This window comes from Arthrobacter rhizosphaerae, from assembly GCF_023062595.1.
Classification (GTDB): domain Bacteria; phylum Actinomycetota; class Actinomycetes; order Actinomycetales; family Micrococcaceae; genus Arthrobacter; species Arthrobacter rhizosphaerae.
Genome location: NZ_JALLAN010000008.1, coordinates 1 through 57,138, shown reverse-complemented (window position 1 = coordinate 57,138; position 57,138 = coordinate 1). Strand labels below are relative to the sequence as shown.

53 protein-coding genes, 7 tRNA genes and 1 riboswitch (1 of these 61 only partly in view) are annotated in these 57,138 nt (G+C 62.5%); of the genes, 37 read left to right on the top strand and 23 right to left on the bottom strand.

The genetic code is table 11. From position 1 onward, the window contains the following. From MU551_RS12365 to MU551_RS12350, 4 genes are all read right to left on the bottom strand, one after another. On the bottom strand, positions 1-9 hold the beginning of the coding sequence (locus MU551_RS12365) for an SDR family oxidoreductase (protein ID WP_247044796.1). 714 nt of this gene lie to the left of the window's left edge; 9 of the gene's 723 nt are visible here — the first part of the coding sequence; its start codon is at positions 7-9; the stop codon falls past the left edge of the window. Then, complete coding sequence (locus MU551_RS12360) at positions 6-1,466, bottom strand: DUF6421 family protein (protein ID WP_247044782.1); 1,461 nt, start codon at positions 1,464-1,466, stop codon at positions 6-8. The genes MU551_RS12365 and MU551_RS12360 overlap by 4 nt, the downstream gene beginning before the upstream one ends. A 165-nt stretch (positions 1,467-1,631) precedes the next feature. Next, positions 1,632-2,072, bottom strand: a complete 441-nt coding sequence (gene msrB / locus MU551_RS12355; protein ID WP_247044772.1) for a peptide-methionine (R)-S-oxide reductase MsrB — start codon at positions 2,070-2,072, stop codon at positions 1,632-1,634. 14 nt (positions 2,073-2,086) lie between these two features. Then, positions 2,087-2,578, bottom strand: coding sequence for a hypothetical protein (locus MU551_RS12350; protein ID WP_247044764.1), 492 nt, complete (start codon positions 2,576-2,578; stop codon positions 2,087-2,089). 150 nt (positions 2,579-2,728) lie between these two features. Between MU551_RS12350 and MU551_RS12345 the strand changes: the two genes are divergently transcribed. Then, entirely contained in the window at positions 2,729-3,985 is a 1,257-nt protein-coding gene (locus tag MU551_RS12345; protein WP_247045215.1) for an alpha/beta hydrolase family protein, read from the top strand. On the opposite strand, the gene ybaK is transcribed toward MU551_RS12345, so the two are convergent. Genes ybaK through MU551_RS12330 form a run of 3 tightly spaced genes read right to left on the bottom strand, consistent with a single transcriptional unit; the run spans position 3,969 to position 5,932 of the window. Further along, positions 3,969-4,463 carry a Cys-tRNA(Pro) deacylase gene (gene ybaK / locus MU551_RS12340; protein ID WP_247044762.1) on the bottom strand — a complete coding sequence of 165 codons (495 nt, stop codon included), beginning with the start codon at positions 4,461-4,463 and terminating at the stop codon, positions 3,969-3,971. The two genes, MU551_RS12345 and ybaK, sit on opposite strands and share 17 nt — an antisense overlap. Positions 4,464-4,477: 14 nt before the next feature. Then, positions 4,478-4,939 (bottom strand): SufE family protein, encoded by a 462-nt coding sequence (locus MU551_RS12335; RefSeq protein WP_247044744.1) that lies wholly within the window; start codon positions 4,937-4,939, stop codon positions 4,478-4,480. Positions 4,940-4,990: 51 nt separating this feature from the next. Further along, the gene (locus tag MU551_RS12330) at positions 4,991-5,932 is read right to left on the bottom strand and encodes a sulfurtransferase (RefSeq protein ID WP_247044742.1); all 942 of its coding nucleotides are present in this window, start codon (positions 5,930-5,932) and stop codon (positions 4,991-4,993) included. A 206-nt stretch (positions 5,933-6,138) separates the two neighbouring features. On the opposite strand from MU551_RS12330, the gene zapE reads away from it, so the two are divergent. Beyond that, positions 6,139-7,176, top strand: coding sequence for a cell division protein ZapE (gene zapE / locus MU551_RS12325; protein WP_247044740.1), 1,038 nt, complete (start codon positions 6,139-6,141; stop codon positions 7,174-7,176). A gap of 125 nt (positions 7,177-7,301) precedes the next feature. Here zapE and MU551_RS12320 read toward each other — a convergent pair whose 3' ends face one another. From MU551_RS12320 to MU551_RS12295, 6 genes are all read right to left on the bottom strand, one after another. Next, positions 7,302-7,571, bottom strand: a complete 270-nt coding sequence (locus MU551_RS12320; RefSeq protein WP_247044726.1) for an antitoxin — start codon at positions 7,569-7,571, stop codon at positions 7,302-7,304. A 127-nt stretch (positions 7,572-7,698) separates the two neighbouring features. Next, a tRNA-Val gene (locus MU551_RS12315) sits at positions 7,699-7,773 on the bottom strand. Between the two features lie 32 nt (positions 7,774-7,805). Continuing rightward, positions 7,806-7,878: transfer RNA gene (locus MU551_RS12310), tRNA-Gly, on the bottom strand. A gap of 56 nt (positions 7,879-7,934) precedes the next feature. Continuing rightward, a tRNA-Val gene (locus MU551_RS12305) sits at positions 7,935-8,009 on the bottom strand. 40 nt (positions 8,010-8,049) lie between these two features. Beyond that, positions 8,050-8,120 (bottom strand) — tRNA-Cys (locus MU551_RS12300). Between the two features lie 46 nt (positions 8,121-8,166). Further along, positions 8,167-8,239 (bottom strand) — tRNA-Gly (locus MU551_RS12295). A 261-nt stretch (positions 8,240-8,500) separates the two neighbouring features. Between MU551_RS12295 and MU551_RS12290 the strand changes: the two genes are divergently transcribed. The 14 genes from MU551_RS12290 (at position 8,501) to hisF (ending at position 19,749) form a co-directional block, all read left to right on the top strand. Continuing rightward, positions 8,501-8,572: transfer RNA gene (locus tag MU551_RS12290), tRNA-Val, on the top strand. A 118-nt stretch (positions 8,573-8,690) separates the two neighbouring features. After that, on the top strand, positions 8,691-9,557 hold the full coding sequence (locus MU551_RS12285) for a cytochrome (RefSeq protein ID WP_247044723.1): 867 nt from the start codon (positions 8,691-8,693) through the stop codon (positions 9,555-9,557). 83 nt (positions 9,558-9,640) lie between these two features. Next, positions 9,641-10,210, top strand: a complete 570-nt coding sequence (gene def, locus MU551_RS12280) for a peptide deformylase (RefSeq protein ID WP_247044720.1) — start codon at positions 9,641-9,643, stop codon at positions 10,208-10,210. Beyond that, positions 10,207-11,127, top strand: coding sequence for a methionyl-tRNA formyltransferase (gene fmt, locus MU551_RS12275; RefSeq protein ID WP_247044718.1), 921 nt, complete (start codon positions 10,207-10,209; stop codon positions 11,125-11,127). The genes def and fmt overlap by 4 nt, the downstream gene beginning before the upstream one ends. Continuing rightward, the gene (locus tag MU551_RS12270; protein WP_247044716.1) at positions 11,124-12,716 is read left to right on the top strand and encodes an RsmB/NOP family class I SAM-dependent RNA methyltransferase; all 1,593 of its coding nucleotides are present in this window, start codon (positions 11,124-11,126) and stop codon (positions 12,714-12,716) included. The genes fmt and MU551_RS12270 overlap by 4 nt, the downstream gene beginning before the upstream one ends. 101 nt (positions 12,717-12,817) lie before the next feature. Then, a complete protein-coding gene (gene rpe, locus MU551_RS12265) occupies positions 12,818-13,474 on the top strand; it encodes a ribulose-phosphate 3-epimerase (protein WP_247044707.1) in 657 nt (218 codons plus the stop codon). 105 nt (positions 13,475-13,579) lie between these two features. Then, positions 13,580-13,730, top strand: a riboswitch (FMN riboswitch). A 125-nt stretch (positions 13,731-13,855) separates the two neighbouring features. Next, positions 13,856-14,974: a bifunctional diaminohydroxyphosphoribosylaminopyrimidine deaminase/5-amino-6-(5-phosphoribosylamino)uracil reductase RibD gene (ribD, locus tag MU551_RS12260; RefSeq protein ID WP_247045213.1), complete on the top strand. Its 1,119-nt coding sequence runs from the start codon at positions 13,856-13,858 to the stop codon at positions 14,972-14,974. After that, the gene (locus MU551_RS12255) at positions 14,974-15,642 is read left to right on the top strand and encodes a riboflavin synthase (protein WP_247044681.1); all 669 of its coding nucleotides are present in this window, start codon (positions 14,974-14,976) and stop codon (positions 15,640-15,642) included. Before ribD ends, MU551_RS12255 begins: the two co-directional genes overlap by 1 nt. Positions 15,643-15,677: 35 nt before the next feature. Further along, on the top strand, positions 15,678-16,364 hold the full coding sequence (gene ribB / locus MU551_RS12250) for a 3,4-dihydroxy-2-butanone-4-phosphate synthase (protein WP_372489854.1): 687 nt from the start codon (positions 15,678-15,680) through the stop codon (positions 16,362-16,364). Then, positions 16,364-17,074 carry a GTP cyclohydrolase II gene (gene ribA, locus MU551_RS12245; RefSeq protein ID WP_247044679.1) on the top strand — a complete coding sequence of 237 codons (711 nt, stop codon included), beginning with the start codon at positions 16,364-16,366 and terminating at the stop codon, positions 17,072-17,074. Before ribB ends, ribA begins: the two co-directional genes overlap by 1 nt. A 105-nt stretch (positions 17,075-17,179) precedes the next feature. Next, entirely contained in the window at positions 17,180-17,665 is a 486-nt protein-coding gene (gene ribH / locus MU551_RS12240; protein ID WP_247044676.1) for a 6,7-dimethyl-8-ribityllumazine synthase, read from the top strand. An 88-nt stretch (positions 17,666-17,753) separates the two neighbouring features. Then, complete coding sequence (locus MU551_RS12235) at positions 17,754-18,017, top strand: phosphoribosyl-ATP diphosphatase (protein WP_247044674.1); 264 nt, start codon at positions 17,754-17,756, stop codon at positions 18,015-18,017. Positions 18,018-18,081: 64 nt separating this feature from the next. Beyond that, positions 18,082-18,927 carry an ATP phosphoribosyltransferase gene (hisG, locus tag MU551_RS12230; RefSeq protein ID WP_247044667.1) on the top strand — a complete coding sequence of 282 codons (846 nt, stop codon included), beginning with the start codon at positions 18,082-18,084 and terminating at the stop codon, positions 18,925-18,927. Positions 18,928-18,972: 45 nt separating this feature from the next. Next, on the top strand, positions 18,973-19,749 hold the full coding sequence (gene hisF / locus MU551_RS12225) for an imidazole glycerol phosphate synthase subunit HisF (protein WP_247044665.1): 777 nt from the start codon (positions 18,973-18,975) through the stop codon (positions 19,747-19,749). A gap of 32 nt (positions 19,750-19,781) precedes the next feature. On the opposite strand, the gene MU551_RS12220 is transcribed toward hisF, so the two are convergent. Continuing rightward, positions 19,782-20,426, bottom strand: coding sequence for a TIGR03085 family metal-binding protein (locus tag MU551_RS12220; protein ID WP_247044657.1), 645 nt, complete (start codon positions 20,424-20,426; stop codon positions 19,782-19,784). 101 nt (positions 20,427-20,527) lie between these two features. Between MU551_RS12220 and hisI the strand changes: the two genes are divergently transcribed. From hisI to pyk, 11 genes are all read left to right on the top strand, one after another. Further along, a complete protein-coding gene (gene hisI, locus MU551_RS12215) occupies positions 20,528-20,983 on the top strand; it encodes a phosphoribosyl-AMP cyclohydrolase (RefSeq protein ID WP_247044655.1) in 456 nt (151 codons plus the stop codon). A gap of 77 nt (positions 20,984-21,060) precedes the next feature. Beyond that, positions 21,061-22,656, top strand: coding sequence for an anthranilate synthase component I (locus tag MU551_RS12210; RefSeq protein WP_247044629.1), 1,596 nt, complete (start codon positions 21,061-21,063; stop codon positions 22,654-22,656). Between the two features lie 86 nt (positions 22,657-22,742). Further along, complete coding sequence (locus MU551_RS12205; protein WP_247045209.1) at positions 22,743-23,354, top strand: Trp biosynthesis-associated membrane protein; 612 nt, start codon at positions 22,743-22,745, stop codon at positions 23,352-23,354. A 66-nt stretch (positions 23,355-23,420) separates the two neighbouring features. Further along, positions 23,421-23,723 carry an HGxxPAAW family protein gene (locus tag MU551_RS12200; protein ID WP_247044627.1) on the top strand — a complete coding sequence of 101 codons (303 nt, stop codon included), beginning with the start codon at positions 23,421-23,423 and terminating at the stop codon, positions 23,721-23,723. A 2-nt stretch (positions 23,724-23,725) separates the two neighbouring features. After that, positions 23,726-24,544: an indole-3-glycerol phosphate synthase TrpC gene (trpC, locus tag MU551_RS12195; RefSeq protein WP_247044619.1), complete on the top strand. Its 819-nt coding sequence runs from the start codon at positions 23,726-23,728 to the stop codon at positions 24,542-24,544. A 153-nt stretch (positions 24,545-24,697) separates the two neighbouring features. Further along, positions 24,698-26,017 carry a tryptophan synthase subunit beta gene (gene trpB / locus MU551_RS12190; RefSeq protein WP_247044617.1) on the top strand — a complete coding sequence of 440 codons (1,320 nt, stop codon included), beginning with the start codon at positions 24,698-24,700 and terminating at the stop codon, positions 26,015-26,017. Further along, the gene (gene trpA, locus MU551_RS12185) at positions 26,014-26,832 is read left to right on the top strand and encodes a tryptophan synthase subunit alpha (protein WP_247044615.1); all 819 of its coding nucleotides are present in this window, start codon (positions 26,014-26,016) and stop codon (positions 26,830-26,832) included. Before trpB ends, trpA begins: the two co-directional genes overlap by 4 nt. Before the next feature lie 3 nt (positions 26,833-26,835). Then, positions 26,836-27,996, top strand: a complete 1,161-nt coding sequence (lgt, locus tag MU551_RS12180; protein ID WP_247044601.1) for a prolipoprotein diacylglyceryl transferase — start codon at positions 26,836-26,838, stop codon at positions 27,994-27,996. 262 nt (positions 27,997-28,258) lie between these two features. Next, the gene (gltB, locus tag MU551_RS12175; protein ID WP_247044566.1) at positions 28,259-32,875 is read left to right on the top strand and encodes a glutamate synthase large subunit; all 4,617 of its coding nucleotides are present in this window, start codon (positions 28,259-28,261) and stop codon (positions 32,873-32,875) included. Further along, the gene (locus tag MU551_RS12170) at positions 32,868-34,325 is read left to right on the top strand and encodes a glutamate synthase subunit beta (RefSeq protein ID WP_247044564.1); all 1,458 of its coding nucleotides are present in this window, start codon (positions 32,868-32,870) and stop codon (positions 34,323-34,325) included. Before gltB ends, MU551_RS12170 begins: the two co-directional genes overlap by 8 nt. Positions 34,326-34,397: 72 nt before the next feature. Continuing rightward, entirely contained in the window at positions 34,398-35,891 is a 1,494-nt protein-coding gene (pyk, locus tag MU551_RS12165; protein ID WP_247044561.1) for a pyruvate kinase, read from the top strand. 84 nt (positions 35,892-35,975) lie between these two features. Here the strand turns inward: pyk and MU551_RS12160 are convergent, their stop codons facing one another. Then, positions 35,976-36,581, bottom strand: a complete 606-nt coding sequence (locus tag MU551_RS12160; protein ID WP_247044559.1) for an ANTAR domain-containing response regulator — start codon at positions 36,579-36,581, stop codon at positions 35,976-35,978. Positions 36,582-36,790: 209 nt separating this feature from the next. On the opposite strand from MU551_RS12160, the gene MU551_RS12155 reads away from it, so the two are divergent. The 3 genes from MU551_RS12155 to MU551_RS12145 all read left to right on the top strand — a co-directional run bounded on the left by MU551_RS12155 (position 36,791) and on the right by MU551_RS12145 (position 38,479). Further along, positions 36,791-36,872, top strand: a tRNA-Leu gene (locus MU551_RS12155). Positions 36,873-36,958: 86 nt separating this feature from the next. After that, complete coding sequence (locus MU551_RS12150; protein WP_247044551.1) at positions 36,959-38,089, top strand: tyrosine-type recombinase/integrase; 1,131 nt, start codon at positions 36,959-36,961, stop codon at positions 38,087-38,089. 243 nt (positions 38,090-38,332) lie between these two features. After that, positions 38,333-38,479, top strand: coding sequence for a hypothetical protein (locus MU551_RS12145; RefSeq protein WP_247044549.1), 147 nt, complete (start codon positions 38,333-38,335; stop codon positions 38,477-38,479). Here the strand turns inward: MU551_RS12145 and MU551_RS12140 are convergent. Then, on the bottom strand, positions 38,476-39,378 hold the full coding sequence (locus MU551_RS12140; RefSeq protein WP_247044547.1) for an ATP-dependent DNA ligase: 903 nt from the start codon (positions 39,376-39,378) through the stop codon (positions 38,476-38,478). The two genes, MU551_RS12145 and MU551_RS12140, sit on opposite strands and share 4 nt — an antisense overlap. Before the next feature lie 44 nt (positions 39,379-39,422). Between MU551_RS12140 and MU551_RS12135 the strand changes: the two genes are divergently transcribed. Together MU551_RS12135 and MU551_RS23505 are read left to right on the top strand one after the other, a co-directional pair. Continuing rightward, entirely contained in the window at positions 39,423-40,586 is a 1,164-nt protein-coding gene (locus MU551_RS12135) for a tyrosine-type recombinase/integrase (RefSeq protein WP_247044545.1), read from the top strand. Continuing rightward, on the top strand, positions 40,583-43,072 hold the full coding sequence (locus tag MU551_RS23505) for a site-specific integrase (RefSeq protein WP_247044536.1): 2,490 nt from the start codon (positions 40,583-40,585) through the stop codon (positions 43,070-43,072). Before MU551_RS12135 ends, MU551_RS23505 begins: the two co-directional genes overlap by 4 nt. Before the next feature lie 491 nt (positions 43,073-43,563). Here the strand turns inward: MU551_RS23505 and MU551_RS12125 are convergent, their stop codons facing one another. The 6 genes from MU551_RS12125 to MU551_RS12100 all read right to left on the bottom strand — a co-directional run bounded on the left by MU551_RS12125 (position 43,564) and on the right by MU551_RS12100 (position 51,390). After that, complete coding sequence (locus MU551_RS12125) at positions 43,564-44,514, bottom strand: glycoside hydrolase family 43 protein (RefSeq protein ID WP_247044534.1); 951 nt, start codon at positions 44,512-44,514, stop codon at positions 43,564-43,566. Positions 44,515-44,516: 2 nt separating this feature from the next. Next, positions 44,517-45,428, bottom strand: a complete 912-nt coding sequence (locus MU551_RS12120; protein WP_247044533.1) for a carbohydrate ABC transporter permease — start codon at positions 45,426-45,428, stop codon at positions 44,517-44,519. Position 45,429: 1 nt separating this feature from the next. Continuing rightward, complete coding sequence (locus MU551_RS12115) at positions 45,430-46,305, bottom strand: carbohydrate ABC transporter permease (protein ID WP_247044531.1); 876 nt, start codon at positions 46,303-46,305, stop codon at positions 45,430-45,432. A 70-nt stretch (positions 46,306-46,375) separates the two neighbouring features. Next, positions 46,376-47,683 (bottom strand): ABC transporter substrate-binding protein, encoded by a 1,308-nt coding sequence (locus MU551_RS12110; RefSeq protein ID WP_247044523.1) that lies wholly within the window; start codon positions 47,681-47,683, stop codon positions 46,376-46,378. Between the two features lie 79 nt (positions 47,684-47,762). Next, entirely contained in the window at positions 47,763-48,776 is a 1,014-nt protein-coding gene (locus tag MU551_RS12105; protein WP_247044521.1) for a LacI family DNA-binding transcriptional regulator, read from the bottom strand. A 160-nt stretch (positions 48,777-48,936) separates the two neighbouring features. After that, complete coding sequence (locus tag MU551_RS12100; protein WP_247044519.1) at positions 48,937-51,390, bottom strand: carbohydrate binding domain-containing protein; 2,454 nt, start codon at positions 51,388-51,390, stop codon at positions 48,937-48,939. Positions 51,391-51,546: 156 nt separating this feature from the next. Here MU551_RS12100 and MU551_RS12095 point away from each other — a divergent pair, with 156 nt between their 5' ends. Next, positions 51,547-53,085: an alpha-L-fucosidase gene (locus MU551_RS12095; protein ID WP_247044511.1), complete on the top strand. Its 1,539-nt coding sequence runs from the start codon at positions 51,547-51,549 to the stop codon at positions 53,083-53,085. Positions 53,086-53,171: 86 nt separating this feature from the next. On the opposite strand, the gene MU551_RS12090 is transcribed toward MU551_RS12095, so the two are convergent. Continuing rightward, complete coding sequence (locus MU551_RS12090; RefSeq protein WP_247044509.1) at positions 53,172-53,321, bottom strand: hypothetical protein; 150 nt, start codon at positions 53,319-53,321, stop codon at positions 53,172-53,174. 940 nt (positions 53,322-54,261) lie between these two features. Between MU551_RS12090 and MU551_RS12085 the strand changes: the two genes are divergently transcribed. The 4 genes from MU551_RS12085 to MU551_RS12070 all read left to right on the top strand — a co-directional run. Further along, the gene (locus MU551_RS12085) at positions 54,262-55,287 is read left to right on the top strand and encodes a zinc-dependent alcohol dehydrogenase (protein ID WP_247044507.1); all 1,026 of its coding nucleotides are present in this window, start codon (positions 54,262-54,264) and stop codon (positions 55,285-55,287) included. Continuing rightward, a complete protein-coding gene (locus tag MU551_RS12080; RefSeq protein ID WP_247044505.1) occupies positions 55,284-56,045 on the top strand; it encodes an SDR family oxidoreductase in 762 nt (253 codons plus the stop codon). Before MU551_RS12085 ends, MU551_RS12080 begins: the two co-directional genes overlap by 4 nt. After that, the gene (locus tag MU551_RS12075) at positions 56,042-56,650 is read left to right on the top strand and encodes a bifunctional 4-hydroxy-2-oxoglutarate aldolase/2-dehydro-3-deoxy-phosphogluconate aldolase (RefSeq protein ID WP_247044503.1); all 609 of its coding nucleotides are present in this window, start codon (positions 56,042-56,044) and stop codon (positions 56,648-56,650) included. Before MU551_RS12080 ends, MU551_RS12075 begins: the two co-directional genes overlap by 4 nt. Next, positions 56,647-57,138 (top strand): PfkB family carbohydrate kinase (locus MU551_RS12070; RefSeq protein ID WP_247044501.1); only part of this gene is annotated, 492 nt, incomplete at its 3' end. The genes MU551_RS12075 and MU551_RS12070, both read left to right, overlap by 4 nt.

Here is a 57,138-nt window from a genome sequence, read left to right as displayed (position 1 = left end):
GGATTTCATGCCGCGTTCAAAGCCTCCGTGCTGGATGTGATGGCTGAATTGCCGGTGATTCCCGCAGTGGATTCGATAACCGGCCGCATCTTCTTCTCCAGCGCTTCGTAGAACATGGACAGGGGGAATTCGTCGTCCAGCACCTGGTCAGTGAGTCCACGTGGCGGTCCGGCCAGTGGCAAAGCGTCAGGACCCTTGGCCCATACGGATGCGGGGTTAGGAGTCACGGTACCGGATACCAGCTCATAGGCTGCCAACCAGTGTGCTGTTTTCGGCCGGTCGATGGATCGCCAGTAGAGTTCCTCGATCCGGAGCCCCAGCTCGATGACCACCTGGGACACTTCATCCCAGTCGATGCTGAGGCTGCTGTCGGTCCAGTGCAACACCCGGTGCTGGTGCATCCAGGCAAAGAGGAGCTGGCCGCCGAGCCCGTCGTAGTTGCGCACTCGGCTGCCCGTGATGGCAAAGCGGAAGATGCGGTCGAAGATCACGGCGTACTGCACGAGCTTGGCATGCCGACGGGCTTCCGGGCTGGCTTTTTCGTCCTTTTCGATCTTCACGGACTCCCGGAATGCTGTCAGGTCACAGCGCAGTTCTTCCAGGGAGTACAGGAAAAACGGCATCCGCTGCTTGATCATGAAGGGGTCAAAGGGGAGGTCGCCCCGCATGTGGGTGCGGTCGTGAATCAGGTCCCACATCACGAACGTTTCCTGGGTCAGCTGCTGATCTTCAAGCAACTCCCTGGCTTCTGGCGGAAGGTCCAGCGAGGTGATCTGGGCGGCGGCGCGCAGTACCTTGCGGAACCGGGCAGCTTCCCGGTCAGCAAAAATTGCGCCCCAGGTGAAGGTGGGTGTTTCCCGGACCCCGACGGTTTCCGGGAACAGGACGGCTGAATTGGAATCGTAGCCGGGGGTGAAGTCGAGGAAGCGGATGGGAACAAAAAGCCTGTTTGAGTACTCGCCGCCCTCGAGGTCAGCGATGAACTCGGGCCAGATGACCTCAATCAGCACCGCCTCGACCAGGCGGCTGCTGCTGCCGTTCTGCGTGTACATGGGGAAAACCACCAGGTGCTGAAGCCCGTTTTCCCGGTGCTGCTGCGGCTGGAACGCCAGCAGTGAGTCGAGGAAGTCTGGTACGCCAAAACCTCCGTCTCGCCACGTACCGAAGTCCTTTACGAGGAGATCCAGGTAGCCTGCGTCGTGAGGGAACGAAGGCGCGAGGGCCTCGATTGCGTCGACGATAGCAGAGACATGAACGGCCGCGTCAGTGTGGTGGTCCGCCTCAGGAACGGAGCCGTCCTTTGCCTGCAGGGGCTGCAGAGCTGTGGCTGCCGTCTTCAGCCGGATCCATTCCGGATGGGCGGCAGTAACTGGTGCCGTAGGCGAAGACTGCGGGGAATCAATCGCTTGGACTGCGTCCGCTTTTTCCTGGACTGTGTCTTCACTTGTGATGACGGGGATGCTCATGGTGGCAGTGGCCTTTCTGGTCGCTGTTGCTTCTTCGGCGAGCGTAGCAACCAATCAGAGCCTCTAATCCCAAAAGCGGTTGAGCATAAGAAAGTCTTGGTCAAGGCCTTCAGAAAGGGTCATCCAGATCAAGCGGAAAGCTGCCTGGGGCCGGGCCGCTTACGTTCAGCGTTCCTCGGCGTTAACCAGCCGCAGTGAAACAGAGTTGATGCAGAAACGCTGGTCGGTGGGGGTTTCATACCCCTCGCCCTCGAAGACGTGCCCCATATGCGAATCACACGTGGCACAACGCACTTCGACGCGGTCCATTCCCATGCTGCGATCGTGGATGTAGCGTACTTTTCCCTCCGCCAAGGGAGCCCAGAAGGACGGCCAGCCGCAGTGTGAATCGAATTTTTCCTTGCTGGTGAACAGTTCGGTTCCGCAAGCACGGCACTGGTAGACGCCCTCGGTATGGGTGTCCCAGTACTCGCCTGTGTAGGGCCGTTCGGTTCCGGCCTGGCGAAGCACCCGGTATTCCTCGGGCGAAAGTTCCTGGCGCCATTCCTCGTCGGTCCGGGCCACAACGGGCGCCTCGCTGTTGCCGTGATCTCCTTGAATGCTCATACTTTGGTCAACGTCTAGGAGTCGCCGATAAATCCCGACCCTGCATACAGATGGAGCACAGGCAGTCCCAGCCTGTCCTGTGCCTTGTTGGCCCAGTCCGTATGGAAAGTGTCAGCTATCGCATGGGGACGGGTGATCACCACAGCCTGGCGCGCACCGAGCTCCTTGACCTTGGACACAAGCCCGTCGACAGCGCGGCCGTCCACTACCTCTCCCGTGACGCCTGTGCCCACTCCTGCCAGCGCCGCCAGGGAGACAGCAAGGGTCTCGGCAGCCTCTGCACGCTCAGACTCGGGATCGGGAGCCTGCGCTGTCAGCTCCCGGAAGGCCTTAGCGATCTCCAGCAGTGACAGGTGCTCGAGGAAATCCACGAGCATGTGGCGCTCGGTATTGGCCGGAACAAGCACCACCAATGGAATATCACCGCCGTCCACAAGGCGTTCGATGTTGACGCGGTCATCCGCACCCAGCGGTTCTTCTGTCAAAATGACGATCGGATCGTTCATGACCTCAGCCTAGTCCGGCAGCTTCATCACCGCAGTACATACGGCTGCGGCATGTCCGGAATATGTCAGATGTGAGTTAGCGGTAAGAATGGTTGCATGGCTTTCCTGCTCCGCCGTCCCGACACTTCCCCCGCTTCACTGCGCTCTTTTATGGGCAATTCGGCACCAGGCAGTGCCAGGGCCGGATCGAAGTCCCTCAGTGCCAAGTGGGCCATTGGCGGGGTCATTGCGGGTTCTAGCCTGGCAGGTCTGATGGGGGCCGGGTCCTCTGCCCTCGCCCTGTATTTCGCGCGAAGGGTAATCACTCCTGCCCGTATCCGCGACGAGAACCAGGAAATCCTTGCCGTCATTCGCGAAGGCAACCGGCAACAGGTCATCCTCGACGCGACTGATGACGCGACTGTGGAAGGGGTCTACGGACTCTTCTTCGACAGCGGGCGCGGCCATGCCCGGATCGGCAGGATTCTGTCGTATTCGCCCGCGGAGCGAACGGTGCTTCGGGAGGTGGAGGCGGTATACAGCGGTGATCTGGCCACTGCCCGGCGTGGCTGGTGGAGCGGGGTTGCCTACCCCGATCCCGCCGCTATCGGCCTTCCGTCAAAGGAGGTGCTGATAGACGTCGACGGCGGATCAGCGCCGGCCATCATGATTCCGGCGGAGCCGGCCACGGACATCTGGGCCATCATGGTCCACGGCAGGGGCGCGACGAGGCAGGAGGGGCTACGGGCTGTACACACGGCGAGGGAGCACGGCCTGACCAGCCTCCTGATCTCCTACCGGAATGACGGCCTGGCGCCGTCGGCACCTGACGGCCGCTACGGGCTCGGCTCCACGGAATGGCGCGACGTAGAGGCCGCTATTACTTATGCCCTCGCCAATGGCGCTAAAGAGGTGGTCCTGTTCGGTTGGTCCATGGGCGGGGCGATTTGTCTTCAGGCCGCCGATCTGTCGCGGTACCGCCACCTGATCCGCGCCATGGTCCTGGATGCTCCCGTGATCAACTGGGTGGAGGTCCTGGCGCATCACGCCGAAATCCACCGGATACCGTCGGGCGTGGGCAGGTACGGCCAGCTGATGATGAGCCACCGCCTCGGCCGGAGGCTCACCGGTCTCGCGGCTCCTGTGGACCTGAAAGCCATGGACTGGGTGGCGAGGGCTGTGGAGCTGCGGACGCCGAGCCTCATTATTCACAGTGTGGATGATGAATATGTGCCGTACGGCCCTTCAGCGGAGCTCGCTGAGAAAAACCCGGAGATGGTCACGTTCGAAAGTTTCAGCCGGGCCCGGCACACCAAGGAATGGAACGTTGATCCACAGCGCTGGGAATCGCTGGTTTCGGCGTGGCTCCGACAGCAGCTTGCGCCGAGAAAGAACCCGGGAGCCGGGTCGGCTACCGTTCCGTCCTGATTCGTGCGGAAATGGCGCCCGTGAGTTTGATCAGGTCGTGCGGGTCCAGTTCGACATCCAGTCCCCGGCGCCCACCGGAGACGAGCACTGTTTCCTGTTCCAACGCGCTGTCGTCAACGACGGTGCGGGCAGCCTGACGCTGTCCCAGCGGTGAAATCCCGCCCAGGACGTAACCAGTCCGGCGTTCGGCGACGGCGGAATCTGCCATGGTTGCCTTCTTGCCGCCCAGGGATGCGGCCATCGCCTTGAGATCCAAATTGCCGCTGACCGGAACCACTCCCACGGCCAGCTGGCCGTCGACGTCGACCATGAGGGTCTTGAACACCCTGGCCGGGTCGATACCGAGTACCTCGGCGGCCTCCATACCGTAGCTCGCCGTGGCGGGATCGTGCTGGTACGGGTGAAGCACAAAAGGAACACCGGCCGCAGCCAAGGCAGCTGTGGCCGGTGTTCCCTGTGAAGCCTGTTTTCTTGCCATCCGCCGGTGCGGACTCAGCCCTGGAAACGGGCTGAGGCCGCGACTTTACGCTTGATGCGGCCCAGCATTGCCGTCATCCCCCTCATCCGCAACGGAGTGATGGCGCGCGTGAGTCCCAGAAGCTCCGGCATGTCATCCGGAACGGCCAGGATCTCCTGCGCGGACAGGCCGTCAAGTCCCTCATGGAGGACACCGGCGAAGCCCCGGGTGGTGGGAGCTTCCGGTGGCGCCTTGAAGTAGAGCCGGACGCTGTCCGGAGCACCGCCGTCGCCCTTTTCCGTCTCGATTGTCAGGAACAACGGCGACTGGCACTCCACCACCTGTTCGAGCAGTTCAGGGTGGTCCTTGAGATGCTCGGGCAGCTCCGGAAGTCCACGCGAAAACTCCAGAAGCAGCTGCAGCCGCTCCGGTTCGGTGAGGGCCTGGAAATCATCAACTATTTCGGCCAGGGTGGCGGGGAGGGAATCGGTATTCATCAGTTCCAGCTTACGCAGTATTTGCAGGGGAGTGGTGTGGGCTTTCCCCGACTAGTTCGACGCCGCTGCCGTTGCAGGCCGCGATGAAGGAACAGTGCCGCGGTCCGCGCCCTTGACGATGGGAACGCGGACAGCGTTCCCCCATTCGGTCCACGAGCCGTCGTAGTTCCGTACGGTGTCAAAGCCCAGCAGGTACTTGAGGGCGAACCAGGTGTGGCTGGAACGCTCGCCGATACGGCAGTAGGCCACGACGTCGTCGCCCGCCGTCAGCCCTGCTTCTCCGAGATACAGAGCCTCGAGTTCTTCGCGGCTGCGGTAGGTGCCGTCCGGTGCAGCGGCGCGGGCCCAGGGGATGGAAGCCGCGGTGGGGATGTGGCCGCCACGGAGCGCGCCCTCTTCAGGGTAGGCAGGCATGTGCGTGCGCTGTCCGGTGTACTCCTCAGGGGAGCGGACATCGATCAGCGGCTTGCCCAGGTGAGCGAGCACGTCTTCCTTGAAGGCGCGGATGGGGGCGTCATTGCGCTCCACTACGGGGTAGTTGCCGGGAGCCGGGGAGGGAACGTCCGTAGTGAGTTCACGGCCTTCGGAGATCCACTTGTCGCGGCCGCCGTCCAGCAGCCGTACATCTTCATGGCCGAACAAGGTGAAGACCCACAGGGCGTAGGCAGCCCACCAGTTGGACTTGTCGCCGTAGATCACCACGGTGCTGTCCCGGGAAATCCCCTTGGCGGCAGCGAGGGCAGCGAAGGCCTCGCCGTCCACATAATCCCGGGTCACCTCGTCGTTAAGGTCAGTGTGCCAGTCGATCTTCACGGACCCCGGGATGTGACCGGTTTCGTAAAGCAGGACGTCTTCGTCGGATTCAACCACTACAAGCCCGCCGTCACGTACGGCTCCGGACTCGATGGCCGCGGCCAGCCATTCGGTGGATACGAGCCGCTCCGGGTGGGTATAGGCGGAAAACTTCTCGTTCTGTTCAACGGGGTAGGGCATGCTGGTGGCCTTTCATTGAAAACGGTCAGGGGGTCCTGGCCGGGCACGAGGTGTCACGGCAGCCGGACCTGCTCCAACACTAGCCACGCCCCCGGACTATTGCTTCCCTCGGTTAACACAGGGTCATATGGCCTTAGTCACTTGGCCGTTTCCGGCAGGCCGATACCGGTATTCTTTCTGGGGACAGACCAGCAGAACGGACCACTTTGGTACAGATCGAACAGCTTGCCGCGCGCACTCCGGCGGTTTCCGTGGATGACCTCCTTAAGGGGTTTTATCCTTCGCCACGATTCGGCGCGGTCTCCTTCGGCAGTTACCGCCCCGATCCTTCCCAGCCAAGCCAGGCAGCGGCGGTCCGTGCCCTCGAAGGTTTCGCTGCTGGCGTCGGCGCGCGCGACGGCGACGGCCTCTTCAAACGCCTCTTTGCCAAGAAGGATACCTCCCGCGCAGGCATCTACCTCGACGGCGGATTCGGCGTCGGCAAGACACACCTCCTGGCGTCCCTCTGGCACGCGACGCCGGGCCCGAAGGCCTTCGGCACTTTTGTTGAGTACACCAATCTCGTGGGAGCACTGTCCTTCCGCAAGACGGTTGAAGCCCTCAGCCACTACAAGCTCGTCTGCATCGACGAATTCGAGCTTGACGATCCGGGCGACACCGTCCTCATGTCGCGGCTGATGCGGGAGTTGGCGGACGCCGGAGTCAAGCTCGCAGCGACGTCCAACACGCTTCCGGGTTCGTTGGGCGACGGACGCTTTGCTGCCGTCGACTTCCAGCGTGAGATCCAGGTTCTGGCCGATCAGTTCGATGTGGTGAGGATCGACGGCGAGGACTTCCGCCACCGTGGCCTGCCGGCGGCGCCGCTGCCTTTGCGCAACGACGAACTTAACCATCACATGAAGGCAGAGTTCGACGGCAAAACTGTGGCCAGGGACGATTTCAATACCCTGATTGCCCATTTGGCGGGCGTCCACCCGAGCCGCTACCGGCAATTGATTGACGGCATCGATGGAGTGGTGTGGCGCGATGTCGACACCATCACGGAACAGGCAGTTGCCCTGCGGTTCGTGGTCCTGGCGGACCGGCTGTATGACAAGGACGTCCCCATTCTTGCCAGCGGCGTTCCATTCGACCGCCTCTTCACCGAGGAAATGATGACCGGCGGTTACATGAAGAAGTACTTCCGGGCAGTCTCACGCCTGACAGCCCTGGCCCGTGAGGGTCAAAATCACGAGCCCTCGTAGAGTCAGTGCCTTCGTAGGGGCTGTGCCTTCCTGCGGCCAGGTGCACTCGTAGGCCCGGTTAAACGCCGAAGGTGCCGGCGCCGCCTCTCGGCGGGACCGACACCTCGCTGACGTACCTAGTTGGGTCAGAGGCCCTGCTGCCGGGGTTCCCCGGCCACAGGTGGCTCACCGTCGACGTGCGGATCATCGGCTGCAGGCGCCGCATCGGGCTGCCCGTTCGCCTTGTCCACGAGGCCGGCTGCACCTTGCTGGACGGAATCGATTTTGTCGGCGTACTTGCCACCGGTCTTGGTATCGATGAAGTCACCGGCTTTGCCGATGCCGTCCTTGATGGCTTCTTCCTTGCCACCGATAAGTTGCTGAGCCTTGCCCTTTAGATCGTCAAGTAATCCCACGGGCACCTCCCTTCAGTCGCGGAGCCAGATCGCTCCTGGCCTTTCGATCCTAACCGCGGACTATGGAGGTGCCAACCGTTCGGGGTGTTTTAACAGCAAAAAAGCAGCTCCGGGGGAGCTGCTTTCATGGTGGGCGATACTGGGATCGAACCAGTGACCTCTTCCGTGTCAGGGAAGCGCGCTACCGCTGCGCCAATCGCCCGCGCGAAGGTAACGCGGTTTAAAAGAAAAGAGAGCGGACGACGAGATTCGAACTCGCGACATCCACCTTGGCAAGGTGGTGCTCTACCAGCTGAGCTACGTCCGCACATGTAGATCTTTTACGCCTGAAAGGCGTTCTACAACAAGCAATGTGAATTGCTCTGGTGGGCGATACTGGGATCGAACCAGTGACCTCTTCCGTGTCAGGGAAGCGCGCTACCGCTGCGCCAATCGCCCATTGCCATCCAGCCTGAACCGGAAACCATGGTTTTCACCGAGGTGGGTACGGGATTCGAACCCGTGTATACGGCTTTGCAGGCCGCTGCCTCGCCTCTCGGCCAACCCACCGTGTTAGCACGATTCCGAAGAACCCTTGCCGTGACAGTGTCCTGCGAGCGGACGACGAGATTCGAACTCGCGACATCCACCTTGGCAAGGTGGTGCTCTACCAGCTGAGCTACGTCCGCAGTTTGGAGCTTCGATTCCGTGCCCTCACGGGCATTTCCTCGCGTTCCAACGAGTAAAAACTCTATAGGAGGTTCAATGATTCTCCAAATCGCTTCCCTGCCTCGGGACACAAATCCCGCTGCTTGCTTGATTTCTAGGGGTTTTCACTAATTACAGCACTGTAATTCCTTTTACTTTTGCCGCAGTCCCAAAGTGGGATAATGGTGTGAGCCGGTCGATTTCTAAAATCGACCGGACTGGGCTAGCATTCAAAGGCATCGGGGCGATTGGCGCAGTGGTAGCGCGCTTCGTTCACACCGAAGAGGTCACTGGTTCGAACCCAGTATCGCCCACCCCCGAAGGCCCGTTCCGTTCTTGCAGCGGAGCGGGTCTTTTTGTGTTCCTTGTGTGTGGTCCAGACGGTTTATGCGAGCTGGACTTCCTGTCGGTCCTTTGTGAAAGAGTTGAGACATGACCGCTCCACTGCTTGCCCACGCCACGGATTATGGCCGCATGTACGCCCGTTCCACCAGCGCGGATTTCTCTGTTCCGTCCATCACCACGGTCATAGGGCAACAGCCTCACGGCCTGGATGGATGGTTCGGCTATATGGGTGCGAGCAGCCTTGCCAGCGACCCCCTGCTCCCAGGCATTCTGGGCAGTCCGGCGCAGGTACGCCAGGCGGTCAACAGGGCCGCCAAGGCAGCGGAGGCGTACCGGGATGTCGCCGCGAAACGAGGTGACCGTGTTCATGATTACTGCGAGCAGGTGGCTCTGAGGGCCTTGGGTAAGCCCCACCGGATGAAGGAAACCCGCGAGGCCCTCGCGGCCAACGGCGAGGAAGCATTTGCCGCTCGATTCGATGAATGGTGGGAGCTTTACCGTGTTGAGCCCATCGCGCCGGAGATCACCGTCTGGAACCAAACAGTGGGCTACGCAGGAACGCTGGATCTGGTAGCGCGGATTAACGGCCGGACCTGCCTCATCGATTACAAAACCAAGGGCACCACCAGGGATGGAACGGTCAAGCCTCTGGATGACAAAGTTGTGATGCAGCTGGTGGCAGGGATGAAGGCCGAGGAAAGCCTGGTGGACGCCATGGCCGGCGAATGGGAACCGTGGAAGCACGGTGAAACACCCGTCCTCCTTGCCGTCGCCCTGGGTGAGACGGAAGTCCGTCCCTTGAGGGCCAACCCCGATGTCCTTAAGCATCACTGGTGGAAGTTCTGCGCACTCCGCCGGGTCTGGGAAATGGCCGCTGACACGGGAAGTGCCGGAACTGCACTGCTGCCCGTGGCCCCGCCGGTGTCTTCCCAGTCAGCTTCTCCACTGCGCTAAGCGGCACATCGTGCCCTCCTGGCAACTGCTCCATCTAAACTGGATGGGATCCCGTACCTCTCCACCGTGAGGAAAGACTGCCCATGGCCATTCTGAACATCCGCATCATCGGGGATCCTGTGCTCCGCACCGTGGCCGATCCGGTGACGGACTTCGGACCGGACCTTGAAAAGCTGGTCGCTGACATGGTGGAAACCATGGAGGACGTTGACGGCGCAGGACTCGCCGCGCCGCAGGTCGGAGTCAGTCTCCGTGTTTTCACTTACCGCATCGGCGGAGTGGAAGGGCACATCATCAACCCGGTCCTTGAAAACAGCGACGACTTCCAAGCAGATGAAGTGGAAGGATGCCTGTCCATTCCCGGGCTCGGTTTCCCTGTCCGCCGTCATCGGGCCACCAAGGCAACAGGGGTTGACCTGAATGGCAACCCCGTCGTCGTAGAGGCTGAGGGTATGCTGGCCCGCTGCTTCCAGCACGAGAATGACCACATCGACGGCGTCCTCTTTACGGACCGTCTTGAGGGAGAGGACCGCAAGAGTGCCCTGCGGGCCATCCGCGCTGCCAATTACCACTCCGTTGCAGAACAAACCACGGCGAAGCGCGCCCGGACTGTCGGTTCCAGCTTCGGTGTCGGTTCCGGAACAGCCGGATGAGGGTCCTCTTCGCCGGAACACCAGCGGTGGCCGTGCCGTCACTGGATGGTCTGCTCCGTGCCGGGTTTGACGTCGTCGCCGTGCTCACGCGCCCGGATGCTCCCCTTGGCCGGAAACGCGTGCTGACGCCTTCTCCGGTCGCGGCCCGGGCCGCGGAACTGGGTATTGACCTGATTCACGCAGCCAAGGTGGATGCTGATGTTACTGCCAGGATCGCGGAACTGAAACCTGATGTGGCCGCAATCGTGGCCTATGGCGGGCTAATTCCGCGCGTGGCACTTGACGTTCCGCAACACGGCTGGATCAATCTGCATTTCTCGCTTCTGCCCGCGTGGCGTGGTGCCGCGCCGGTCCAGCACGCCGTCATCGCCGGTGATGACGTGACCGGCGCCGTCACCTTTCTTTTGGAAGAGGGCCTGGACACAGGACCTGTGTTTGGAACGCTCACCGAAAAAGTGAACGACGCCGACACCTCCGGCGCGCTGCTTGAGCGGCTATCCCACAGCGGAGCCGTTCTCCTCGCCCAGACTCTCTCGGCAGTGGAGGCCGGCGCCGCTGCTGCCGTGCCGCAGAGTGGCGAGGTCTCCCTCGCGCCCAAGCTCACCATTGATGACGCCCGCCTCGACTGGCGCCAGCCTGCTCTCGCCATTGGGCGGAGGGCGCGTGGCGTGACTCCTGAGCCGGGAGCCTGGACGACGTTTGAGGGCCAGCGGCTGAAACTGGAACCCGTGGTGCTGCGCCCGGATACCCTTGATCTGGAACCGGGCCGCGTCGCCGTGAGGGAAAAGGCGGTGCTGGTAGGAACTGGCTCGCACGCTGTGGAATTGACGAGGATCCAACCCTCGGGCAAGAAAATGATGACCGCCACCGATTGGGTGCGCGGACAGACTTCACTGGAAAGTATGGTGTTCGAATGAGCGGGTCCGGCACAGGCGGCAACAGCCGCGGGCAACGCAGCGGCGGGCAAGGGAGCGGCGGGCAGCGGGGCAGCGGGGCGGGCGGAAGCCAGCGGAACGCGCAGGGTCGGGAGCGGAACCGGACATCGCAGCGCAGCTTCACCGAGAACGCACCTTCCCAGCGCACCCGCCGTGCGGATCCCGCCCGTCTGGTGGCTTTTGAGGTGCTCCGGGCCGTTGCGTCTGAGGACGCTTATGCGAACCTTGTACTCCCCGCCCGGATCCGGCACCACGGGCTGGACAAGCGCGACGCCGGGTTTGCCACCGAACTGAGCTACGGCGCCCTTCGCGGACAGGGGACTTACGACGCCGTATTGGCCCGTTGCGTTGACCGTCCCCTTGACCAGCTCGATCCGGCGATCCTTGATGCCCTCCGGATCGGAGCCCACCAGCTGTTGGCGATGCGTGTCCCTGCCCACGCTGCCCTCGATCAGACAGTCGGCCTCGCCCGGGCTGTTATCGGAGCCGGGCCTTCCACACTGATCAATGCCGTCCTGCGGAAGGTTTCTGCCCGCAGCCTCGATGAATGGCTCGAGGAACTCCTTCGGGACCAGACTGACGAAACCACTGTTGCATCAGTCCGTCATGCCCATCCGGAGTGGATCGTGAGGGCATTGAGGCAATCATTGGTGGCGCATGGGCGGCCTGTGACGGAAATTACCGCGCTGCTTGAGGCGGACAACGCGGCTCCTGTGGTCAACCTTGTGGCATTGCCCGGCTTGGGAAGCCTTGATGAAGCACTCGAGAATGGAGCGACAGCAGGCGAGCTCGTTGAGGGCTCCGCACTTTCCAGCGGGGGAGACCTCGGCAGGCTGGCTTCCGTCCGGGAGGGCAGCACCAGGGTCCAGGACGCGGGGTCCCAATTGGTGGCGCGCGCCCTTGCCGCCGTCGATCTTCAGGGCAGTCGTGGTGGCGCTGGCGACGACGCCGGCCGCAGCGGTTCCGGGCAGGGTGAACTTTGGCTGGACCTTTGCGCCGGACCGGGCGGAAAGGCAGCCCTGCTTGGTGCCCTCGCCCTCCAGAGCGGCGCACGCTTGCTGGCCAACGAACCCCTGCCGCATCGGGCCAAGCTGGTCCGCCAGGCGTTATCGATTGTGCCCGGCGACGTCTGGGAAGTCCGCACCGGCGACGGCCGGGAGCTCGGCAGCGAACAGCCCGGAACGTTCGATCGGGTCCTCGTGGATGTTCCCTGCAGCGGGTTGGGCGCCCTGCGGCGCCGTCCGGAATCCCGCTGGCGCCGGTCACCGAAAGACCTAGCAGACCTGGGGCCCCTGCAACGGGACTTGCTCAAGTCGGCCTTGGCCGCGGTTCGGCCCGGCGGCGTGGTGGCCTATGTGACGTGCTCGCCGCACCCGGCCGAAACCACCGCGGTGGTGAGCGATGCCCTGCGCAAACGTGATGACCTGGAATTGCTGGATGCCGGAGCTGCGCTGGACAACGTGAGCCTGACCGGACACTTGGAGTCCGGGCATGAGGGGACGGCACAGTTGTGGCCCCACCTCCACGCCACAGACGCCATGTTCCTTGCCCTTATCCGGAAGAAGTCCTGACACCGGGATTGCCGGGCAGCGTCGATCCCGCAGGTACCCTCAACTGAAAACCGCCGGCCGTTGTTTGGTTTGGCAGTGCCCTTACGTGAAAGGACATCCACATGGCCCAGTGCTGTATCAATCCCAGCATCCTCTCGGCGGACTTCGTTAACCTTGAGGCCGAACTTCGCCGCATCAGCAACGCCGACGCCGTCCACGTTGACGTAATGGACAACCACTTCGTTCCCAACCTGACCATCGGCCTGCCGGTGGTGCAGCGGATCCAGGCCGTCAGTCCGGTGCCGTTGGACGCCCACCTGATGATCAGCGACGCCGACCGCTGGGCCCCGGCATACGCCGATGCAGGAGTGGCATCCGTGACTTTCCACGTCGAGGCCTCGATCGCTCCGATCAAACTTGCCCGTGAGCTGCGGGCAAGAGGAGCGAAGGCTGGAATGGCGTTACGGCCGGGAACACCGGTGGAGCCGTACCTGGACATGTTGCCGGAACTGGACCTGCTCCTCATCATGACAGTGGAGCCGGGCTTTGGCGGTCAGTCCTTCCTGGACCTCACGCTTCCCAAGATCCGCCGGGCACGGGCTGCCATCGACGGCGCCGGCACAGGCGTGGCCTTGCAAGTGGACGGTGGCATCACAGAAGAAACCATCATCAGGGCAGCTGAAGCCGGAGCGAATGTCTTTGTGGCAGGTTCTGCCGTCTATGGCGCCGAGGACCCGTCGGAAGCCGTTGAAAGGCTTCGGAAGGCCGGCAGCCGTTAGCCGACGATGATGCCTCGGGTTTGAGGCGAAAAGAATTCTCCTGTGACGCATTCTGACGGGAATACCCGGGCGGGCAGTGAGGTTGTGACAGAATAACAACACACAATACGTGCTCCGGGGTCGGTGTAAGTCCGAACCGGCGGTGACAGTCCGCGACCCGCGAGCCGGTGCTTTCTCTTCGAAGGCTTCCGGCGGACGGTTGAACCGGTGAAATTCCGGTACCGACAGTTAAAGTCTGGATGAGAGAAGCACGTACGGCTGTTTCTGTGGCGCTTTAAAGCGCCCCGGAATTTGCTGTCGTACACCCCCGGAGCCCACGCGGTTTTCGAGGGAAGGAACGACACACAGGTGCTCTCAGACGCTGAATTCACGTCCGCTGAAATGGCGGCGATGGAGCGCGCCTTGGCAGAGGCCCTCAAGGGACCCCGTGGGGTGAACCCGTTGGTTGGAGCGGTAATTCTCGATGCCTCCGCCAGGCAGATTGCTACCGGTTATCACCGTGGAGCAGGGACCCCCCACGCCGAGGCCGACGCGATTGCCCAGGCGGGCTTGCAGGGGTTGGATCTGTCGGGTTCCACCATGGTGGTCACCCTTGAACCCTGCAATCACTGTGGACGCACCGGTCCCTGCGCGCAGGCCATCATCGATGCCGGCATCGCCAATGTCATTTATGCCGTCGATGACCCGCATGATCCGGCAGCCGGAGGCGCGGCCACACTGCTGGCGGCGGGAGTCAAGGTACGTTCGGGTCTGAACGCAGAGGGCGCCTTCGACCTGAACCGCAGATGGTTCGACGCCGTGCTGTCCAAGCGGCCTTTCGTCACACTCCACATCGCGCAGACCCTCGACAGCAGAATCGCAGCCCAGGACGGCACCAGCCAGTGGATTTCCAGTCCGGAGTCGCTGGCCGACAACCACAGTACCCGTGGCCGAATTGATGCCATCCTGGTGGGCACCCAGACAGTCATGATTGACAACCCCCGGTTGACGGCCAGGAATTCCGCCGGTGAGCTCGAAGGCCGGCAACCACTGCGGGCCGTCATGGGACTCCGGAGCATCCCGGAAGATGCCGCTATCCATGGAGATGACGGACGTGTCCTCCATCTCGCCACAAGGGACCCCCGCCAGGCATTGGACACCCTCTTTGCTGCCGGTGTACGCCACCTGATGGTGGAGGGCGGCTCCCGTATCCTCAGCGCCTTCCTGACGGCCGGGCTGGTGGATGAACTTATTGTTTACCTGGCACCCACACTGCTGGGGTCCGGAACCGCAGCCCTGGGCGACCTCGGCATCACAACACTGTCCGACGCCCAGCATTGGGAATGGGATCCCGCAGGAGGCGGAGCCGTTCAGACCCTGGGCCGGGACCTTCGGCTGCATCTTCGCCCTGCCGGTTCACAAACATCCGCCGGCTCAGCCATCACTGAACTTTCCAAGGCAACTTCAACCGATTCAACCGTGCACCTGACAGGTGCCGGCAGCGCAGCAGGAGGCTATTGATGTTTACCGGAATTATCGCCGAGCAGGGCAAAGTCCTGTCCGTGGACAGGGGAGACGGCAGCGCAACCCTCCGCCTGCAGGCGCCCGGGACCACCGAGGGTCTCGCTCTGGGCGGATCCATCGCAGTGAACGGCGTATGCCTGACTGCCACTGAGATCGTGGGCAAGGAGTTCAGCGTCGATGTCATGGGCGAGACCCTGGACAGGAGCACGATTGGTCAGTTGCAGGCTGGGGACGCCGTCAACCTTGAGCGATGTGTTCCTGCCGGTGGGCGCCTCGACGGCCACGTCGTCCAAGGCCACGTGGACGGTGTCGGCAGCCTGGTGGAACGGGAATCCCTGGAAAACTGGGACCGGCTGAGGTTCGAAGTGCCGTCCGGTCTTGCACGCTATATCGCTGAAAAGGGTTCCATAGCGGTCGACGGCGTATCCCTCACTGTTACTGCCGTCAGCCCGGCGCAGGAGCCGGCAGCCTGGTTTGAGGTCGGACTGATCCCCACCACATTGGCAGAGACCGGTCTGGGAGCAAAGAGCATAGGGAGCCCGGTGAACCTGGAAGTTGATGTGCTCGCCAAGTACACCGAGCGCTTGTTGGCATTCTCGCTTCCGGCATCACGTGAGGAATCCGCATCGGCCTCGCTGGCAGCAGACACGGGGGCCTCGCTGTGAGCCCGGCCTTCCCTGTGACCGGCCACCCGCTGGATCTGGCCGCTCCTGTCGAATTGGGCGTTGTTCCGTCAGCGTTGGACACCATTGAAGAAGCAGTAAGGGCCATCGCCGCCGGCCGACCGGTCATCGTGGTGGACAACGAGGACCGCGAAAATGAGGGCGACATCATTTTTGCGGCGGAGTTTGCCACGCCGGCCCTGATGGGCTGGACCGTCCGCTACAGCTCGGGAGTCATTTGTGTTCCCCTCGATGGTGCCCGCGCTGATGTCCTGGCATTGCCGCCCATGGTCGAAGTCAATGAAGACTCCAAGGGAACTGCCTACACAGTCTCCTGTGATGCGGCAGTCGGCGTGACCACGGGAATTTCGGCGTCCGACCGTGCCCTGACTGCCAGGGTGTTGGCCGATCCGGCCAGCAAACCGGCCTCGCTCACACGTCCCGGGCATGTTTTTCCGCTTCGCGCCGTTGAGGGTGGTGTACGGGAACGTCCTGGCCACACGGAAGCGGCCGTTGAGCTGTGCCGGCTGGCGGGACTGTCGCCCGTGGGTGTGATTGCAGAACTGGTGTATGACAACGGAGAGATGATGCGGCTGGATGGACTGCGGGTTTTTGCTGCAGAACACGGCTGCCCGCTCATCTCGATCGAGGACCTTGTGAGCTATCTGGGCAATGGGGACCACAGTAGGCGGGCATCGGTTCCGGCCGGAAAAGAGGAGAAATAATGACGGCTTCAAAAGCCCATAAGGCAGCTAACGGCGCAGAGCCCCACCCGGTCAGCGGTGGCCCGGTGGTCCAGCTGCCCAGCGAGTTCGGCGGTTTGGTTGCCCAGGCATGGATTGACCTCGAAACCGGCGCCGAGCACCTGGCTGTGAGCTCTCCCATTCCGCCCACCGACGGGCAGGCACCCCTGGTGCGGCTGCACTCGGAATGCCTCACTGGCGACGTCTTCGGGTCCTACCGCTGCGACTGCGGCGAACAGCTCGCCTATGCGCTGGAGATGATCAGCGAATATGGCGGGACGTTGCTGTACCTCCGGGGGCAGGAAGGCCGCGGCATAGGCCTTGCCAACAAGATCAAGGCCTACGCCCTTCAGGAAGCCGGACTGGACACCGTAGAAGCCAACGAGCAGCTGGGGTTGCCTGTGGATGCCCGTTGCTACAAGGCTGCGGCGCAGATCCTGGCAGAAATGGGGCTCACCGAAATCCGGCTCCTGAGCAACAACCCTGATAAGCAGAACAGGTTGGCCAAGGCGGGCGTCACAGTGGTGGAGATGATTCCCACCGAGGTTCCCTCCCGCGAGCAGAACATCCGGTACCTGCAGACCAAGAAGGACCGGATGGACCACAGGCTTGTCCTTGGCGCCGAGTCCGCCACCGTTTCCGCTGGGGCCGTCGGCATGGCCGCCACCCCCTTTGACCACGAACAGGACTGAGCCGGCCTCTGCCTGAACTGACCCGGGCTGAGCTGCCTGGTCCAAACAGAACCTCGTCAACACTGAACACCAAGACCCACCACAACTACTGAACGGAACCTCGCAATGAGCGGACACGGCGCGCCCGAAATCGACTTGACCACCCTGAACCCGGACGAAACGTCCCGCCTGAAACTGGCGATTGTTGCCGCCAGCTGGCACACGCAAATCATGGACGGCCTGCTCGACGGTGCGCTCCGGGCTGCCAAAGAGGCCGGCATCAGCGAGCCCACCGTCCTGCGGGTACCAGGCAGCTTCGAGCTTCCCGTCGCGGCCGCCCGGCTGGCCTCACACTTTGACGCAGTCGTGGCACTCGGTGTGGTGATCAGGGGAGGCACCCCCCACTTTGACTACGTCTGCCAGGCCGCCACGATGGGCCTGACCGATGTCAGCGTCAAAACCGGCGTCCCCGTTGGATTCGGTGTGCTGACCTGTGACACGGAACAGCAGGGCCTTGACCGGGCCGGCCTTCCGGGTTCCTCGGAGGACAAGGGCCATGAAGCCGTGACAGCGGCCCTCGCAACGGCAGTGACCCTGGGCCAGTATCGGTAATTAGCCGTCTGTGCTTTCTGTCACAACGCCGTCGTCATGCTACGGCCCGGCAGGCGCTCTCCAGCCTCGAGCAAGTAGGCTGGAGGGCGTGAAGAATTTCGAGACGCTGTTTGCAGAACTCAGTGAGAAGGCTGCAACACGCCCGCCCGGCTCCCGCACGGTCGCTGAATTGGAGTCCGGGGTCCACGGCATCGGCAAGAAGGTTGTCGAAGAAGCAGCGGAAGTCTGGATGGCTGCTGAGTACGAATCAGACGAAGCAGCCGCTGAGGAGATCTCCCAGCTGCTCTACCACCTGCAGGTTCTGATGCTTGCCAAGGGACTAAGCCTGGAAGACGTTTACAAGCATCTTTAGCCGCGTCGCTGCGGTCACACCCTGCTTGAACCGATTCCGTCCCCACCCAGAAAGATTTTCCTCCATGCTGCGAGTTGCCGTTCCCAATAAAGGATCCCTGTCCGAAGCCGCCTCCGAGATGCTCGCCGAGGCAGGCTACCGCCAGCGCCGAGATGGCGGCCGCGAGCTGGTGCTGGTTGATCCGGACAACGACATTGAGTTCTTTTTCCTCCGCCCGCGCGACATCGCTGTGTATGTAGGGCAAGGAACGCTCGACGTCGGGATCACCGGCCGGGACCTGCTGCTGGACGCCGAGGTGGAGGCGGAGGAGCTGCTCGGCCTTGGGTTTGCCGCCTCGACTTTCCGCTTCGCTGGGCCCGTAGGTGACTTCGACAGCGTTGAACAGCTTGAGGGCAAGCGGCTCGCCACGAGCTACGACGGCCTTCTGCGGGGATACCTTGCCGAGCGGGGAATCAACGCCAAAGTGGTACGGCTCGACGGCGCCGTCGAGTCCTCCGTGAGGCTCGGCGTCGCCGACGCAATTGCCGACGTCGTCGAGACCGGGACCACGCTCAAGGCTGCCGGGATGGAAATCTTCGGGGAACCGATCCTGCTCTCCGAGTCGGTGCTCATCGGCCGCAAGGGTGAAAAGAATCCAGCGGCCGACATCCTGATCCGCCGTCTTCAGGGTGTCCTCGTAGCCCGCCAGTACGTGCTGATGGACTACGACATCCGTAAGGAACTGGTGGAAGAGGCAGCCGCGCTGACCCCCGGCCTTGAGTCTCCGACTGTCTCCCCGCTGCGCGACTCTGACTGGGTGGCAGTGCGCTCCATGGTGCCGAAGAAGGAAACCAACCGGATTATGGACGAGCTCTATGACCTGGGTGCCCGTGCCATCCTTGTCAGCAGCATCCACGCCTGCCGCATCTGAGCCCCTCGTCCACAGAGTTTCCTTTATAAGTTTTCAGGAGAAGTCATGGCTGTAGCCGTACGCGTCATCCCATGCCTGGACGTTGATGCCGGCCGCGTGGTCAAGGGCATCAACTTTGAAGGCCTTCGCGATGCCGGAGACCCGGTGGAGCTCGCGCACCGGTACGACAACGGCAGTGCCGACGAGTTGACGTTCCTCGATGTCACAGCGTCTTCCGGCAACCGCGAGACCACCTTCGACGTCGTGCGCCGGACCGCCGAAGAAGTCTTTATTCCGCTGACAGTAGGCGGCGGTGTGCGCGGCGTTGCTGAGGTGGACAAGTTGCTGCGCTATGGAGCCGATAAGGCATCCATCAACACAGCCGCTGTAGCGCGTCCCGACGTCGTGGATGAGATCACCAGGCACTTCGGCTCCCAGGTGCTGGTGCTGTCTGTGGATGCACGGCGTAACCGACCCGGCTCCAAACCGACCCCGTCCGGCTTCGAAGTGACAACCCACGGCGGCCGGCAGGGGACCGGGATAGACGCCATCGCCTGGGCCAAGGAGGCAGCGGACCGCGGCGTGGGAGAAATTCTGCTTAACTCCATCGATGCTGACGGAACCAAGGACGGCTTCGACCTGGAGCTCATCCGTTTGGTTCGTGCCGCAGTTCGGGTTCCCATCATCGCCTCGGGCGGAGCGGGCGAGCCGGCCCACTTCCCGCCGGCCGTGGCCGCGGGCGCAGATGCCGTCCTGGCCGCATCCATCTTCCACTTCGGACCTGACGACATGATTTTGCAGGTTAAGACGGCCATCCGCGAAGCCGGTTTCGAAGTCCGCTAGCCCTCGCACGGACAGCCGCCTGCCCGTATTAGCTACAGGCCCACTTCTGCGGACTGGAGCAGCGCAACGGCGTCGGGCTGGCCTTCAAATGTGACGAGGGCATGTTTCGTTCTGCCGTGCGCATGCATCAGCAACTCACCGGGTTCCCCGACGATCGCAACCGAAACAGGCGCGCGCTTGGCAACGTGCCGCGGGCCTGAAGGGCGCACCAGCACCACACCCAGGTCCACGCCGCGATACAGAATGGCAGCGCGCTTAACGAGTTCGTCCCAGAGTGCGTCGGAGTATTCGGCGTCCAGGGCGCGGGGAGCCCAGCGGTCCACTGCGCGTCGGACGTCTTCAGTGTGGACGAAGTACTCAATGAGGTTCGAGCTTTCGTCCAGCGCCGGAATATTCATGGGGGAAAGAACCGGAGGACCTGCCCGGAAGGTGTTGACCAGGCGGTTGTAGTCCTCTGTGGTCTTCAGCTTGGCCGCCAGTTTCGCCGTCGCTTTGTCCGAGGCCTTTGCCAGGCCCTTGAACAGGAGCCCCAGTCCGACGGCGGCCTTCCGCTCGCGCAGATAGAGGTGCGCGGCGAGATCCCGGGTTTGCCATCCGGTGCAGAGCGTGGGGGAGTCCGGACCGGCCGCCAGCAGGGTCTCGGCCAGAACTTCTCGGGACGGTTCGACGAAATGCATCACTTGTGAAAGTAGCACGACAGGGCGGGACACGCGCAGTGGAACCGCCGCCTCGGCTGGTGCTGATCTTCACACTTTCGGCAGGCACTAGACTTGACCTGATGTCTGAGCAGCCCGCCCCCGCCCCGCGCGCGTCAAACCCGCCCGTTTCCACGCCTGTAGCTACGGCTGGTTCAACGACGGGTTCGCAGCCACGGGCCAGTGACCTTCCGGCCGGAATTGCCGCTGCCCTCAAGCGTGACAGCGCCGGCCTGGTGGCGGCCGTGGTGCAACAGTACGACACGAATGAAGTGCTCATGCTGGGCTGGATGGACGATGAGGCACTTCAGCGGACCCTGAGCACAGGCCGTGTGACGTTCTATTCACGCTCCCGCCAGGAGTACTGGCGTAAGGGAGATACCTCGGGGCATGTCCAATGGGTTAAGTCCGTGGCCCTTGACTGTGACGGAGACGCCCTGCTGGTCCGGGTGGACCAGGTAGGCGCGGCCTGCCACACGGGAACGCGGACCTGCTTCGACGGCCGCGAACTCGAAGCCGTAACAGGCAGTTCCTCCTGACCCGGACCTGAATCAGGACCAGCAGCACACCCCCTACTTTCAATTGCCACTTATAGAACAGGCGGAGAACCATAGCCATGCAGGACCTTGGAGTCATCAGCCCGGGCCTGGAAGAGTTCCGCGAACTCGCAGGCCACAGCCGCGTCATCCCCGTCCGTCTCAAGGTCCTGGCGGACGCTGAAACGCCGATCGGCCTGTACCGCAAGCTCGCGCAGGGCCAGCCGGGCACCTTCCTCATGGAATCCGCTGCGGTAGGCGGTTCCTGGTCCAGGTACTCCTTCATCGGCGCCAAATCCCGGGCTACCCTGACCACCAAGGACGGCCAGGCGCACTGGCTCGGCGAGCCGCCTAAGGGTGTGCCCGTCGACGGCAATCCGGTGGACGCTGTACGGGACACCATTGAGGCCTTGCGGACGGACAGGTTCGACGGACTGCCTCCCTTCACCTCAGGCCTGGTCGGATTCCTCGGCTGGGAAACCGTGCGCCATTGGGAGAAGCTCACCAGCCCTCCCGAGGATGATCTCCAGCTGCCCGAAATGGCGCTCAACCTGGTCACCGACATGGCCGTGCACGACAATACTGACGGCACAGTGCTGCTCATCGCCAACGCCATCAATTTCGATAACAGCTCCGAGCGCGTCGACGAGGCATGGCACGACGCCATCGCCCGCGTGAAGGCGCTGCTGAGCAGGGTCAGCACCCCTGTGCAGCAGCCCGTCTCGGTCCTGGAGCCTGCGGCCTTGGACTTCGCCTCCAGCGTGCAGGAACGCTGGAACGAGCCGGAGTATCTGGCCGCAATTGACCGCGGCAAGGAAGCAATCGTCGACGGCGAAGTCTTCCAGGTGGTCATTTCGCGCCGGTTCGAGATGGAATGCGACGCCAGCCCGCTCGACGTGTACCGCGTGCTCCGCAACACCAACCCCAGTCCGTACATGTACATCTTCAGCCTCGAGGATGCCGACGGGCGTGAGTACTCGATCGTGGGTTCGTCCCCGGAGGCTCTCGTCACCGTGAACGGCGAGGAAGTCATCACCCACCCGATCGCAGGATCCCGCCCCAGGGGCAAGACAGTGGAGGCGGATAAAGCGCTGGCAGAGGAACTGCTGGCCGATCAAAAGGAGCGGGCTGAGCATCTGATGCTCGTTGACCTCTCCCGTAACGACCTCTCCAAGGTCTGTGTGGCCGGCACCGTGGATGTCACCCAGTTCATGGAGGTGGAGCGTTTCAGCCACATCATGCACCTCGTCTCCACAGTGGTTGGCAACCTCGCGCCCACAGCGAAGGCCTATGACGTCCTGAAGGCTACTTTTCCGGCGGGAACGCTTTCCGGTGCCCCCAAACCGCGTGCGCTGAGGCTCCTGGACGAGCTCGAACCTCACCGCCGGGGTATCTATGGCGGGGTTGTTGGCTACCTGGACTTCGCGGGAGACATGGACATGGCCATCACCATCCGGTCCGCCCTCCTGCGTGACGGCCGCGCCTACGTCCAGGCTGGCGGCGGGATCGTGGCGGATTCGGTCAATCCCACCGAAGCCCTCGAGACGGTCAACAAGGCCGCCGCGCCTCTCCGGGCGGTCCACATAGCGGGATCGCTGCACAATATCCAGGAGGAAGGCGTGCCCGTTCCAGGCAGCCTCCCGCCGTCGCCTGCTGCAACAGGTCCGGGCGTCTGATGCGCCGATCCGACAAGTCAGCGAGCTCCACTGCTTCCACCGGAGGCGGCACCGCCGGCACCGACCCCACTGCCACGGGAGCGACCATGGGGGGAACCGGCACCAAGCCTGCACCGGCATGGACCCGAAAACCGTTCCTCGTCATGATCATTGCCTTGACGGCGCTGGCCGTCGTCGGAACCACCACCCAGACCTGGATAACCGTCCATCTGGATCCCGCCCAACTTGGCCAGGCTGTCAACACCCAGGACGGCCTGCCGGTCCAGGGGAGCAAAGCTGCAACAGCGGTAACGGCACTTGCAATCGTCGCCCTGGCAGGCGGCCTGGCTGCCTCGATCGCCGGCAGGATCGCGCGCTGGATTATTACGGGAATTATCGTCGCCGCTTCTGCGGGAATCCTGGCGGCCGCCCTGACTGTCCTCGCTGATCCGCTGGCTGCGTCCCAGGGTGCTATTGCGGCAGCAACAGGCGTTGCCGGAAGCAACGTCCAGGTGAGCGTTACGGCTTTCCCTGCCCTCGCCGTCGTTGCCGGAACAATGCTCGGATTGAGCGCCCTCCTGATAATCCCGGCGAGCCGGTATTGGAAGGCGCGTACGCGGTTTGACGCGGCGGCGGCCGGCACGAATCCTGAAGCCTCCGGTCCGGCTGACGAGATTGACAGCTGGGACAGGTTGTCAAAGGGCGACGACCCCACCTGAGCCGATGTCCAAGGCAGGGACAAAAAATGGCAGAATGTAAGCAGTATTCATCCTGAGGAGATTTTCATGAGCAAAGCCACTGTTTCCGCATCCAAGTCAGGTTCACCGGCAGGCGCCTCCGCCGCCGGTGTCGACCTAGGCGTTGACCACAGCATTGAGCTTGGTCATGGCAACAGCCCGGCAGCGTGGACGTGCGTCATCGTGATGCTCGTTGGTGCGCTCATTGCTTCCATTGCGTTCGTCATCGCCAGCACTCCGATCTTCATCGCCGGCGGGATTGTGATGCTGGTCGGCTTGGTCCTCGGTTTCGCGATGCGCAAGGCAGGCTACGGCGTCGGCGGCAGCAAGCTGAAGAACTCCGGCCACTAGAAGTGACAGTTCTCGATGACATCAACGCCGGTGTTAGGGAGGATCTGGAGGCACGGCGTCGTCTCGTTTCCCTCGCGGAACTGAAGGACCTCACGTCCGCAGCCGCCCCTGCCCGGGATGCCTGGGCTGCCCTTGGCGGTAACTCTGCCAGCCGCGAGCAGCTCAAGGTCATCGCCGAAATCAAACGGCGCAGTCCTTCCAAGGGGGACCTCGCCAGTATCACCGATCCTGCCGCGCTGGCCGTCCAGTATGCCGACGGCGGAGCTTCAGTGATCAGCGTCCTGACTGAACAGCGCCGCTTCAATGGATCCCTTGCCGACCTCGACGCCGTCCGGGCAAGTGTGGATATCCCGCTGCTCCGCAAGGACTTCACGCTGGACGAGTATCAGATCTGGGAAGCCCGCGCACACGGGGCGGACATGGTCCTGCTCATTGTGGCAGCCCTTTCCGATGCCCAACTGCAGGAGTTCAGTGCATTGAGCACAGAGCTTGGCATGAATGTCCTCGTGGAAACGCATACGCCTGAGGAGATTGAGCGTGCTGTCGCGGCCGAGGCGAGAATCATCGGTGTCAACGTGCGCAATCTGAAGACTCTCGACGTCGACCGTTCAGTTTTTGCCTCCCTGGCAGGGAGTATTCCGGCAAGTGCTGTCATCGTCGCCGAATCGGGTGTGCGGGGCGTCGACGACGTCACCCACTACGCCGCCCACGGCGCCAACGCGATCCTTGTCGGCGAAGCCTTGGTCAGCGACGCGACTCCGCGGGAGCGGATAGCAGAATTCACAGCGGCCGGCGCCGAAGCTATCGCCGCCCGCGTCTGACAACCGGTACTCCGCTGCAGGCGGCCGCCTGCAACGGTCTGCCGCACGTCATGTTGCCGGACTTACGGCGCACGACAAAAAGCAACTGAGCGCCACATAGAACACTGAGCACTACATAAAACACTGAAACAGTGGAACAGGATGGTGAGACTGATGGTCGACGCACCAACAGCCGGCTCTGACAAGGATGCCGTGGACGCATTCCTTCAAGGGGGACCGTCGCTGCGCCATGCACCCGGCCCCTACTTCGGCTCCTACGGCGGGCGCTGGATGCCCGAATCGCTGATCGCCGCCCTGGACGAGCTTGAAGATACCTTTGAGAAGGCCAAGGCCGATCCGGAGTTCATCGCGCAGATCGCGGACCTGAACAAGAACTACTCAGGGCGTCCCTCACTGCTCACCGAAGCTAAGCGGTTCTCCGCTCACGCCGGGGGAGTGCGCGTGTTCCTCAAACGCGAAGACCTCAACCACACTGGCTCCCACAAGATCAACAACGTCCTGGGCCAGGCGCTCCTTGCCAAGCGCATGGGCAAGACTCGGGTCATCGCCGAGACCGGTGCCGGCCAGCACGGCGTTGCCAGCGCCACGGCCGCCGCTTTGCTTGGCCTCGAATGTGTTGTCTACATGGGCGCTGAAGACTGCCGCCGGCAAGCGCTGAATGTTGCCCGGATGGAACTGCTGGGCGCTACGGTCATCCCCGTGACCAACGGTTCTCAGACGCTCAAGGACGCCATCAACGAGGCACTCCGTGACTGGGTTGCGAACGTCGGAAACACCCACTACCTGCTCGGTACTGCCGCCGGGGCCCACCCGTTCCCCGCGTTGGTCCGCTACTTCCATGAGGTCATCGGCGAGGAAGCCCGCGCCCAGATCCTCGACCAGGCCGGTCGCCTACCGGATGCGGTGTGCGCCTGCATCGGCGGCGGATCCAATGCCATCGGGATCTTCCACGGATTCCTTGATGACCCGTCCGTGAGGATCTACGGATTTGAAGCCGGCGGCGACGGCGTCGACACCGGCCGCCATGCAGCTACGATCACCCTGGGCAAGCCCGGCGTCCTTCACGGTGCCCGCTCCTACCTGATGCAGGACGACGACGGCCAGACCATCGAGTCCCACTCCATTTCCGCCGGACTGGACTACCCCGGCGTCGGACCGGAGCACTCCTACCTCGCGGACATCGGACGGGTCAGCTACGAGCCCATCACCGACAGCGAAGCCATGGACGCGTTCCGTCTCCTGTGCCGTACAGAGGGCATCATCCCCGCTATTGAGTCGGCGCACGCCCTGGCCGGCGCCATCAAGGTGGGGCAGCGGCTCGCCGCAGAAGACGGCGACGCCAGCAGCAAGATCGTGCTCGTGAACCTGTCCGGACGAGGGGACAAGGACGTGGCAACAGCCGCTGAATGGTTCGATCTGCTGGACAAGGATTCCGCAGAAGCCGAGATCGGCAAAGAGGGAGAGCAGCTGTGACCGGCGTTCAGGACATCACCAGCACCAGCAAATCGGCAGCAGCCATTGATAAGGCGCGTGCCGAGGGCCGGGCGGCACTCATCGGCTACCTGCCGGCGGGGTTCCCCAGCGTCGAAGACACTATTGCCGCAGGCATCGCCCTGGCCGAGAACGGTGCTGACCTCATCGAGATCGGCATCCCGTATTCGGACCCGGTCATGGACGGCCAGGTTATTCAGGCAGCCACCACCGAGGCTCTCGCCAAGGGCTTCTCCGTGCGGCAGGTGTTCGACGTCGTCGCCGGCATCACCAGCAAAACCGATGCCGCTGTGCTGGTTATGACCTATTGGAACCCTGTGATCCGGATGGGCGTTGACGAGTTCTCCCGCCGCCTCTCCGAAGCAGGGGGAGCAGGCCTCATCACTCCGGACCTCATCCCTGATGAAGCGGCCGACTGGATGGAAGCCTCCGATAAGTACGGTCTGGACCGCGTGTTCCTTGTCGCGCCTTCCTCATCACCGGAACGGATGCGGCGTACGGTCGACGCCAGCCGCGGTTTTGTTTACGCCGTCTCCATCATGGGCGTCACCGGCGCAAGGTCCTCTGTCAGCAGCGCCGCAAAGGATGTGGTGGCTGCGGCCAAGGTGGCAGGCGCCGAACGGGTTTGTGTGGGACTCGGTGTTTCCACCGCTTCGCACGTCCGGGAAATTGCTGAGTACGCCGACGGCGTGATCGTGGGCACGGCTCTTGTGGCCGCCATCCGCGACGGTGGTGTGGACGCGGTTGCCGCGCTCACCAAAGACCTCCGCACCGGACTCAACAAGGAAGTAGCCTAAATAATGCAGACTGTCCTCCACGCTGCCGCCCTCGTGCCGGCAAGCATCCCGAGCCCGGACTGGTCCGGCTTCGATATCCCGCTGCCGTGGGGGTCACTCCGCATCCACGCCTACGCCCTGTGCATCCTGGCCGGCATCATCGTGGGATTGTGGCTCACGTCCCGACGCTGGAACAAGAGGGGGACGCCGGAAGGCAGCCTGTGGGACATCGCCATCTGGGCGATCCCCTTCGGCATCATCGGCGGACGCCTGTATCACGTCTTTTCTTCCCCTGATGCCTACTTCGGCCCTGGCTTCGACGGCACGGGCGATCTTTCACTGATTCCGCAGATCCAGCGCGGCGGCCTGGGGATCTGGGGCGCTGTGCTGCTGGGTGCAGTCGGCGCCTGGATTGGCTGCCGCCGTGCAGGAGTGAAGCTCACCGCATTCCTCGATGCAGCTGCGCCCGGACTGTTGCTTGCCCAGGCAATCGGCCGGTGGGGGAACTACTTCAACCAGGAACTCTTCGGCAGCCCCACCACCCTTCCTTGGGGACTTCAGGTGGACGCCGACAACGCGAATTTCCCGCCCGGGATGCCTGTTGACACGCTGTTCCACCCCACATTCCTGTACGAGTCGTTGTGGAACCTGGTTGGCGTCGCCCTCCTGCTTATCCTGGACCGCAGGTTCAACTTCCGGCGCGGCCGGCTTTTCTGGCTCTACGCGATGTATTACACACTGGGCCGTGTCTGGATTGAGGCTATGCGGATCGACGACGCCGAGCAGATCAACCTGTTCGGCATCACCACCAGGCTCAACGTCTGGACCAGCATCTTCGTGTTTGTTGCGGCACTGATTGTCTTCATCGTGCTGGGCAGGAAGAAGCCGGAAGAGCCCGACACCCCTTATCTGGACGGGCGCAGTTCTGCAGACCACGATGCAGCGGCAGCCGAAACAGTCGAATCAGCTGACGTCAAAAGCATCCGTGATGCGGACGAACATGTCTCAGATAGTGAATCGCGTGGTAATCTCCCTGATAACCAAAGCGATCCAGACCGTGCTTCCTCCCAGGAAGTGGCGGACGAATCAGACGGTGGAAGCACTTCCCTCCAGGAAAAGCAGCCGACTGCAAAGTCCACTGATGAGGTTACGGAAAACGCGCCGGAGGCTGGCAGCACCAAGTAGGCCAGTAACGGTATAGCAGGGCATCAGAGTTACCGCTCCGAGAGCCCGCTCCACAGCGTCGTGGCATGAGGGCCCGCCCTGCCAGCACACAGCTGCTGACCGGTCAAGCCCGGGTCGTAGACCTGCGTAACTGTTAGTTGAGCAGGGCCCTCTGGCCTACAATTCCAAGTACTAACACTTTGTTGTGCCCATCACAGTGGTGCTCAAAGTCGGGCCAACGTTGTCCCTTCCATACGCACGATCAGGAGGAAGGACGTCTCCAATGACCCAAACTCTTCACAGCCCCAGCTGGTCAGAACCAAGCCAGTCCCAAGCGGCCATGTCGCCGTTCAAGCGGTTCGCCATGCTGCCGGAGTCCGGCGGTCTGTACAACGCTGAGCAGGAGAAGGACGCCTGCGGCCTCGCCATTATTGCCACCCTCCGCGGTGAACCCGGCTACGACATCGTTGATGCTGCCCTGACTGCCCTGCGTAACCTTGAGCACCGGGGCGCCGTGGGCGCGGATGAAGGTACCGGCGACGGCGCCGGCCTCCTGATGCAGGTGCCGGACGAGTTCTTCCGCGCTGTCACCGACTTCGAACTTCCCGCCCCCGGCCAGTACATCGTGGGTACAGCCTTCCTCCCTGCTGAGCAGCGGGAGTCAGATGCAGCCAAGGCAGGAATCGAAGGGCTGGCTGCAGATGAGGGCCTGACAGTTCTGGGCTGGCGGGAGGTTCCCATCGTTGCTGACCTGGTGGGTGCCATGGCCCGTGCCTGTATGCCGTACTTCTCCCAGCCTTTCCTCGCTTCCAGCAGTGGGGAGCAGCTGGATCGCAACGAACTCGATTCGCGTGCCTGGCGGATCCGCAAGCGCGCCCAGAACAAGTTCGGCGTGTACTTCCCGTCGTTCTCGTCCCGGACCATCGTCTACAAGGGCATGCTCACCACTGCCCAGCTGGAGCCGTTCTACCCCGATCTTTCGGACAAGCGCTTCAAAACGAAGCTGGCGATCGTCCACTCGCGCTTCTCCACCAACACGTTCCCTTCGTGGCCGCTGGCGCAGCCCTTCCGCACCATCGCCCACAACGGCGAAATCAACACGGTCAAGGGAAACAGGAACTGGATGCGTGCCCGCCAGTCCCAGCTGGCCAACCCGCTGCTCGGGGATGCCCCCGAAGAGCTGTATCCCATCTGCACCCCGGGTGCCTCCGACTCCGCTTCCTTTGATGAAGTAGCCGAGCTGCTGTGGCTGTCAGGCCGCCCCATCACGCACTCGATCATGATGATGATCCCCGAGGCCTGGGAAAACCACGCCACCATGGATCCCGCCCGCAAGGCGTTCTACGAGTACCACTCCTTGCTGATGGAACCGTGGGACGGCCCGGCAGCCGTGTCCTTCACTGACGGCAACCTGGTCGGCGCCACGCTGGACCGCAACGGTCTCCGCCCCGGACGCTATTGGATCACCGAGGATGGCCTGATTGTGTTCGCCTCCGAGGTGGGCGTCATCGACGTCGAGGCTTCGAAAGTGGTCAAGAAGGGCCGGGTTTCTCCCGGCAAGATGTTCCTTGTGGACACCGACGCCGGCCGGATCATCGGCGACGCCGAGGTCAAGGCCGAGGTGGCCGCCGCCAATCCCTGGGCCGAGTGGGTCAAGGACAACCTCATTGACCTCAAGGACCTTCCCGAGCGTGAGCACGTGGTCCACACCGCAGCCTCCGTGAACATCCGTCAGCGGACCTTCGGCTACACCACCGAAGAGCTGAAGATCCTGCTCGGCCCTATGGCACGCACCGGAGCTGAGCCTCTCGGTGCAATGGGCTCCGATACGCCGGTGGCTGTTCTGTCCAAGCGGCCGCGACTCCTCTTCGACTACTTCGTGCAGTCCTTCGCCCAGGTCACCAACCCGCCGCTGGACGCCATCCGCGAAGAACTGGTCACGTCCCTGACGTGTGCCATCGGACCCAACGGCAACCTCCTGGACACCAAGCAGGTCCGGCAGCCGCAGGTCCAGCTGCCGTTCCCGGTAATCAACAACGATCAGCTCGCGAAGATCGCCAACATCGAAAGCCCCGACGGCGACAGGGTTGCCATGAAGGTCCGGGGGTTGTACCGGCCCGAGGGTGGCGAAAACGCGCTGCGTGCCCGACTTACCGAAATCTGCGAGCAGGTTTCGGGTGCTATCAACCGCGGTGTGCAGTACATCGTCCTCTCTGACCGCGACTCCAATGCACAGTGGGCACCTATCCCGTCGTTGCTGCTGGTCAGTGCCGTGCACCACCACCTGTTGCGCAGCGCCAACCGCACGAAGACGGCCCTCGTGGTCGAAGCCGGCGACGTCCGCGAGACGCACCACGTTGCCGTACTGATCGGCTACGGTGCCTCGGCGGTCAACCCCTACTTGGCCATGGAATCAGTGGAGCAGCTCATCAGCTCCGGCGACGTCCTCGGTGTCACCCCGCAGGACGGTGTCTACAACCTCATCAAGGGCCTCGGCAAGGGCGTCCTGAAGATCATGTCCAAGATGGGCATCTCCACCGTGGCCTCCTACACCGGTGCCCAGACGTTCGAGGCCTTGGGCCTTGGGCAGGAACTCGTGGACGAATTCTTCTCCGGAACGCATTCCCAGCTGGGCGGCGTCGGACTGGACGTCATCGCTGCCGAGGTTTCGGCCCGCCACCAGATGGCCTACCCGGAGAACGGCATCGAACTGCCGCACCAGCCCCTGCTGGGCGGCGGCGAATACCAGTGGCGCCGCGACGGCGAACCCCACCTGTTCAACCCGGAGACGGTGTTCCGCCTGCAGCACGCCACGCGTGAACGGCGCTATGACATCTTCAAGTCCTACACCAGGGGCGTTGACGACCAGTCCGAGAACCTCATGACCCTCCGTGGCCTCCTGAAGTTCAAGTCCGGGGTGCGTCCGGCGGTGCCGCTTGAGGAAGTGGAGTCCGTTTCAAGCATCGTCAAGCGCTTCTCCACCGGCGCGATGAGCTACGGATCCATTTCCAAGGAAGCGCACGAGACCCTTGCCATTGCCATGAACCGGCTGGGCGGAAAGTCCAACACCGGCGAAGGCGGCGAGGACGTTGACCGGCTGCTGGACCCCGAGCGCCGTTCCGCGGTCAAGCAGATCGCCTCGGGCCGTTTCGGTGTCACCAGCCTTTACCTCACCAACGCCGACGACATCCAGATCAAGATGGCCCAGGGTGCAAAGCCCGGCGAAGGCGGCCAGCTGATGGCGCAGAAGGTCTACCCCTGGGTTGCCCGGACGCGCCACTCCACGCCTGGTGTCGGCCTCATTTCGCCGCCCCCGCACCACGACATCTACTCCATCGAGGACCTCGCCCAGCTCATTTACGACGCGAAGCGCGCCAACCCCTCGGCCCGGGTTCATGTCAAGCTCGTGTCCGAAGTGGGGATCGGCACGGTTGCCGCCGGTGTTACGAAGGCGAAGGCCGACGTCGTACTGGTTTCCGGTCACGACGGCGGTACCGGCGCCTCGCCGCTGAACTCGCTCAAGCATGCCGGTGTTCCCTGGGAACTGGGGCTCGCCGAAACGCAGCAGACGCTGATGCTCAACGGCCTCCGCGACCGCGTTGTGGTCCAGGTGGATGGCCAGCTCAAGACCGGCCGCGACGTCGTCATCGCCGCGCTGCTCGGTGGCGAGGAGTTCGGCTTCGCGACCGCTCCGCTGGTGGTATCCGGCTGCATCATGATGCGTGTCTGTCACCTCGACACATGTCCGGTGGGTGTCGCCACGCAGAACCCCGAGCTCCGGGCCCGCTTCAACGGCAAGCCTGAGTTCGTGGTGAACTTCTTCGAGTTCCTGGCCGAGGAAGTCCGCGAGATCCTTGCGGAGCTTGGCTTCCGCAGCCTGGAAGAGGCGATCGGCCATGCAGAGATGCTGGACACCCGTGAAGCCATCAACCACTGGAAGGCCGAAGGCCTGGACCTGGATCCGATCCTTCACGGCCTCGAGTTCGACGACGACGCACCGCTGCGGAACCTGACCGGTCAGAACCACGAGCTGGACAAGCACTTCGACCAGCGGCTGATCACCATGGCTGCCGAAGCTCTCACCGACCGCAGCCCTGTGAGGATCTCGCTCGACGTCATCAACACGGACCGCTCGGTCGGAACGATGCTGGGTCACGTTGTGACCAAGACTTTCGGTACTGACGTCCTGGCTACCGACACGATCGACATCAGCCTGAAGGGAACCGCCGGGCAATCACTGGGTGCTTTCCTGCCTGCCGGCATCACGCTGCGCATGTACGGGGACTCCAACGACTACGTCGGCAAGGGCCTCTCTGGCGGACGCATCATTGTGCGCCCGGACCGCAGCAACATCTTCCAGGCAGAGCGGAACGTCATAGCCGGCAACGTCATCGGTTACGGGGCCACCAGCGGTGAGATGTTCCTCCGCGGCCAGGTTGGCGAACGCTTCCTGGTGCGGAACTCCGGTGCCACCGCCGTCGTCGAGGGAATCGGCGATCACGGATGCGAATACATGACCGGTGGCCAGACCCTGATCATCGGCCGTACCGGGCGGAACTTCGGCGCCGGCATGTCTGGCGGAACGGCCTATGTGCTGGACCTCCAGGTTGCCCGTGTCAACAAGGACGCCCTGGAGTCGGGGGAGTTGCAGCTCCGCGAGCTGGACGCAGAGGACCGTGACATCGTGCACGGACTGCTGGTCAAGCACGTCGAGGAGACCGAATCCCTCCTTGCCACGCGCTTGCTCGAAAACTTCGACGACACCGCTGCCCGAATTACCAAAGTGCTGCCGCGCGATTACGCGGCCGTCCTGCAAACCCGTCTTGACGCCATCGAAGAGGGCCTGGACCCCGACGGCGAAGAAGTATGGTCTCGAATCCTGGAGGTGACCGGTGGCTGATCCACGCGGATTTCTGAAAGTACGCCAGCGTGAGACACAGCCACGCCGTCCCGTTCCCGTCCGCATCATGGACTGGAAGGAAGTTTATGAGGCCCAGGAAAAGGGTGTCCTCAAAAGCCAGGCCGGCCGCTGCATGGATTGCGGCGTCCCGTTCTGCCACCAGGGCTGCCCCCTTGGCAATCTGATTCCCGAGTGGAATGACCTCATGTGGCGGGATAAGGGCGAGGAAGCGATTGAGCGGCTGCACGCCACCAACAACTTCCCCGAGTGGACGGGCCGTCTGTGCCCCGCCCCCTGTGAGGCCTCCTGTGTGCTCGGCATCAACCAGCCCGCCGTGACCATCAAGCAGGTTGAGGTGTCCATCATTGATGAAGCCTTCGACAACGGCTGGGTCAACCCGTTGCCGCCCACCCGGCTCACGGGCAAGACCGTGGCAGTGGTCGGTTCCGGTCCGGCAGGCCTTGCGGTTGCCCAGCAGCTCACCCGGGTCGGCCACACTGTGGCGGTGTACGAGCGCGACGACAAGATCGGCGGACTCCTCCGCTACGGCATCCCCGACTTCAAGATGGAGAAGGAGCAGGTTGACCGCCGCCTGGAGCAGATGAAGGCGGAGGGTACCCGCTTCCGGACCGGCGTTGCAGTAGGCACCGACGTGACCTGGGAACAGTTGCGCCGCCGCTACGACGCCGTCGTTATTGCCACGGGTGCCACCGTTCCCCGCGATCTTGGCATTCCCGGCCGTGAACTCGAGGGCGTTCACTTCGCCATGGATTACCTTGTCCCCGCCAACCGCGTGGTTGCAGGGGAGGCGGTGGAGAACCAGATCCACGCCAAGGGCAAGCACGTGGTGATCCTCGGCGGTGGAGACACCGGCGCTGACTGCCTCGGCACGGCTCACCGTCACCAGGCCGCCTCCGTGACCACGCTCGCCATCGGCAAGCAGCCTCCGGCCGAGCGTGCCGGGCACCAGCCGTGGCCCACCTTTCCTACGCTCTTCGAAATGGCAAGCGCCCACGAAGAAGGCGGGGAGCGTACGTACCTGGCCTCCACCGTCGAGTTTGTCGGCGAGAACGGCAAGCTGACGGGCGTAAAGGTAGCGGAGACGGAATTCGTCGACGGCAAGCGCCTCCCGAAGGCCGGAACCGAGCGGGTCATCCCGGCAGACCTCGTGTTCCTGTCCCTGGGTTTCACGGGTCCGGAACCGGCCGGTATTACCGAGCAGGTCCATGCGGACTTCGACGGTCGCGGCAACGTTGCGCGCGACGGCTACTACATGACCAACACCGAGGGTGTGTTTGTTGCCGGCGACGCAGGCCGCGGACAGTCGCTCATTGTGTGGGCCATCGCAGAGGGCCGTGCGTGCGCGGCAGCTGTGGACAAATTCCTAATGGGAAGCACCATCCTTCCCGCTCCTGTGGCTCCGACAGACCGGGCAATTGCCGTTCTGTAGCCACATCCGCGGGCAGCGGAAATTCATCTCCGCGACAGCTTAATCAACGCAACACACTACTAGGGTAGGCATATGAGACGCGCAAAAATTGTTGCCACATTCGGACCGGCTATTTCCAGCTATGAGAACACCCTCGCGGTGCTGGAAGCCGGCGTTGACGTGGCCCGGATGAACATGAGCCACGGTGACTACACCGTGCACGACAATACGTACGAGAACGTGCGCAAGGCCGCTGCAGACCTCGGCAAAGCCGTCGCCATCATGGCTGACCTCCAAGGCCCGAAGATCCGCCTGGGCCGTTTTGTCGACGGACCGCACGAGCTCAGCGTGGGGGACACCTTCACGATCACCACCGAGGACGTCCCGGGCACCAAGGAGATTTGCTCCACCACGCTGAAGAGCCTCACCGACGATGTCAACGTGGGCGACGCCCTGCTGATCGACGACGGCAAGGTTGCGCTGCGCGCCATTGAGGTCGACGACGTCAAGGTGGTCGCCCAGGTGACTGTCGGCGGTATGGTATCCAACAACAAGGGCATCAACCTGCCGGGTGTCGCCGTCAACGTTCCCGCACTGAGCGAAAAGGACGAGGACGATCTCCGCTGGGCCATGCGCCGTGGAGTGGACATGGTTGCCCTCTCCTTCGTCCGCGACGCCTCGGACATCAAGCGCGTCCACGAAATCATGGACGAAGAAGGCCGCCGCGTGCCGGTCATCGCCAAGATCGAAAAGCCGCAGGCCGTGGAGCAGCTTCACGAGATCATCGACGCCTTCGACGCCATCATGGTTGCCCGTGGCGACCTCGGCGTTGAACTGCCGCTCGAGGAAGTGCCGATCGTCCAGAAGCGCGCCATTGAGCTGGCACGCCGCTGGGCCAAGCCGGTCATCGTCGCCACCCAGGTGCTCGAATCCATGATCGACAACCCGCGCCCCACCCGCGCCGAAGCCTCCGACTGCGCCAACGCAGTGCTCGACGGCGCCGACGCAGTCATGCTGTCCGGTGAAACCAGCGTGGGCAAGTACCCGATCGAAACCGTCAAGGTGATGGCCCGCATCATCGAGTCCACCGAAGTTCACGGACTCGAGCGCGTTCCTCCGCTGGGCACCAAGCCCAAGACCCGTGGTGGCGCCATCACACGTGCCGCCGTCGAAATCGCCGACCAGCTGGAAGCAAAGTACATCTGTACGTTCACCCAGTCCGGTGACTCCGCACGCCGCCTTTCCCGTCTGCGCCCCATCAAGCCGGTCTTCGCTTTCACTCCGGTGGAGCACGTCTGGAACCAGCTGGCGCTCACCTGGGGCATCCAGCCGGTCCTCGTGCCGATGGTTGGCCACACCGATGAAATGACCGCCCAGGTTGACCGCAGCCTCCTGGACATGGAACTGGTGGAAGACGGCGACCTCGTGGTCATCGCTGCCGGTTCCCCTCCCGGAAAAGCAGGCTCAACCAACTCGCTGAAGGTGCACAAGGTAGGCGACCTCGCCGATACCTCCCGCCAGGGCGACGAAGCCGTCAGCAACAAGGAGAAGCTGGGCCCGTGGCCCGAGAAGAAGCAGAAGTCCTGACACCTTTGTGGTGCTAGACAACTAAGGAGGGTCCCCACCACATGGCGGGGACCCTCCTTAGTTTGTTTTGTATATTGCTGCTGTTCAGTTGACCTGGTTGATGATGGTTTCGGCCACTTCGCGCATGCTCAGGCGGCGGTCCATGGAGGTCTTCTGGATCCAGCGGAAAGCTTCCGGCTCCGTGAGGCCCATCTTGGTGGTCAGGAGGCTCTTGGCGCGCTCTACGAGCTTGCGGGTGGCGAACTGCTCCTGGAGGTCGGACACTTCGCTTTCGAGGGCCTTGATTTCCTCGTGGCGGGACAGTGCGATCTCCAAGGCAGGGATCAGGTCAGCGGGGGTGAAGGGCTTGACCACGTAGGCCATGGCTCCGGCGTCGCGGGCGCGCTCCACGAGTTCCTTCTGGCTGAAGGCTGTGAGCAGGACCACCGGGGCGATCCTGGCCTTGACGATCTTCTCGGCAGCGGAGATGCCGTCCATGACGGGCATCTTCACATCCATCAGGACGAGGTCCGGCTTCAGTTCCTCTGCAAGCTGCACTGCCTTTTCGCCGTTGTCCGCTTCGCCGACGACGTCGTAGCCTTCGCCGCGCAGGATCTCGATGATGTCGAGGCGGATGAGTGTTTCGTCTTCCGCGACTACAACTCTGCGCGCCGGCTGGGATGTGGGGTTTGACTCCGTCTGTTCTGACACGGGATCTCCTTGGAAAGGTACGGCGGGAACATGACCATTTTAGGTGCGCGCTCCCGCCAGTACTCGGACGTACATGGTTCGTTGCGGCGGCGTTGGCGCGATTCTGGAATTCAGCCTATCTGCATGTAGAGTAATTCCGCGCACTGGAAGTTATCGCGTTGCTCTCACCCTCGCGCTGAGACTACGATTGTTACTTCGGTGTAATCCGCGCCCGAGTGGCGGAATTGGCAGACGCGCCGCACTCAAAATGCGGTATCGAAAGGTGTGTGGGTTCGAGTCCCACCTCGGGCACAGCGTTTCCGCAGGTCAGAGGCCCTATGGGCCTCTGACTGTTGACAAAACCCCCAAAAGTGTTGACACGGACGTAGCATTTTTATGTGGCCAGCATTCGCAAACGTAAGAAGAGGGACGGTACGTCGTCCTTCATGGTGCTCTGGCGGGATCCGAAGAGCCGCCAGCAACAGGGCATCACCGTTGCCACAGAGGTCGAGGCCCAGACACTGAAGCGGCTGTTGGACGCGAACGGTCAGTCTTTCGAGATTGCCCAACATACAATTCTCTCCAATCAAGCCAGAGTGCCGACTGTTGCTGAAGTCATCCAGGAACACATCGACCTGCTGATCCGCCCTTCAAGTGGAACCACGCGGACGTATCAGGTGATGCTGGATCTTCATATTCGAAACATCATCGGTCACATCCCGGTAGACAAGCTCGACTATCGCCACATCGCTCATTGGGTGAAGTCGATGAGCGCTAAGGGCCGTTCAGCAAAGACCATCCATAACGTGCACGGACTGATCTCGGCCGCTATGAACACTGCTGAAATGCTCGGGTACGTTCCGCGGAATCCTTGTCGCGGCGTGCAGCTTCCCTCAGTTGAGAAAGCCGAAGACGAAGCCATGTTCCTGACTCATGGCGAGTTCAGCCTGATCATGGAAGGCATGGGAGAGCGGTACAAGGCATTCACAAGTTTCCTGGTCATGACGGGCACTCGGTTTGGTGAGGCCACTGCTCTGACCGTCGCTGATGTGGATCTGCTCGCAAAGCCTCCCACTGCGCGGATAAACAAGGCATGGAAGCGCGACGGCCAGAATCAGTACTACATAGGCGCCACGAAGACAGGAGCCGGCAAACGGACTATCGGGCTGAATCCAGCACTTGTTGAGCTGCTGATCCCGCTGGTTGCCAGTCGCCCGGGGAAAGAGTTGGTGTTCACCACGCCTAAGGGCCAGCGAATTATTCACAAGCTCTATTGGCACCATTACTGGGTGCCCGCAGTACGCACGGCCCAAGCCAATGGGCTCCTGAAAAGCCCGAGAATCCACGATCTGCGACACACCCATGCTTCGTGGCTTATCCAGGACGGTGTTCCATTGTTTACCATCTCGCGGCGCCTGGGTCACACATCTACCCGAACTACCGAGCAGGTATACGGACACCTGATGCCCGAGGCCCTGCAAGCCGGGGCGGATGCGACGGAACGCTCAATTTCGGGATTCGTTCGCTGACGGACAACAGGCGACCCAGATACAGCAGAAGATGCTGGAAAGCTGGGCTCAACGCCCCGCTTCAAAAACGACCAGCTTGTTAAATTGCGGGTGGGGAGTTTCGGTCTGCAGCCGGGGTTCCTCAGACTGCGGCGGGTTTCTCTCTAAAATGACCCTGTCGGCCCCGTGGCCTGGCTTTCAAACGGCGTGCAGGCCCGCTGCGGTCTCCTGACCGGAGCTCATTGAGCCCGCTGAGCTCGTGCGGTGATACTCACCGGCACCATTACTAACCCGGACGGCAGCTACCACCACCTTGAGGCCGAAGGCGACACCTACGAAGAAGCACGGGAAAACCTGTACGCACTTCTTGAAGAGGGCCAAAACCTCATCGTGATCCGCACGGATCGCTAACCCTCGTGAAGCCTGGCCGGCAGGATGACGTCATCAGGGGATAGCTCCGGCCGCGGTCGAACGTACCTAACGGCGTGGCGGAAGGCGTTCCCTGTCCAAGCGACATCTGCGGAAATCTCCACCATCAGGGGCTCTACCAAAGTCAGGGCCACCGGGCCTTTGTCTTTGCTGAATCTGTTGAGAATGGTTTCGGTGATGACTTCCGGCCATGGGTGCGGACTCTGCGGCCGGTGCAGATAGGCGGCCAGTTCAAGTCCAGCCTTGGCCGTGAGTGGGGTGGAGCGTCCAACGATCCGTAGCTGGCCCTCAACGGGCAGGCCGGCCACGATGTACTGGGGCCGGTCCATGGGGCCGATGACGGCACCGCACACTACGTCCACGGATTCGCGGCGCTTCACCTTAAACCATTGCCTAACGCCTGCCTGGTAGCTCTGTCCCGCACCCTTGACCACGAGCCCTTCCAAGCCGGCGTGATGCAGTTCCTCGAACCACCTGAGCGCCTGGGCACGGTCCCGGGTGATGGGGGAGAGGTTCAGTGGCGGCTCCCAATCAGCGGACAGCTGCTCCAGCAGCTCGCGTCGCTGCTCCAGCGGTGCTTCCCTGATGTCGTGCCCGGCCACAGCCAGCAGATCGAATGCAACGAATGACGCAGGGCGTTCCTGGATCAGGGCAGGCAGGCCAGCCTTTGACGCCACCAGGCGCCGCTGCAGGGCGTCAAAATCGAGCCTGTCACCGGCCCAAACGACGGCCTCTCCATCCAGGACACAGCCGGGCGGAATCTGCCTCGCCAAAGCCTCCAGAAGATCCGGGAAGTACCTCGATAAATCTTTTCCCTGCCGGGAGTACAAGGACACCCCGTCAGGTCCGATCAAGGCACAGGCCCGGCGTGTTAACTGCACCTTGTGCTGGTTTTGGGTAATCTCCGTGGTGGAGGGCTGGGTAGATGACGGGGCAATTGGGCAGGGTCGTGAAATCGTCGGTGGGGCTTCCGTACCGCTTGGTCTTCCCGGACACGGAACATCCAGTGGTTTCGTCGTTTCTGCGTGATCTTTCAGCTTCTGACTGTTCGCCGGCAACCTTGCGGAGTTATGCCTATGACATGCTGCGCTGGTTCCGGTTTCTTCATGGCAGGTTCGTCCCTTGGGAGCGGGCCGAGCGGTTGGACGTGAGAGCGCTCGTGGAGCATATGCGGGCGTCGCCGACGGCCAACGCATTGCGCAGGGGGACGGACAATGCCCCCACCACCAACGCCGTTACCGGTAAGCGAGGCCCAGGGATGACTTTCTCGGCCAATTCCATCAATCACCAGCTCACTGTGTTGTCCAGCTTCTATGACTTCGCTCTTGAGATGGATCTGGGGCCACTGGTGAACCCGGTGCCCCGGCAGCGCGGTGCCGCGTCAAGGGCATATGCCCACCACAACCCGATGGAGCAGTTCAGGCCGCCCAGGAGGGGGTCCTATCGGCAGCGTGTTCCGAAGCCGGCTTGGCGAGGGATTCCGGAGGACGCCGTGGCCTCTATCTTCAACGGACTGAAACATCACCGGGACCGGGCGCTGTTGTCGTTCTGGCTGAGCAGCGGTGTTCGCGCCGAAGAGTTGTTGGGTTTGCGGCATGGGGATTACGACTTCGGGGAGCACACACTTGTCGTGACGAGCAAAGGTACTCGAAACCGCGATGTTGTCCCTGCCAGTTCTGACGCCTTCGTGTGGCTGGCGCTGTATATGCGCGAGGGTCAACCGGCCTCACCGGGTGATCCGGTCTGGTGGACCGTCCACCCTAGAAACCGGCGGACTTTGGGGTATGGGGCTGCGCGGCGGATGTTCGCCAGGGTACAAAAGGATCTGGGCTCGAACTGGACGTTGCACGATCTGAGGCACACGGCCGCAGAACGGATGATTGCCGACCCCGCCTTCACATTGGTCGATGTGCAGACGGTGCTGCGGCACGTCAACGTCACCACGACGACTATCTACACGCAGCCACGGATGGAGGATGTGTTGCAGAAGGTTCTCGAGCACTACGCCCGGCCTCAGCGCCCGGTCCCTGGCATAGAACCAGAATACGACAGCGCGGCGTTGCGCGAACTGCTGGGATTGGGCGAGTGACCACCAACGAAACCATCGCCGATTCCAGATCGACGGTCCGGGCCGCTGCGGCAAAAACCTTGGCGCGCGCCAAGGAGCTGAGGCTGGCGGCTGACAGCACCGTCACTTCGGTGAACAGTGCCTGGCCCAGGCAGGGGTTCGATGGGGGAAACCCCGCATCCCAGGACCAGGCCGACGAGTTCCGCAGGCTCCAGACGCTAGGGGTAGAAGAAGCCCTTGCATGGGTCGAGAGCTACAACGGGCATTACGCCATGGTCGAGCCGCACCGACGGTGGCGGATGCGCGCCACGACCGAAGTTTTGCAGTGGCTTGTTCGTTTCCCCGGTGGAACCTGGGATGAAAGATGGTTCAGTTCCGGACTGGACCAAGCACCAAGGAATGGCCTCGACGAGGTCAGTAGGCGCCTGGCACGACCTGCAAGCCAGATCAGTCTGGGAGTGACGAGCCTCGTCCGGGGACGGCTCGTGCGGCCCTCCTATGAATGGATGTTCACGTCAAAGCAATGGAACCGCAGCGCCGGCGCGGACACGTTCCTTGACGTTGCCGAGCCCGAAGAGGCGGCGCGGATGAGGGATCTACCTCAGTACCGGGCTGCGCACGAGCTCCTCCGAAGGAACGCCGAAAACGCCATCGCCAGGGTGCTTGTGCGGACCGGAAAAAGGTTGGGCCAGCTCAAGGGCGAAGACATCCTCGCCTACTCACACACCGCGCGCATCAACCGACGTCATGCCAAGGAACATCTGGCGTGGGAATTACTCGTTGCCCTGGGCCCGTTGGCCGGGGAACCACCTACTCTGCGGGCTGCCTGGCACGCCAACGTCGTCAACCGCCGCCACACCGTCGAAACGCTTGTCCGCCGTTACGGAATCCCGGACTCCGGCGTCCGCACACTGCTGATCGACTACCTCGAAGAACTCAAGCCCAACATGGACTACAGCTCACTCGAAGGTTTGGCCTACCGGCTGGTACGGCTGTTCTGGGCAGAAGTCCTCGACATCAACCCCGGGCAGCAAAACCTGCGCCTTACGCCACAGGTCGCCCTGCAGTGGCGGGAACGGGTGCAGGTCACCCTGGACGGACTGCCCCGCCGGGAGACTGCCTCAACCTACTTCGCCGTCCGGGCGCTCTACCGTGACATCGCCGAGTGGTCACACGAGCAACCAGAGCGCTGGGCCATCTGGGTTGCGCCCATCCCGCTTCCACGCGCTGAATCCAAGTTGCAGTCCAAGCAGCGCCGGCAGGTCCGGGCACGCATGCAGCAACGTACGCGTTCCCTGACTCCCCTGCTGCCGGCCTTTATGCGCGCCGCGGAAGCCTTTCGCGATCACGGTGCCCGACTGCTCGATTGCACACTCTCCGCCGCCCACGGGGAAACTTACACCGTCGAAGGTGTGACTTACCGACGTCATGACCCAGTGGTCCGGTCCGCGGCCAACACCAGGGCCAGGATCTGGGCAGAAGTGATTGCCGCCGAGCAAGGCGCCCGACCACCGGCTCCGGTGGGAAAGCGAGCGGACATCACAGCGGTCGAAGCCGACTCCTTCTGGGGCTGGGCCGTGGCCGCAACACTCAAAGAAACAGGCGTCCGGATCGAGGAACTGCTGGAACTCACTCAGCTGTCCCTCCGCCACTACGTCGCACCCACGACCAACACCATCGTGCCGCTACTCCATATCGTTCCCTCCAAGAACGACCAGGAACGGCTGATCCCCATGTCCCCGGAGCTCGTCAAAATCCTGGTTGAGGTGCAGCGCCGCGCCCGGGGAACCAGCCAGGCGATTCCCTTGTCCACCCGGTACGACCCTAACGACAAGACCTTCAGCAACTCTCTACCCCACCTATTTGCCAGACTCGTGGGGCCGACCCAAAACGTCCTTTCTTATCATTACGTCCGGAAGTTGCTGATCGGCATCGCGTCCCACGCACGCCTTACCGACGGCGGTATCCCCGTGACATTCACACCCCACGATTTCCGGAGGCTGTTCGCCACAGATCTAGTCGGCGCCGGGCTGCCCCTGCATATCGTTTCGAGCCTGCTGGGCCACCTGAACCTGGAAACCACCCGGGGTTACACGGCTGTGTTCCCGGAACATGTCATCCAGGCCCACCACGCCTTCATTGAACGGCGCCGGCAAACCCGGCCCGGCCATGAAGCCCGGGCCGCCTCAGACACTGAATGGGCTGAATTCGAACAACACTTCCTCCTGCGCAGAGTCGCCCTTGGCACCTGCCACCGACCCTACGCAACCCCCTGCGTACACGAACACGCCTGCATCAAATGCCGGTTCCTGCAGGTCGACCCGGCAGAGACAGGGCGGATAGAGGATATGACCGTGAACGCGGAAGCGCGCCTTGACGAAGCCCGGCAGCACCAGTGGCTAGGAGAGGTCAAGGCCCTGGAGGAAAGCCTCGTGCACCTTCGGCGCCGACGCAATGAAGTGGAAGCTTCACCGTCACCGGCCGGTGTTTCTGACGTGCGGCCTTGACGGACCTGCTGGCCAGGCCAGCGTGGCTGGTCGGGAGTACGATTGCTCGCTGGCTGCAGCGCAAGTACAACGGCGGGAAGAAATGGCAGGGCGAACTGCGCCGGGGCCGGCGAACCCGCGAAGAACTCCAACACCGGAACGAGGACAAGCAAGCATGCCCAATGGAGCGAGGACATCGAAAAGATGCCACCAACGGAACCGGAAAAGCCCAGGTTCCCGAAGCTGCTTACCCTCGCCCAGGTTCAAGAGATTCTGAATATAGGGATGCCAGCAGTCCGCGCGTTGTTGTCCTCAGGCAGCTCCGCGGTCGCCGGATCTGGCGCGTCAGCGAAGACGACCCAGCAGCCTTTCTGGAGCGCCTCTACCGGGAGACCCAGGAACGCATCGCCGCCGGGCAAGGCATCCTGATCTTTCTTTGCAAGGCCAGGCGGCGTCAAAAACGGACACTAAGGAAAGGTCGCTCGGCTACGCCAGCGAGGCGATTGTTTTGTTCAGTTGGCGTTAACAGCTGGGACCCGGTAGATCCCGTTGGTTTCAGCCACGCGTCGGATGGTAAGCCTTTCAAAGGTAAGTTCATTGGGCTGGTGAAACACCAGAAAGCGACTATTTCGTGTTCTGAGCAGCATTGCGTGTCCGCCATCAGATCCAACGAGGGGTTGCGGTTCGTGCGCCCATGGTCCGGTTATGAGACCGGTGGAGCTGCGGGCCATGCCGACTGAATAGCCTCCTTCGCCACCGCTGGTCCAGAGGAGTGCAAGCCCCGAGTCATCGTGAATCACGAAGGGACCATCAGTGATGAAGGCGAGGTCGTCGTAACCCGTTTCGTCATTGCGAAAGGGTCGTGTCCAGGGCGCCTCGGAGGCAGTGAATAGGAGAATCGGAGCCCCCCTCGAGGTTCGCAAGTCGTCACTGAGACGCTGCGCATAAATCGCGCCGTCCCCTGCCTGAAGCCATTCATGGCAGAAGACCAGCCACGGCGCACCGGACGGGTCCTGGAACAGGGTGCCATCAAGACACATCCACCCACTCGGAGTGACAGGTCCGTCGCTCCAGGGTTGGAACAGCCCATCCGGGGCTGCTGCCGCCAGCACCTGGGTGCCGCGGCGGCCCGCGCCGTCGGCGAACGTCGCAAACATCCACCATGCGCCGTTGTAGAAATGCACCTCGGGCGCCCAAAATTGGGTCTCGCCCCAGAATCCAGGACCCGGGCGAAAGGCAGGGAAGGGTCCCCTCCACTGCTCGAGGTCATCGCTCTCGTAACGGTCGAACCCGGAACCCGGTCCGTGCCAGGGGCTCGGATCCGTCGTCCCGAAGAGCAGGTAGCGGTCCTCGTACTCCACGATGTACGGGTCCCGGATGCGCAACTCGGACCGTTCGATCATGTCGTGGCGTGGGTTCGTGGAGTGGAGAGCGGTTGCCTGTTGTGAGTTGTTGTTCGCCATTGTTAGGACTTCACGGCACCCATCGTGAGTCCGCTCACGATTTGCCGCTGCAAGAAGGCAAACACGATGAGTAGGGGTGCGACGCCGAGCAACGCGGCGGGGAAGAGCAAACTCGGATCCAGGGTGTAACTGCCAACAAGGGAGTAGGCATTCACCATCACGGTTTTCAACGACGGGTCCTGCACGAAGACCAGCGGAATGAGCAGGTCATTCCAGACACTGAGAGTCAGGAACGTGGCAAGGGTCGCGGTGACGGGCCGGAGGAGAGGGAACAGCACAACGAAGAACGTGCGCACCGGTCCGGATCCGTCGATCGCGGCCGCCTCCTCAAGCTCGATCGGAATCTGTCGGAAGAACGAGGTGTAGAAGAAGATCGCGACCGGAAGGTTGATGGCAGTGTAGGCGAGAATGATTCCCGCGTAGCTGTTCAGAAGGCCAACGTCTCGAAGCAATAGGTACAGCGGGGCAAGTAACACAAAGATCGGGACCGTCGAGCCCGCAATGAAGATGCGGTACACCCCCGTCGTCCATGATCGGGTGATACGTGCCAGCGGGTACGCGGCAAGCGATCCGACAACTATGGTCAAAATCAACGAGCCCCCCAGGACAATGGTCGAACTGAACAACCCTTGGGTGTAGTTCATCTTCGAATAGGCGTTCGTGATGTTATCGATCGTCAGGCTCGTCGGCCAGCCAAGCGGATCGTTGATCACGTCGGACGGAGGGCGCAACGACGTCAGGACCATGTAGGCGAACGGGGCGAAGATCAGGACGACGGCGATGGCCAGGATCACATCGCCGGCCAGCGATACGGGTCCGCGCCGCACTCGTCGTACGCCGGCTCGGCGTTCCGCTCGGAAAGCTGTCGGGGTTGTCGGGGCTGTCGGGGCTGGGGTGATCGTAGTGTTCTCCATGCTAGATTCGCTCCTCGCGACGTCGAAGAAGGGCTTGGGTGGCTCCGGCAAAGAGCACGACGACAACCAGAAGAAGGACGGCGATGGTCGTGCCATACGCGAAGCTTCCCTGTCCTCCGAAGATCTTTTGGAAGATCAACATGGTCAGGGTCGTCGTTGAACCGGCCGGCCCACCGTTCGTCATCACCAAGGGGAGTTCGAAAACTTTGAGCGAGCCGAGCAGGGAAAGGGTGACGCTGACGGTCGTGGCCGGGGCGAGAAGCGGCCACTCGACCGAGACAAATTTGCGCCAGCCTGCCGCTCCATCGACGCTCGATGCGTCGAGGAGTTCGGTCGAGAGGTTCATGTACCCGGCTAAAAAGATGGCAGCTGAATAGCCCGAAAACATCCAGATATTAACCAGCGCGATCGCCCAGAGTGCCGTTGAGGGATCGCCGAGCCACACGTGTGTGAGCGTGTTCAAACCGAGTGATCTAAGGAGGGAGTTGACAGCTCCGTCTGGTGCGAGCAGCGAGTTCCAGACGAACGCTGCCATCACGGCCGACATCAGAGTGGGAACGAGAATGAGCGTGCTGCCCAGTTGGCGGACACGGGGGCGCATAAACAGAGCCTTGGCCAGGCCCAGACCGATCGCATTCTGTGCGATGACCACCACGACCGCATAGGCAACCGTGACGCCCAGTGCCCGCATGACGTCACCGTCCTTTGCCATGGCGATGTAGTTCGCCGCTCCGACGAAGTTGCCGGCATTGCCGATCTTGCTGTCCGTGACGCTCAACACGAGCCCTTGCACCAGCGGGTACAAAATGATGGCGAGGTACATCGCCAAGGCCGGAGCCATGAAAGCGACGGCTACGAGCGGTCTGCGGTGGATCATCGAATTTCCTTCAATTGAACTGAAACGGCAGGGGCCGAGCGGGATGCCACTCGGCCCCTGCCGCCGTTGCCTACTTCGTGGGCTTGAGCTTCTCGTCGAGGTTATTGACCGTCTGATCGATGCTCTGCTGACCAAGCCAGAGGGCCTGGATCTGCTCCTGCAGGGTCTTCTCGCCTGCGGCATCAAGCCACGTGTTGGAAGGAAGGATGCGGTACCTTCCCTCGTTCACCGCCTCAACGAATGTCTTTGTCGCGGGGCCGGACGGGTTCTCGCCGTTGGTGAACGGCGACACTGCATTCTCGGCCTCCAGGTAGAGCGAGGCGTTCTTGCTCTCAGACCAGAACTGGACATACTTCTCTGCCGCCGACTTGACCTTCGACTTGGCATTGACGCTGAGCATCGTCCCAACGAACAGGTTCGCGTTCGAATCGGCCTTGCTGGTGGCTGGCCACGGGATGAACGAATCGTCCAGGCCGGCCTTCGTGAACGTTGACTGGTTCCACGCGCCCTGCACATAGAACGCGCTCTTGCCCGCCTGGAAGTCCGAGATTCCGGTGCTCCACTCATCCACGCCGAGCTCGCTCTTGAAGTCAACGAACCCCTTCGACTGCAGATCCATCAGTTGCTGCAGCGAGGACTTCCATGAAGAGAAAGACGCCTTTCCTTGCACGAAGTCCGCGTCGAATGTCGGGTTGTCTTTGTAAACGAGGGAGGCGGCAATGGCGTTGATCGCCGCGTCTCCGGTCCAGCCGCCCTTGTTGGGCAAAGAAATCGGAGTGATGCCGGCGTCTTTCGCCTTCTGAAGGGCCGCCTCAAACTCGGGCCACGTCGCCGGCGTCGAGGTGATTCCTGCCTTCTGCAGCAGGGCGTTGTTGGCGAACAGCGAAATGCCAATAACCTCCATCGGCATCGCATAGGTCTTACCGTCGTTCTCAACGAACGGCTTGATCTCCTTGCGCACACCGCTTACCCAGGGCTGCGAAGACAGTTCCTCGAGGTATCCCGAGGATCCCCAGTCCTGAACCTTGGCCGAATCGGTCATGATGACGTCGGCGGTGTTTCCGGCAAGAAGTTCCGACTGCACACGCTGGGGATATGCAGCTGACGGGATGAATTCGTACTTGAGCGAGATATCAGGATTCGCCTTCTCGAAGGCGGCGTTGATCTCTTTCACATTCGCCGGCTCGGCGTCCCCGCCCTTCCAGCCGTACACCTTCAGGACGGTCTTGTCGTCGGTTCCGCTTGCGCCGGTCGATGCGCAGCCCGTCAGGAGCGTGGACAGGGCGACCACAGCTCCCAAGATCAGGCGTCCGCGACGGCCTCTAGTGCTGCCTGAACGAGCAACATCCCTGCGATCAGGTCGGGTGCTGTGATTCATGGTGTCCTCTCCATTGAGAATTTGTAGCGCTCCAAATGGGCGCATCTACAGAGTGACCTTGCCGGGCGCTTTTGTCAAGTCAGCGCGGAGAAGTGGTTGATTCGCGCGCGACGAGGTGGAACGGAACGCTGAGTTGTTCGGGGATCGAGTCCGGATCGGCGAGTTGCTTGGCGAGCAGCCGGATCGCCTCACGCGCCATCCAGGCTTTGTCGATGAACATCGTGGACAGCGTCGGTGAAGCAAACCGGCCATCCTCGATGTCGTCGATTCCGATCACCGCGACGTCCTCCGGGACCTTCAGCCTGCGCCGCCGAAGCGCCGACATCGCCCCTAGTGCGAGCAGGTCGTTCGCGCAGAAAACCCCGTCAAACTCGACGCCCGCGTCGAGAAGCTCCTCGATTGAGCGGGCTCCGTCTTCGCGGGTCCAATCCCGAACGGCAGTGACGGGCCCGGCTTCACGCAGGCCGGCCTCCTCCAACGCCAGGTGGAAACCGGCCTCACGCTCCGATACCACGAACGGGTCACCGAACGTCTTGTCGCCGATCATCACCAGACGCGACCGGCCCTGATCCAACAGGTGCTTGGTGGCAGCGTGTGAGATCGCCACCGAGTCAATACCGACGCGATCAACGGAGGACAACTTCGATCGCTCGCCCAACAGCACGAGCGGGGCCCGACCGCGCCTCACCTCGATCTCTTTGTCCTCGATCACCGACGGGCTGAAGATGAGACCATCCGCGGAGCCCAGATTCCAGGAGTCCGCAGCTTCACGTTCACGCTCCAGGAGATTGTCGGTCTGCTGAACGATCAGGCGCATCCCGGCCTCGTCGGCTGCAGCAACCGCTGCCCGCGCCAACTCGGCGAAGTAGGGCTGTGCAAAATTGGGGATCGCAAGACTCACAAGACCTGTCCGCCCAGAGACAAGATTCTGACCAATGGCCTGCGGCCGGTAGCCGAGTTTGTCGATGGCCGCGTTGACACGCTCGCGCATCGACTCCCGAACGTTCGGATGGTTGCGGATCACGTTCGAAACGCTGCTCTTGGAGACCTTCGCCTCGGCGGCGACGTCCTCTAATGTTACTTGCCGACCCATTCCCGTCCTTTGATCCTTGTCGCTTGCCTGAAGATTCATCGGCCGGCGGCCTATTTGGAGCGTACCAAAGACAGCAGCGTACCAAGGACAGCGATGCGGTGCGGCGCGATGTGTGGCTGTGTCGGTGAGTTGCCGACACAGCCACAGATCGAGATGATGACTAGCCCACAGCGGTCACCGCGAGGTCATCGCATGCCCCCGCCGCCGATCCCGTGCCTTTGTAGCAGTAGACGGTTGCTTGCGTGCTGGCGGTGCCCGTGGTGAACACCACCGCCGCCGGTGCGTATGTCGCCCCGGCCACCTGATGGAAGGACTCGGCGGCACCGAAGGACTTGACGCCGAGGGCAATCTCCTCGCCTAACGCGGCACGGAGCCACCCCGTGAGGACGTAGGTCGTGCCGGGTTGGAGTCCGGTGATGGTTTGCTGCACACCACTGTTCGCCGGTCCCGTCGCGAGCCCGAACGACCCGCTGTGGGCAGCTGAGGCCGTGACGCTCACGGGGACCGTCGACGACAGGCCCCACGGCGTTCGCGAGCCGGTCTCGAAGTCCCCGTTCGCCACCAGGTTTGCGGGGTTCGTCAGCTTCACGATGCTGAAGTCGTCGCAGAAGCCCGGGCCCGTCCCGGAGTTCTTGTAGCAGTAGATCGTCGCGGTCGTGCTGCTCGGTCCCGTGGTGAACGGAACGGTAGTAAGCGCCCAGGCCGTGTCGGTCGATTTGCTGTAGGTCTCCGTTCCACCGTGGTTCTTGACCCCGATGGCCACCTGCTCGCCGACGACCGCGACCTTGGTCCAGGCCGACAAGAGATACGTGGTCGATGGGGTGAGCCCGCTGACGATGTTCTGGACTCCGCTGTTCGCGTTGCCGGTCTGCAGGGCCGCGGTGCCGTTGAACCGGGTGCTCGTGGTCAGCGACGATCCTGACCCGCTGAGCGTCCACGGGGTGAGAGATCCGGAATCAAAGCTGCCATTTGCAACCAGATTCGTGGTGGCGGTCTCGTAGGCGCCGATACTGGGGACCGCCGCAATCGGTTTGCCGGCGAAATCCCGGCCGCCGTTGGAGGGGATCGCAACACCGGCGCCCATGGCGGGCGACGATTCGCGCGGCTGATAGGCCGCCGCCCCGACCGAGGCCTGGGTCGCCGATTGCAGCGGACCGACCAGCTGAGGAGACAAGTAGATCGTCCCCGTTGTCGGCTCGTTGAAGTTGCGCGGCCCGTACAGCAGGTTGTTGGCGAACACGGAACCTGTCGTCTGCAGGTAGCCCTTGGATCCGAAGTTCAGCACCAGGTTGTTTCGGAACTTGTAGGAACCGGACTGCGTGGTGCCGGATCGCGTTCCAGTCACCGACGTCGGCTGTCCGGAAGAGATGTAGATCGTGTTGTTGTAGATGTCTGGAAGCGGCGCGGCCGAGTCACTCCGGTTGGGAATGGGCCCTGAAAAGTCGATCACGTTGTGAGCTCGGTTGAAGGTGGTGTGGTTCGGGCAGCCGGCCGTGTTCGTGTCGTCTTCGCTCACGTTGTAGCGGACGACCGTTCCATCGCTCCCCAGTGCAGAGCGGGGTTCTTCGGTCCAGCCCGAGATTTTCGGCATCATCATCAGGAAGCCGCCGGAGTTGTTGCGCGAGTAGTTGTACTGGATTGTCGTATTGTGGTTGCCCCAGTCAACGTCGAACGCCTGGCCGTCCTGCTGGTTGATGGAGCACGCGACCGTGTTGTTCTGGATCATCGTGTCATCGCTGCCGGCATTCCAGATCGACGCTGCCGCCCTATTGCAGTAATTCCCGGAGGGCGGGCATTCGGTTATCGCTTTGAACCCGCCGTACGCCGCATCGTTTCCGTCGATGAGCGTGCCGGCACCGTGGACAACCAGGATGTCGTCGCCACCCGAGTACCGGATGTTGTTGTTCAGGATTCGAACATTCGTGGTCTGCCCAACACCCTCGCCATCGCGGTCTGGTGTGACGGCAATTGCGATGCGGTCGACGTGGTCGAAGGTGTTGTTGGCGATGAGGATGTCGTTCCAGGTCGAGACCGGCGTGGTGTGGTCGGTCTGGATGGCGACACCCGCGTTCGACGAGTACCAGCCGCCTGACCATCCGGAGATATTGCGAACGGTCATGTCGGTGATGGAGATGCCCGAGAGCGTCGTCCCCGAAGAGTTCTCGACCAGCACTCCCGACCTGAACGCGGGGGACGCCGCGGCGTTTCGGACCTCGAGGCCCGAGAGCTGCCACTGCTGGACATTCAGGAGTTTGATCACCGCGCCCACAACGCCGGCACCGTCGATGACCGGCTTGGCACCCACTCCATAGCTCGTCATGACGGCGGGGCTTCCTGCCGCTCCCGACCCGGACGGTGTCAGCTGACCAACGCAGGTCGTTCCTGCCTTGAACAGGACGCGTTCTCCAGGCCCGAACTGCAGGGAGTTCACCGGTGCCAGCGAATTCCACGGACTCGCCTGGGTCCCCAGGCCATTCGTGCTGGCCGAGCAATCAACGAAGTGGTCTGTTCCTGCGGCGTTTGCCACCCCGGCGTTGCTTTGTGCCGCCACCGTGAGGAGCACGGCGGTGAGGAGGGAAAGCATGGCTCGGGGACGTTTCGGACTTTTCAGCATGGGATGTCCATTCTCCTTTGAACAGTGACATCCTTGGAGCGTTCCAAGGACTGGGGTACACTGTCCCGCAGAACCCCCAGGCTGTCAACCCACCATGCGGTCGGTCTGGTCCAAGAACGACCTAGATTTCAATGACACTCGCGAGAAGGATCCACAATGACGTTGCCCTTGATAAACCCTGACGACCTCCCCGAGCCGGTCGATATTTCTGATAACACCGCAGCCTTGGCCGGAGTGAAGCAGGTCATCGACGCCGGGCCCTACGACTCGACCTGGGAATCGCTGCAGAGGTACCGGGCACCGCTGTGGTACCACGACGGCAAATTCGGGATCTTCCTCCACTGGGGAGTGTTCTCCGTCCCCGCCTTTGGCGACGAGTGGTATTCCCGCTCGATGTACCTCGAAGGGACCAAGGCATTCGAGCATCATGTCGAGACCTACGGACCGCAGAATGCGTTCGGCTACAAGGACTTCATCCCGAGCTTCACGATGGACAAATTCCAGCCCGACGACTGGGCCGCGCTCTTCAAAGAGGCCGGCGCGCAGTTCGTGGTCCCGGTGGCCGAGCACCACGACGGTTTCGCCCTGTACGACACCGGGCGTTCGCGGTGGAGCGTAACGAAGATGGGCCCGCGCCAGGACATCTTCCGTCAGCTCGGCGACGCAGTCGATCGTGCGTGGATGGTTCTCGGCGCGTCGAGTCATCGCGCAGAGCACTGGTTCTTCATGAACGGAGGGAGCCGGTTCGACTCCGACGTTCGCGATCCCGCCTACGCGGACTTCTACGGTCCGGCCCAACGTGAAGAGATCGCGCCGAATGAGCGCTTCCTCGAGGACTGGCTCCTGCGATGCGTCGAGATCGTCGACAAGTACCGGCCGCAGATCTTCTACTTCGATTGGTGGATCGAGTCGCCGGCCTTCGAGCCGTACCTGAGGCGCTTCGCCGCGTACTACTACAACCGCGCCGCCGAGTGGGGCCGTGAGGTCGTCATCAATTTCAAGTGGAACGCCTTCGCGAAAGGGAGCGCTGTCTACGACATCGAACGCGGAACCATGGGCGGTATCCGCGACGACGTTTGGCAAAACGACACGTCGGTGTCGCGAACAGCGTGGAGCTGGGTGGAGGGACACGAGTACAAGGGCGCGCACGAGCTGATTGCCGAACTGGCTGACACCGTCTCAAAGAACGGCGTGCTCCTCCTGAACGTCGGACCGAAGCCAGATGGCACCATCCCGGAAGAGGAACGTCGGCTCCTCCAAGGCATCGGGGAGTGGCTGACCCGAAACGGCGAAGCGATCTACGGCAGCCGACCGTGGACAATTCCCGGCGAGGGCCCGACCGAGGTCACGGTCGGCTCATTCGTTGACAGCTCCTCGCCCGAGTACACGGCCGCCGACGTTCGCTTCACCACACGAACCGACGTTACCGGCGACTACGTTTACGCAACATTGCTCGCACATCCGCAGGACGGAATAGCCAGAATCCGATCGTTTGGAAGCGGCGCCGGGCTCCTTACCCGCGGAATCCGGGAGGTTCGAGTCCTCGGTTCTGCCGAAGACGTTGCTTGGCAGCGATCCGCTGAGTCGCTTGATGTGACGTTGCCGGCCCAATCGGCGACGGCAGCGGGTCCGGTCGTACGGCTCTACCTCGAAGACGAGGCTCGGCCACCCCGTCAAGACTTCTTACACGGATAAAGAGGATATCCGTGCTGGGCCACCGCAGGACAGCCCCGGCGGCCTGGGGAGCGCGGTCCCTCGATGGGCAACCGAACGAGGAATTTCTATTCGTCACGGTCGGCCGTGACGGGCGTGACCGCGAGCCCGGCGTCCATGATGGTGTCTCGCTTCAGGCTGGCTGTAGTCGCGGCCGGGTCCGAAGTAGATGCCTTGAACTCGACGCTTCCGCCGCGGGCGACGACTCTTGTGCGCACCTCGTCATCTCAGCAGCCCAGCCTGGAGTCGTGTGCGGGAGGCCGGGACAGTGAATAGCGACCTTGGGTGTCCCATTGCCGCCCGAAGAAGTAAGCGCCAGGTGATGTGGGCGAGTGGCGGGCGATGTTCGCGATTGGGGCGTCTCAATTTTTCGGCCTAGCGGCTAAAAAACGCTGCCTTGGTTCTGGGCTCAATAACGATCGTTCGCAATACACTCCAAGTCGTGTTCGGAAGAAGTCCGGATGCATCCGTCGAAATACGACCAAATGTGTTAGTGCAACTCTTGAAAAAGCACATCTGATCTATCCTTCAGCCTCCGACCCTTAGGCGATCTGCGCGTGCTCGGAGCGATGCTCAGTGGGACGTAGCAGGTCGCCGTGCGGCGAACCACCCGATCCAGTCAACAATGGCGTTTGGAAGTCAATTGATCTTATCTTTGGTGTCGATTCCCAAGGAAAACTGTATTTAATCCGTGTAGACATATGATGAATGTTCTGTCTATAGTGTTCTGACCTCGACCAGGAGGGCCATTAGAAAGTAGAAGGTCAGTTTCGTGCGTATTCGAGCGGACGCGTGGTTTCCAGCCTTGCACTCTGCGGAACCCAGCAGGTGCTCGAGCAAGCCGGCAAGGCCGTTCCCCGGACCGGTAAGACCAGGTCTGGACCGTGTCCAACGACGGCATCCCTCAGGAATACAAGGGAACAAGCTGGACGTCACGGTGTCTCAGCCGGCTGATCTCTACCCGAAGTACGGCGCGATCATCCTCGGTGCGCTGGTCGTCAGCCGCCTGGCATCCGGTAAGGACCAGAACGACTAACGGGCCGCTAACGCCCCTTCACTGAGCCGACTCCGGTTGGCGGAATGACACGAATTATCAACCCCTTGGAGGGCGTGCGAATCATCGGCGCGCCTGGGAACGGATTTCAGGAGAATCAACGCATGCAAGCTGTCACCTATACCGGCGAACGGACGTTCGCCCTCACCGATGTCGAGCCTGAACCGGTTCGTCCGGGCACCGTCAGGGTCGAACCGGCATATGTCGGACTCTGCGGAACGGACCTCCATATCTTCCATGGACATATGGATTCGAGGGTGACGAAACCGGCCGTCATCGGCCACGAGATGGTCGGGGCCATCACAGAGATCGGTGCGGACGTCACCGGGTGGCGGATCGGTGACGTTGTGACCGTGATGCCGTTGATCTGGGACAACACGTGTCCGGCCTGCCTGGCGGGCCACACCCATATTTGCCAGAATCTCCAGTTCGTCGGAATCGACACCGCAGGCGCGTTGCAGCAGCAGTGGGTCGTCCCTTCAGAGCTTCTGGTCCGCGCGCCAGAGGGGGTATCACTCGCTCATGCGGCGCTGGTGGAGCCCGTCGCTGTCGCGGTCCATGACGTGCGCCGCTCAGAGCTCAGCAGCGGACAGCGGGCTGTCGTTATCGGTGCTGGACCGATTGGTGTTCTGATCGCGACCGTCGCTCGAAACGTGGGTGCCGATGTGGCAGTCATCGAGCTGGATCCGGGCCGGCGGGCGCTGGCGCGGGAGCTCGGCCTGACCACAGTCGATCCGGGTGAAATCGATCCCGCCGCGTGGGTAGCGGACTGGACGGACGGAGCGGGCGCCGACGTTGTCTTCGAGGTCGCCGGCGCAGCGGCAGCAATCCACACCGCGACCTCCCTGGCAAAAGTGCGCGGTACCGTCGTCGTAGTCGCGATCCACCCCGAACCGCGCCCGGTGGACCTTCAACGGGTGTTCTGGCGCGAGCTGCGGATTCTCGGTGCCCGGGTCTACCAGCGCACCGATTTCGAGGAAGCCGTAAGGCTCATCGCAGCCGGGGTGATACCCGCCGAGCAGCTCATCACGGAGATCGTCCCGTTGAACGCAGTGCAGTCCGCGTTCGAGAAGCTGGAAACAGGGGCCGCACTGAAGGTACTCGTCGATGTCGGAGGCGCACAGTCATGAGCTCTTTCGATCTGAGAGGGAAAACGGCGCTTATCACCGGGGCCAGCCGCGGTATCGGGTTGGCGATGGCGGACTCCCTAGCGGCCGCCGGTGCCGATATTGTGGCGGTCTCGGCGACACTGGATCCACAGGGATCAGCCGTGCAGGAAGCTGTCGAGTCGCACGGTCGGTCGTTTTCCGGGCACCGGGTGGACTTCGCGGACCCTGATGCCGTGGCTTCATTCGGGTCCGGCCTGGCCGGCAGCGGCACGCCGATCGATATTCTCATCAACAACGCGGGCACGATCGAGCGGGCGCCGGCAGCGGAGCACTCGGTGGACTCCTTTTCGCGGGTGATCCAGATAAACCTCACCAGCCAGTTCATCCTCACTCAGCTTATTGGACGCGGGATGCTGGCCCGGGGGAGTGGACGTATCATTTTCACTGCGTCACTGCTCTCCTTCCAGGGAGGGATCAACGTTCCCGGGTACACCGCGTCCAAGTCAGCGGTCGCCGGACTGATCCGGGCTCTGGCCAACGAATGGACTGCGTCGGGGGTGACGGTCAACGGGATCGCACCCGGATATATCGCCACCGACAACACGGCTGCACTGCGGGCGGACCCCGCCAGGACCCAAGCCATCCTGGACCGGATCCCCGCGGCCAGGTGGGGCGAGCCGGAGGATCTCGGTGGCGCAGCTGTTTTCTTGTCCTCTGACGCTGCCCGCTATATCAGCGGCGTGATCCTCCCGGTCGACGGCGGATGGCTCGGACGATGAGCATCGTGATGGGACCATTGCTTCCGATCGCGGTGGTCGATAACGCCGGGCACGCGGAGGCCCTTGGCGCGGCACTTCTGGAAGGGGGCATCACCCAGGTCGAGGTGACTCTGCGCACCGGAGCGGCAATAGAGGTGATCCGCCGCCTTGCGCGGATCCCCGGACTCACTGTGGGTGCGGGAACTGTTCTCTCCGCATCCGATGTCGCCCGCGTCACCGATGCCGGCGCCGAGTTCCTCATCAGTCCCGGTTGGGACGATGGTGTTCATCGGAGCGCCCTGGAGCACGGCCTTCCGTGGTTCCCCGGGGTCGCCACTGCCACGGAACTGATGACTGCCCGCGCCGCCGGGGTCCACACCGTGAAGATCTTCCCCGCCGCACATCTGGGGGGCGTCGGCTTCATCGACGCACTGACCGCGGTCTTTCCCGACACCACGTTCCTGCCCTCCGGAGGGATCCCCCTCGAGGAGGTCGCAGACTACCTCCTCCGCCCTTCAGTCCTTGCAGTGGGCGGGAGCTGGATAGCAAGTCGCTCCCTCATCGCCGCCGGATCCTTCGAGAAAATCGTGAACACTTGCAAAAACGCCCTGAGGACACTGCAATGAGGCGGCGCGTATACACCTTTGGTGAGACGATGGCCTTGTTTCGGACGGTGTCACCCGGAGGTATAGAGACGACCAGCGAGGCCAGGATAGGCATTGGTGGTGCGGACAGTAACGTTGCGATCGGCCTCAGCCGGCTGGGCGTGCCGGTCCTCTGGGCGGGCAGGGTCGGCGACGACTCCCTCGGGCGGCGTATCGAGCGGGAACTGCGGGCCGAGGGAATCCAGACCCATGCGATCCTCGACCCGGCGCCCACCGGGCTGATGGTCAAAGACCACCGCACACCGAACACCACCCAGGTCCTGTTCTATCGACACGCCAGCGCAGGCAGCCGCCTCACCCCGGCGGACATCCGTCGCGATCAGATCGCGGAGGCCGGCGTCGTCCATGTCACAGGGATCACAGCCTCGCTCTCCAGCTCAGCTGAGGACGCCACTTTCACTGCCATCGAGTACGCCCGCGAGGAAGGAGCCCTGGTCAGCTTCGACGTC

Bases quoted from the DNA above. Each gene is read 5' to 3' on its own strand.
- MU551_RS12085 (WP_247044507.1), top strand. From the start codon at position 54,262: ATGCAAGCTGTCACCTATACCGGCGAACGGACGTTCGCCCTCACCGAT.
- lgt (WP_247044601.1), top strand. From the start codon at position 26,836: ATGCAGACTGTCCTCCACGCTGCCGCCCTCGTGCCGGCAAGCATCCCG.
- MU551_RS12105 (WP_247044521.1), bottom strand. From the start codon at position 48,776: ATGGGTCGGCAAGTAACATTAGAGGACGTCGCCGCCGAGGCGAAGGTC.
- MU551_RS12210 (WP_247044629.1), top strand. From the start codon at position 21,061: ATGCAGGACCTTGGAGTCATCAGCCCGGGCCTGGAAGAGTTCCGCGAA.
- hisG (WP_247044667.1), top strand. From the start codon at position 18,082: ATGCTGCGAGTTGCCGTTCCCAATAAAGGATCCCTGTCCGAAGCCGCC.
- MU551_RS12100 (WP_247044519.1), bottom strand. From the start codon at position 51,390: ATGCTGAAAAGTCCGAAACGTCCCCGAGCCATGCTTTCCCTCCTCACC.
- pyk (WP_247044561.1), top strand. From the start codon at position 34,398: ATGAGACGCGCAAAAATTGTTGCCACATTCGGACCGGCTATTTCCAGC.
- gltB (WP_247044566.1), top strand. From the start codon at position 28,259: ATGACCCAAACTCTTCACAGCCCCAGCTGGTCAGAACCAAGCCAGTCC.
- MU551_RS12125 (WP_247044534.1), bottom strand. From the start codon at position 44,514: ATGGCGAACAACAACTCACAACAGGCAACCGCTCTCCACTCCACGAAC.
- ybaK (WP_247044762.1), bottom strand. From the start codon at position 4,463: ATGGCAAGAAAACAGGCTTCACAGGGAACACCGGCCACAGCTGCCTTG.
- MU551_RS12205 (WP_247045209.1), top strand. From the start codon at position 22,743: ATGGGGGGAACCGGCACCAAGCCTGCACCGGCATGGACCCGAAAACCG.
- ribH (WP_247044676.1), top strand. From the start codon at position 17,180: ATGAGCGGACACGGCGCGCCCGAAATCGACTTGACCACCCTGAACCCG.
- MU551_RS12080 (WP_247044505.1), top strand. From the start codon at position 55,284: ATGAGCTCTTTCGATCTGAGAGGGAAAACGGCGCTTATCACCGGGGCC.
- msrB (WP_247044772.1), bottom strand. From the start codon at position 2,072: ATGAGCATTCAAGGAGATCACGGCAACAGCGAGGCGCCCGTTGTGGCC.
- MU551_RS12095 (WP_247044511.1), top strand. From the start codon at position 51,547: ATGACGTTGCCCTTGATAAACCCTGACGACCTCCCCGAGCCGGTCGAT.
- MU551_RS12110 (WP_247044523.1), bottom strand. From the start codon at position 47,683: ATGAATCACAGCACCCGACCTGATCGCAGGGATGTTGCTCGTTCAGGC.
- rpe (WP_247044707.1), top strand. From the start codon at position 12,818: ATGGCCCAGTGCTGTATCAATCCCAGCATCCTCTCGGCGGACTTCGTT.
- MU551_RS12255 (WP_247044681.1), top strand. From the start codon at position 14,974: ATGTTTACCGGAATTATCGCCGAGCAGGGCAAAGTCCTGTCCGTGGAC.
- ribA (WP_247044679.1), top strand. From the start codon at position 16,364: ATGACGGCTTCAAAAGCCCATAAGGCAGCTAACGGCGCAGAGCCCCAC.
- hisI (WP_247044655.1), top strand. From the start codon at position 20,528: ATGTCTGAGCAGCCCGCCCCCGCCCCGCGCGCGTCAAACCCGCCCGTT.
- def (WP_247044720.1), top strand. From the start codon at position 9,641: ATGGCCATTCTGAACATCCGCATCATCGGGGATCCTGTGCTCCGCACC.
- MU551_RS12285 (WP_247044723.1), top strand. From the start codon at position 8,691: ATGACCGCTCCACTGCTTGCCCACGCCACGGATTATGGCCGCATGTAC.
- MU551_RS12360 (WP_247044782.1), bottom strand. From the start codon at position 1,466: ATGAGCATCCCCGTCATCACAAGTGAAGACACAGTCCAGGAAAAAGCG.
- hisF (WP_247044665.1), top strand. From the start codon at position 18,973: ATGGCTGTAGCCGTACGCGTCATCCCATGCCTGGACGTTGATGCCGGC.
- MU551_RS12200 (WP_247044627.1), top strand. From the start codon at position 23,421: ATGAGCAAAGCCACTGTTTCCGCATCCAAGTCAGGTTCACCGGCAGGC.
- MU551_RS12120 (WP_247044533.1), bottom strand. From the start codon at position 45,428: ATGGAGAACACTACGATCACCCCAGCCCCGACAGCCCCGACAACCCCG.
- MU551_RS12345 (WP_247045215.1), top strand. From the start codon at position 2,729: ATGGGCAATTCGGCACCAGGCAGTGCCAGGGCCGGATCGAAGTCCCTC.
- ribD (WP_247045213.1), top strand. From the start codon at position 13,856: ATGGCGGCGATGGAGCGCGCCTTGGCAGAGGCCCTCAAGGGACCCCGT.
- trpB (WP_247044617.1), top strand. From the start codon at position 24,698: ATGGTCGACGCACCAACAGCCGGCTCTGACAAGGATGCCGTGGACGCA.
- MU551_RS12335 (WP_247044744.1), bottom strand. From the start codon at position 4,939: ATGAATACCGATTCCCTCCCCGCCACCCTGGCCGAAATAGTTGATGAT.
- MU551_RS12075 (WP_247044503.1), top strand. From the start codon at position 56,042: ATGAGCATCGTGATGGGACCATTGCTTCCGATCGCGGTGGTCGATAAC.
- MU551_RS12115 (WP_247044531.1), bottom strand. From the start codon at position 46,305: ATGATCCACCGCAGACCGCTCGTAGCCGTCGCTTTCATGGCTCCGGCC.
- MU551_RS12350 (WP_247044764.1), bottom strand. From the start codon at position 2,578: ATGAACGATCCGATCGTCATTTTGACAGAAGAACCGCTGGGTGCGGAT.
- MU551_RS12330 (WP_247044742.1), bottom strand. From the start codon at position 5,932: ATGCCCTACCCCGTTGAACAGAACGAGAAGTTTTCCGCCTATACCCAC.
- MU551_RS12135 (WP_247044545.1), top strand. From the start codon at position 39,423: ATGACGGGGCAATTGGGCAGGGTCGTGAAATCGTCGGTGGGGCTTCCG.
- MU551_RS12220 (WP_247044657.1), bottom strand. From the start codon at position 20,426: ATGCATTTCGTCGAACCGTCCCGAGAAGTTCTGGCCGAGACCCTGCTG.
- MU551_RS12270 (WP_247044716.1), top strand. From the start codon at position 11,124: ATGAGCGGGTCCGGCACAGGCGGCAACAGCCGCGGGCAACGCAGCGGC.
- fmt (WP_247044718.1), top strand. From the start codon at position 10,207: ATGAGGGTCCTCTTCGCCGGAACACCAGCGGTGGCCGTGCCGTCACTG.